The organism is Ornithinimicrobium jinqii (assembly GCF_045032595.1).
Lineage (GTDB): Bacteria > Actinomycetota > Actinomycetes > Actinomycetales > Dermatophilaceae > Ornithinicoccus.
This window is the reverse complement of sequence record NZ_JBJFZS010000020.1, coordinates 54867-112537: the sequence shown is the minus strand read 5'-3', so window position 1 is coordinate 112537 and position 57671 is coordinate 54867. Positions and strand designations below refer to the sequence as shown.

Sequence of the window (57671 nt, the reverse complement as noted above, 5' to 3'; positions counted from 1 at the left end):
GGCACCTGCCTGGACACGACCGTGGTGTATGCCGCCGCCCTGGAACAGGCCGGCCTGCGGCCCCTCCTCTGGGTCGTCAAGGGACACGCGTTCGTCGGGTACTGGCGGGAGGAGATGGTGCTGGACGCGATCGCCACCACCGACGCCTCACCCATGACCAACCTGCTGGACCTTGACCTCGTGAGGGTCGTCGAGACGACGATGCTGACCGAAGGCCACGAGGAGGGCTTCCACGCGGCGAGGTCAGCCGCGGCGTCCGTCGCGCGGGTCGTCGACGACGTGATCGGGATCGTGGACGTCTTGGCCGCACGACGCAACGGCGTCGTGCCCCTGCCGTCCCGGCGGCGCCTCCCGAGCGGGGAGGTCCAGGTCGTCGAGTACCGGGCCGCTCAGCACAGCGTCCCGATGCCGAGGCTCACCGGACGCACACCGACGTCGAGCCGGACGGGCGATGGTCCTGCCGTCCCCCCACGGGTGCAGCAGTGGAAGAACTCTCTGCTCGACCTCAGCCTGCGCAACAGGCTGATCAACTTCAAGCCCGACTCGGCCGTCACGCTCGTGGTGCCCGAGGGCCATCTCGGCGCTGTCGAGGACGTCCTCCACGATGGGCGTCCGGTGACCCTGCTCGCCTCGGATGCGATCGACGAGGTCGCCAAGGCGCGCGGCGTGCGCTGGGCTCGGGACCTGCCGCAGCCGCAGCTCTTCGAGGCGCTGGCCAGGCGGAACGCCGTGCACACGGACATCACGGCACACTCCTACGCCACCAGGCTCCGTTCACTCGCCTACAAGGCGCGGACCATCGAGGAGGAGACGGGGGCCAACAACCTCTACCTGGCCCTCGGCACCCTGGCCTGGGAGCTGGAGAACAAGAAGCTCCACACGCCCCTCATCCTGGTGCCGGTCAAGCTCGTGGCGACCGGGCGAGGTGAGCGGACGTCATACCGGCTCCGTCTGGACGAGTCCGGGGGCAGCACCCCCAACTACTGCCTCCTGGAGAAGCTGAAGCAGACGCACGGCCTGGAGATCCCGGAGCTGGCCGAGCCCAAGGAGGATCTGTCCGGCATCGATCTGGCGGCGACGCTGACGTCGGTCCGTCAGTCCTTGGCGGAGAAGGGGTTGCCCTTCCACGTCGAGGAGACCGCCCACCTGGCGATCCTGCAGTTCGCCAAGTTCCGGTTGTGGAAGGACCTTGACGAGAACTGGCCCACCCTGCTGGAGAACCCTCTAGCGCGGCACCTGGCGGACACCCCGACGGAGCACTTTGTCGATCCGGCGCGTGAGGGCGACGCTCCCGTCGACCTGGACGAGCTCGCAGCGGTCTGTCCCATCCCGGCTGACGCCTCCCAGCTGACGGCGATCGCCGAGGCCCTCGCAGGGAGCACCTTCGTCCTCGAGGGACCCCCCGGGACAGGCAAGTCCCAGACCATCACCAATCTGCTCGCCCGTGCCCTGGCCGACGGGAAGAGGGTCCTGTTCGTGGCGGAGAAGCGTGCCGCCCTCGACGTCGTGAAGAAGCGCATGGACGCCGTTGGTCTCGGCCCGTTCAGCCTCGATCTGCACGACAAGGGCAGCAAGCCGGCGGCGGTCAGAGCACAGATCAAGCAGGCGCTGGAGCACCGCACCGTCGTCGACCGTGAGGGCTTGGGCGTCGCCAGCGAGGAGCTCGCCTCGGCGACCCGCACGCTCGCGCGGTACCGGAAGAACCTCCATGAGGAGAACGGTGCGGGACTCAGCCTGTACAGCGCCCACACCAGGCGACTGGCTCTGGACGGGGCTCGACCCCTGCCTGTCCCGGAGCACCTGCTGGAGCGGGACGGCGGCACCTGGGTGAGCACGACGCGGAGCCTGCTCGTCAGCCTGCCGGAGGTGGCGGTGCCCGCACGGCCCCGCATGCACCATGCCTGGGGAATGGTCCGCGTCGACCGCGTTCCCGACGCCGCCTGGGAGGAGGTAGTCGCGGCAACTCAGGCCGTGTGGGCTTCACTGCGTCTCCTTCAGCACGACGGGCGCCTCGGCGCCGCACTGCGAACTGCTCGCTCGCGCGAAGAACTTGACGTGCTTGCGCGACTGGCGGGGTCGCAGGTCGCTCCCGTCCACGTGCTGGACGAGACGCGCACGTCCAGCTGGCAGACGGCAACGAAAGGACTGCAGTCCGAGGTCCGTGCCTTCGCGACCGCCGCCCACCCCGGGCTCGAGGTCGCCACCCCAGGAGCGATGGACCTGCCACTGGCCGACATCCACGGACAGGCACGGACGGCAGCTGCATCGTCCTGGTTCGGCCGGAAGAAGCGACTGCGTGCGGTGGTCGATCTGCTCGGCCCCGGGCTGAAGCCTGGTGCAGAGGTCCACCCCAAGGAGGTCGTCGAGCTGACCGGCGCCCTGGTCCAGGTGCAGTCCGCCGTGCGCGCACTTGCCGTGCAGGCGGACGGGATCGCCGGGCTGAGCGTGCCCGAGGGGTGGAACCCCCTGACCCAGGAGGGTCAGGGAGTCCTCGCCAGCCAGGTCGAGTGGCTCGAGTGGACGGGTCGCCAGGTTGCGGACGCTTCCCACGGCGCTCAGACGGGTGAACCTCGCAATTTTGCGAGCGTCCTTCGTGACTTCGTCGCCTCCGGTGAGTCGGTACCCGAGACGACGACGACGGAGCTGCGGCGTCTCGCTGAAGCGCTGGCCCAGCTGAGCCGGGTCCTCGAGATCAGCGAGCAGGCGTGGACGGACTGGGCCGGGGAAGCCGGCCTCCTGCAGCGATGGTCCGACACCGAGAGCGAGCGGCGTAGCTCGGACGCTTCCTTGTCCTCCTTGCATCGCTGGTTGACGCTGCGCGGTCACCTTGCCCCACTGAGACAGGCCGGCATGAACGACGCCCACGCGATGCTCCTGGCCGGCACGGTGCATGCCGACGACGCCGCGAGGGCGTTCGACCGAGGCGTCGCCGAGGCGTCGCTGCGGGAGCGACAGGTGGCCTCAGGACTGGACGTTTTCGACCCCGCCGCCCACGAGCGGACGATCGCGCGGTTTGCGCGGTCGGGAACCCAGGTCCGCACCCTGCTGCCCGGTCAGCTGCAGGCGCAGATCGTGGAGAACCGACCGTTCAGGTCCGGCACCACCGCGGGCAAGATTGGTGCTCTGCAGCGAGAGCTGGAGAAGCGACGAGGCGGTCTTGCGGTCCGGCCGCTCCTGCAGGGGTACGGCGATCTCATCACGCAATTGATGCCGTGCGTGCTCGTGAGTCCGGACTCCCTGGCGCGATTCTTCCCCGTGGCGGGCGCCATGTTCGACATCGTCGTCTTCGACGAGGCGTCCCAGATCCGGGTTGCCGACGCCATCGGCGCCATCGGCCGTGCGAAGTCGGTCGTTGTTGTGGGTGACAGCAAGCAGATGCCCCCGACCTCCTTCGCCGAGTCGAGCATCGTCTCCGAGGACCACGAGGAGGAGGTCGTCGGTGCCGCCATGGTGGTGGAGGACCAGGAGAGCATCCTGTCCGAGGCCGTGCAGGCGCGCGTCGATCGGCACTGGTTGTCGTGGCACTACCGCAGCCAGGACGAGTCGCTCATCGCCTTCAGCAACCAGCATTACTACCTGGGCAAGCTGTCCTCCTTCCCAGCGCCCACGGGCGGTTCCGCCAGCCCGCACGTCGAGGGGTACGGCATCAGCCTCGTGCGGGTTGACGGCACTTTCCACCGCGGTGGCAAGGGCAAGCTGCTGCGGACCAACCCGGTAGAGGCTGAGGCGATCGTGTCCGACATCCGACGCAGGTTCGACGCTCATCGCGGGGAGGGTTCCCCGTCGGTCGGGGTGGTCACTTTCAACCAGCAGCAGCGCGCCCACATCGAGGCATTGATCCGCGACCACGAGGACCCCCGCCTCGCAGCCTCCTTGGACTCAACGGATGAGGAGGGCCTGTTCATCAAGAACCTGGAGAACGTTCAGGGTGACGAACGCGACGTCATCCTGTTCTCCACAGCGTTCAGCGTCAACGCCAAAGGAGAGCTGCCGCTGAACTTCGGCCCGCTCAACCGTGAGGGCGGGGAGCGACGGCTCAACGTGGCCATCACCCGGGCACGCCGACAGGTCGTCATCTACTCGTCCTTCGATCCTGGTCAACTCCGGGCGGGAGAGACCAGCTCGCTCGGCATCTCCCATCTGAAGGCCTACCTGGGGCTGGCAGCGAACGGGACGGGTGCCCTCGAGGACGAAGTGCGACGGAGCAGCGAGACCGACAGGCACCGTGAGGATGTCGCGGCCTCGCTGCGCATGCATGGCCTGGCGGTGCAGACCGACATCGGGCTGTCGGACTTCCGCGTCGACCTGGCCCTCAGCAGCCAGCACCGGCCCGAGAGGCCCTTGGTCGCTGTCGTGCTGGACGGCCCGGGCTGGGCGAGCCGCGGGACGGTCGGGGACCGCGACGGGCTCCCTGTACAGGTCCTCAAGGGGATGCTGGGGTGGCCCGAGGTCGCGCGGGTGTGGTTGCCGGCCTGGTTGGAGGACCGAGATAGTGTCGAGCAGGATCTCCTGCGGCTGGTGAAGCTCGCGGAGGAGAGCGCTCAGCGAGCTCTTCTCAGCACGACCCCGTCTTCCGCGCGCACGTTCGACGGCGAGGCTCCCCCACGTGAGACAGGCGGCGGAGCCGCGAACCCCACGAAGGCCACGGACGTCGACAATGTTCGCCCCCCGTCGGACGCGCCGACGACCCTGATCGCAGGCGCGGCCCCCGTGCTGCCCATGCCGGCAGCGGACATCGAGACTGACGACCGCCTGGAGGGTGAGGAGGCGTTTGTGCCCTGCGCGCCTGGGTGGCGTGGTCCGAGAGCGGTTCTTGACGGGTTGCCCTCTCGGACGTCGCAGACCCGCGTTGAGGAGGTGATCAAGGAGATTCTGCGAAAGGAAGGTCCTATCCATGAGCAGCGGCTGGCGAAGCTGGTTGCGGCAGCATTCGAGCTGACTCGCGTGAACGCCGACCGCGCGGCCTCGATCCTCCGTTGTGCCCCAGCGGGAAGTCGGTCCCCGCTTGAGAAGGCTGTCCTGCGCGACACCGCCGCGCGCGGCGACGCGTGGGAGGGTTTCCGTCGAGACGAGTCCGGAGAGAGAGACATCGCGCACGTCCCCCTGCTGGAGATGGCGAACGCAATGCGTGCGCTCTGCCGGGGCACCGGCGGTCTGGACGAGGCGGAGCTCCTGCGGGAGACCTTACGGGTATTCGGCTATACCCGCATGACTCCCCGTGTGGTCGGCAGGATGACGGAGGGCCTGCAGGCTGCAGTGACCCGGGGCGCCATCAGTAAGGGTTTGGACGGGCAATACCAGTCGACGTCATGAGGCTGCTGCAGCCGCTCGTCGAGGCCGTGGTGCTTACTGGCGGTGGATCCACGTCAGCACGGGACGCCGTGCTTGGCGGTGACTTCAACTAGTGTCGTCTGGCCCTCACCGACGCGAAGACCACGCGAGAAACAAGAAGGCGACAGCCACTCCGGCCACGCCCGCGAGCGTGGCCCACACGAAGAGCTCGACGCTGGGTTGAGCAATGCTTGGGCCAGCTGCATAGGCAAGGCCCATCGCGCCGATGACCACCGCTGCTCGCTGCACGGTGCGGTTGAGGGACTGCTGCGCTTTCGACGTCTCTTCCTGCTGCAAGGTGCGTGCCAGTCGGGCGCCGTCCTGCACCCGTTCCTCGACATCTTCGACGTCGCGGTCGGTGAGCAGCTCGTGCTGCAGCGTCACCAGGACGTCGTCGACGGGGGAGGTGCGCTTCTGAGTGAGACTCCGACGCCAAGCGGTCCGCTTGAAGTCGTAATGGCGACGCTCCAGCTCGACCAGCTCGTCAGGCACGTCCAGCCGGGCGTGCATGGCGCGCGCCCCTGACCGGTCCAGTCGAACGCGCTGGATCCAGGCCAGCAGGAGGGCGTCAAGGAAGATGCTGTGAGCCTGGACCTGGAGGTGCGGTGCAAAGGACGGATCCTCCACCGGATGTGACACGACGGCGAGTCCGTCACGCAGCACCATCGCGGACCAGTCCGGCTTCTCCACCGCGAGGGTATGGCGTGCTGCTCGTCGTGCCGCCTCGGGCCCGCTGCCGGTCACCGCTGAGTAGGCGGTCTGCAAGGGCCCCTCTGTCGTGCTGGGGGTAAATGAGACGGTCCGGACGGGGCCGTCGGCATACCGCGCGTTCTCCAGATATTGCTCGCTCAAGGCCTTCCAGAACTCGACCGAGTCCTCGGTTCCGGGGCGTCTGGCCAGTGCATTCTCGGCCATCCCCGTGAGGTGGACCGAGAGCACCGCGAGCTCACCGTCGCCGACGAGGCACAGTTCCAGAGCCAGCACGGATCCGCCTGAGATCGTCGCGTGGACCGGAAGCCACCGACGCACCTCGTCGTCGTAGAGGACCGGCGCCAGTTCTGGGCTGACGAGAGTGGTCCGCGCACCGGTGTCCGTCGTCCGGTGCATCCCGCGGTCGCGGGAGTCTGCGGTCGACGGCTGGCAGAACGGCACAGGGCCGGCGTGCCACCGAGGCAGGACAGCCATCTCCACTGTCCTGCAGAGCACCTGGGAGGAGGCGACATCGCTGGTCAGGGAAATGCAGTCCGGCTTCTCGACCTCCATGCGCAGAGACTACGGGCTACAGTCCTCAGCACCGGGGACGACGCACGACGAGGAGAACTGATGGCTCACGGCCTGTTCGACGGATTCGAGGGCTACAGGTCCGTGACCGAGGAGCATCTGCAAGAGGCCGTGAAGGGTTGGCTGGTGGTCCTCGACACCAACGTCCTGCTGCACCTCTACAACTACCAGGGGCAGGCCCTGGACGACTTCATGCGGGTCTTCGAGGCGCTCGGGGAACGCCTCTTCGTGCCGCATCAGGTGCTGGATGAGTTCTGGCGCAATCGGTCGACCGTCCTGCGGGAGAACAAAGGGCGACATCTAGAGCGAGAGACCATCGAAAGGGCGTTTGACTCGATCGCGTCGGATCTGAGCAAGTGGTACCAGCGTGCGGTCTCCCGTACTGACGAGCTGCCCGAGGACGTGATCCGAGAGCTCGACGAGGCGAGAGAGGCGGTCTTGGCGTGCATGGATGGCCTGGTCGAACAGCGCTCCACCACGGCAGACACCCCTACTCAGCAGGACCCCGTCATCTCACGCCTCGAGCGTCTGCTGGCCGGCAAGGTAGGTACCGCTCCGTCCGAGAGGCAGAGGGCCGAGCTCCTCGAGGAGGGGAAGCGACGAATCCAGAGAAGGATCCCACCGGGCTACATGGATGCTGAGAAGAAGCCCGAGCGTGCCGTCGGGGACTTCGTGGTCTGGCGTCAGGTCATGGACGAGTCGCAGAGTCGAGGCCTACCGGTGCTCCTGGTCACCCAGGACACGAAGGAAGACTGGTGGGCAGACCGCGGGACCGCCGCGATGCGGGCTCGTCCGGAACTTGTGACCGAACTCCTCGAGTACTCCGGTCAGCGGCTCATCATGGTGCGCACACACGACCTCCTGCGGCTCGGCGCCCTCCTGGGTGTGGACGTCAACGACGAGACACTGGCAGAAGCGCTGGAGGAGCAGAGCGGATTAGGTGGGTGGACGGACGAGTTGTACGTGCTGTACCTCGAATACCTGTCGGCGTGGCCCGGTCACCATGAAGCATTCATCAAGGCCCTGCAGAGCCGGGGACGGATCGCCCGTACGCCGCTGGCGAGGCTGATCGGGAAGAAGTCAAGGTCAGCGATGAGAGGGACAAGCGTGCCGTATGCCACGGCTCTCAAGCACATGTGCTTGGACCACGACTTGGACGCAGCGGATCTCGACGTTCCTTTCAAGGTGCACTACACCGATGGCTGGATGGACTACTTCTTCATCCCCGACCCTCACTTCGAAGCAATCCTCCGTGCGGTGGGTGACGTTAACGCCCTGCGCCGCGGAGATGAGTTCGAGGACGAGAACCACGTCGACGACGAGGGCGCCGACGACGACCTGTAGCTCCCGGCCGCTTGATCACACGGCCAAGGAGATCAACCGGTCGCCGGCAGCCTCGTCCAGATGACCCTCCGCCCACTCCAGCACCCCCGACTCCTGCGTGAACAGCACAACCTGCCGCTCGCGCGAGATCTCGGCCAGCAGCTCCAGCAGCGCCGCCGTGCGGTGCCGGTCGCACTGCACCGTGACGTCGTCGAGGACGAGCGGCATCGTCTCGCGGGTGTCGAGGTGCTCCACGAGTGCCAACCGCAGCAGCAGGTAGGTCTGCTCGCTCGTCCCCTGGGACAAGAAGGCAGCGTTGCGCCAGGCACCGGTTCTCTCCTGCAGCTCCACCGCCAGGTCCTCGGGCCTGACCCTCACGTCGCGGTAACGTCCGTCCGTCACCAACGGGATGCGCGGGCGCATGGCCGACTCCAGCACGGGCGCGAGGCTGCGGTGCGCCTCTCCCTGCGCGGCCTCGAGGTGCTCGACCGCCAGCTCTAGCGTGGCCCGCAGCTCCTGGACGGCCGAGAGCTCGCGCCGACGGCGCGCGGCCTCCTCGATGGCCGCCGCCAGGTCCTGCTCCTCCGCGCGCAGGCTCTGCAGCCGCCCCTCGGTGGACGCGCGTCGGGTGGCTGCCGCCTCCACCTCATGTCCGGCTGCAATGAGTGCCTGCTCCAGATCAGCGGTCGCCGACCCGTCGGGACGCGGCCCGAGCCGACCCCGTAGGTCGTCGGCCATCGCGGTCAGGTCGTTCAGGCTCGAGCCGTCCAGCAGCTGGTCCCGCAGGGAGGTCAGCCGTGCGTGACGCTGGTGCGCCTCGTCCGTGCGTGTCTGCTCGCCCATCCACGAGGCAGCGACGGTAGCGGCACTGTCGGCGTCCCCTCCTGGGTCCTGACCGAGTCCTCCCACGAGCGAGAGGAGCGTCGCGCGGGTCGTCTCCTGCCGCTGCACCGCCGAGTGGTGAGCGAGCTCCTCCGAACGCCGCGCGGTCAGGGCCTGCTGGAGGTCCTCCCTGCGGGCGGCGAGACGTGCCGTGGCCGCCCGTTCCTGGCACCGCCGCTCGTACTCGCGGTAGGCCTCGTCCACGGACTCAGGATCTGTCACCGCTGCGACGTCCTCACCCCGCTCCCGAAGCGCCTCCCGAAGCCGACGGGTGGTCTCCGCGACCGACGCCGTGAGCTGCTCCGCGGACGCTCGCCGTTCTTCGGCGGCCTGACGTGCGCCCTCACGCTCGTCGACCCGGCGTGCCAGCGTCTGCAGCTCGTCGACGTCGGTAGGCAGCCGCCGAGTCCGCAGGCCGGACAACAGCTCGTACCGCGCAGTGTCGTGGGCGGTCGACTGTTCCTTCCACCGCTGCCGGCGGATCACCACGTCCTCGACCTTGGACGACAGGACCGGCTCGACCGGACGTGCGCCGGGTGACGCTGCCGCCGGGGGTCTCGGCGGGGTGGGCGGGGTGGGTGGCCGGGGTCGCTCGACCTCGGACGCGGCGAGATCGGGAGCCGAAGCACCTTCGGTCCGGGTCCGGGCTGTCGCACCCCACCCCAGGAGCGCTACTCCGACGACCACCAGGGCGGCGCCCGCGACCGGCTCCACGAAGAGCGTCGCGACCCCGGCCACCAGGAGGACGACGCCCAGGAGCAGCTGCCAGGCGCCTGCCCTCCGCGAGGTCCTCGCCTCGGTCCGCAGTGCCGACCGCGTCCGCTGGCTGGCCTCCCAGGCCGTCGTGGCCTCGCGGTGTGCGGTGGCCTGAGTCTCGTACTCGCGCACCTGCTCGTCGAACCTCGCGCGCTCCTGCTCGTAGTCCGCGAGGGACTGCTCGTGAGCGGACGAGACCTCTGCCCACGCGGCGAGCTCCACGGCATACCGCTGCGTCGCCTCGTCGTGCTCGGCCCGCAGCCGGGACTCGAGGGCGTCCTCCGCGGGGTCCCAGGTCGGTCGGGGCAGTCGAAGACGACTCGCCAGCTCGCGCAGCTCGTCACTCGCGATGTCGGGCAGCGGGTCCTGGTCTGCCGCTTGTTCCGGGTCGTCGTGCGAGGCGAGTGCCGAGACCGACCGGTTGAGCTGCTCCCAGAGGGTCCGCACCTCCGGGTGGGGCGAGGTGTCACCGGTGGGTGCCTCCGGCAGCTCAGCGAGCTGCTGCTCCAGCTCCTCAGCGGTGGGACCCTCCGGGGTGGCGGGTGGCTCACCCAGGGTGAGGTATGCCGTGCGTGCGGCGTGCACTCGCTCGCGCAGCTCGCCAGGTGCTGGGTCGGGGATCGACGCCAGCGTCTCCAGCTCCGCCTCGAACGCCTGCACCTTCGCTGCACGATCCTCGATCGCGTTCAGCTCGACCCATCCGGCGAGGGCCTCCAGCCGGGTCAGCACCTGGCGGGCGCGTGCCTCGGCCTCCGCGTGAAGACGCAGCTGGACTGCGACCTGCCGCAGCTCGTCCCGGGTCGTGCGCAGCCGGTAGGCGTGATCCTCGGCCACCTGCAGCAGCTGGGTTGCGGAGCGGAGCGGTCGCTGCCCGACGGCCGGGCTCCCGACCCGGGTGGAGAGCTCGTCGCGGAGGCGGTCGATGACCTGGTGCGCGGTGACGTCGACGGTCTGGTTGGAGGCGGCCCGCTGGAGGAACTGCTGCAGCTCGTCCGCCTGCTCGACCACGCGCAGCACCTCGGCCTGCGGCACGAAGGTGGTCGCCCGCAACGTCCCGCGCGAGAGCCCGAAGAGCTGGCCGACGTCGATGTCGTCCCCGGTTGCGGGCACGATGCCGAAGCGGGTCTGCAGCTCGCTGCCCGTGAGGGCGTGCGAGGTCTGCAGGTCGAGGATGCGGGTGCTTCCCTGGGCGAGGTTCTGCACGACGGCCAGACGGGTGCCGTCGTCGGTGGTGATGCGTGCCGTGACCTGCCACCGAGAGCCGCTCCACGGCTTGTGCCGGGAGCGGAACTGCGAGTCCTCCTTGCTTCCTCGGCCGCGGGAGCGTCGTCGCCCGGCCAGGCTGGCGTAGAGGGCCGCGGCCCATGACGACTTCCCGCTCTCGTTGAGGCCGTGGACAACGGTGAAGCGCGGGCCGAGGACGAGCTCGTCGTTCCGGAACGGCCCGAAGGCATCTGCCGTGATGCTGTCGAACCTCACGCCGTCACCTCCTCGGAGTCCAGCGACGCCAGTCCCATGGCCAGGGCCTGGTGCCGCCGGTGCGCGTCCGGCCCGGCACCGGAGAGGCGCCTGATCAGCTCGGCCTGGACCGTGCGGTCCTGCGGGACCTCTGGAAAGACGTGCTCCAGGTCGCGCCAGAGGACCGTGACGTCGCGTCGTCCCGGTTCCCACCGGAGGGCGGGCGGTACGAGGACCCGCGGTCCGACCCGGCCGCTCACCTCGACCCGGTCCAGCGGGTCGCAGGAGCGGAGGAGATCATCCAGGGCGGCCGTCAGCGATGCGCCGTCGGCGTGCTCGCCGACGTCGAGGGTGCGTACCGTGCCCGCCGAGGAGGAGAGCTCGACGCGCTCCAGCTGGGGGCTCTCGCCGTCCCGCAGGGTGATCACTGTGGCGGCGCAGCGGCCTCCGCCCGAACCGGGCACCAAGGGCGCGACGTCGGCGGGGCCGATCACGGCAACGGGCGTGGGTGGTGCGTCGGCCCGCGTGGTGAGGAGGGCCAGCACGCCCTCGGCGGGCGGAGCGGCAGACGCCCGCGGGCCCTGGACCCCCAGCCTGCCCGAGCCAACCTCCACCTGGGTGGTCGCCTCCGCTCCCACCCAGTGCACCGTCGCCGGCCACTCCGCCAGGTTGTGCGGTCGAAAGCCCGCCTGCGCCTCGCGGTCGTCGGGCAGCACGATCACCGACACCGGGATGGCCCCCAGGACCGCGCGGACGTCGTCGACGGTCGAACTGCGGACCGTGTCGGTGTCCCACAGGCCACCGAGGACGACGACCCCGTCGACGCCCAGGTCGAAGGCTCGTTGGCCGAGCTCAAGCAGTAGCCCCGCGCTGACGTCACGCAGCTGCTGCGCGACGTCCGGACTCTCATCCGGCCACGCCCGGTCCAGGTGGAGGCCGGAGAAGGCGAGCAGACGCACGGTCATTGTGTTTCCCCTGTCCCGATAGGGTCGCCCTGTCGTATCGGGACCGTACAGGATGAGACGTGGCTGACCAGGACGAACTGACGCCGGGGGCGCTCGTGACGGGGGTCGTGGACGGGGAGGCCGTCCGCGTCGTGTCTGTGCGCGTGTCGGGAGATTCCGCCCTGGTGTCCTTCGAGCGTGGCTCGGGGGAGCGGGGCAGCGCTTTCCTGTCCCGGGACCAGCTTCTCGGAGTGATACCGGCCCAGCGTTCGGTCACCTGGGACGCTCCGTGGTCGGACGTCCAGCTGGGCCTGCAGGCGCTCGCCATCACGGCGGCGCCCCACGAGGGATGGCTCCTCGCGGTGAGCTCGTCCAACGTCACCCCCTTGCCGCACCAGGTGCAGGCGGTCTACCACGAGATGCTTCCGCACGAGCGGCTCCGCTTCCTGCTCGCGGACGATCCTGGCGCGGGTAAGACGATCATGACGGGCCTATACCTCAAGGAGATCCTCGCGCGCCAGCGCGCGGCCAGGGTGCTCATCGTCGCTCCCGGCAGCCTGTCCGAGCAGTGGGTGGACGAGATGTGGGGCCGCTTCGGCCTCGCCTTCGTCGAGCTGGGTATGGAGCACCTCGACCGCCATGATCCGGCGCGGCCCACGGTGGGTCCGGCGGGTCCGCTCGTGGTCGCGCGGCTGGACCAGCTCTCGCGCAACCTCGAGCTGCGCGACGCCGTGCTGACGTCGGGCTTCGACATCGTCGTCGTCGACGAGGCCCACAAGATGAGCGCCCGGGACTGGGGCTCGAGGACGTTCTTCAGCAAGCGCTACCAGCTGGGGCAGGAGCTGGCCGCCCAGACCCCCAACCTGCTCCTGCTCACGGCCACGCCGCACAACGGCAAGCCGGCCGACTTTCAGCACTTCATGCGCCTGCTGGGGGTCGAGCTGGACCCCGACACCCCGGTTCTCGAGCAGGCGCCGGTGCGACGGCTGGTCAAGGAGCAGCTGGTGCACGCCGACGGGAGCCGGCTCTTCCCGCCGCGCGTGGCTTCCACGCTCACCTACACGATGGCGGGATCGGAGCGGGTGCTCTACGAGGCGGTCACGGAGTACGTCGCCGACGAGATGAACAAGGTCATGGACGACTCCGTCCGGCGGCACGTGGGCTTCGCGATGATGGTGCTGCAGCGGCGGCTGGCGTCATCCCCCGAGGCGATCCTGCGCTCGCTGGAGCGGCGGCTCGACCTGCTCCGCAACCAGCTGGAGCTGGCCCGGGAGGCGGAGGAGGACCTGGGACGGCTGCTCGCGGCCTCGTTGGCCGGCGGGTCGGTCCCCGAGGACAACGACGACGACGAGGTCGACGACGGCGCGACCTCGGACGCGACCTCGGCGCGGACGCCAGGCGAGCTGCATACCGAGATCCTCGTCCTCGAGCGCCTGGTCGGGCGCGCGCGCCTGGTGCGCGACGAGGGGGTGGATCGCAAGTGGGACGCCCTGGCAGGGCTGCTGACCAGCCCGGACATGGTCGACCCCTCTGGTCTGCGGCGCAAGATCATCGTCTTCACCGAGCACCGGGACACGCTGGACTACCTGGAGGAGAGACTTGGGGAGGTGCTGCGGCCGGGGGAGCGGGTCGCGGTGATCAGCGGGCTGACAGCCCGCCACGATCGACGGCAGGCCCAGCACGACTTCCGGCACGACCCGAACTGCTCGGTGCTGCTGGCGACGGACGCTGCGGGGGAGGGGGTGAACCTGCAGGTGGCCAACCTCATGGTCAACTACGACATCCCGTGGAACCCCAACCGGCTCGAGCAGCGGTTCGGCCGGATCCACCGGATCGGCCAGGACCGGACCTGCCACCTGTGGAACCTCGTCGCGGCGGACACCCGGGAGGGTGCCGTCTTCGAGACGCTGCTCGGAAAGCTGCAGGTGCAGCGCGACGCGCTCGGGGACCGGGTCTTCGACGTGCTCGGCGACGTGCTCTCGGGGGCCGACCTGAGCAAGATCCTCACGGACGCCGTCCGCGGAGGAGGTGAGGCTGGTCTGGCCGTGCTGGAGAAGCGCCTCGACCGTGGGCTCGCGGAGGAGGTGGCCCGACGCGCGGCGAGCACCACCGAGTTCACGCCCGAGGACCTGGAGCTCGTCCAGCGGCAGCTCGTGTGGGCCGAGGCTTTCGACCCGCAGGTGGCGACGGTGCCGGAGTTCGCCCTCCGCGCGCTCCGGCAGTACGGCGCCGAGGTGCACGAGGTGGGGCCCGCTCTTTGGGCTGTGCCCTACGTGCCAGCGATACTGGCTGACGCGCCCGGGGTCGAGCGGCACTACTGGCGGCTGCACCTGGACCGGGCGGGGCTGGCTGCAGACGACGCAGGGGCGGGTCAGTTCCTTGCACCGGGGCATCCTCTGCTGACGGCTCTGACGAGGCGCGTGCTGGAGGACCTGCGCGACCCGCTCCGGGACGGGGTCATCCTGGAGGACTCCCGGTCCGCTGTGGACTACCTCCTGGTGACGACGCTTGAGGAGGGCTACCCGCAGACCTGGCGGTACGACGTGGGAGGTGGCCGGGTCGAGGTGGCGGTCGACGCCGCGCTGCGGCTGCACCCTCTGGCGGATGCTGACACGGGCTGGGCGTCGGAGCTGGCGGACCTGCTCGGGGTAGCTGACGACTCACGGGTCGCCGTCGTCGCCGTTCGTGGTGCAGGCGCAGCGGCTGAGGTGCGGGGGCGGCAGCAGGAGCTCGAGGAACTGGCCGGGCGGCTGGCGACCGAGGGGGTCGTCGTGCGAGGTCGGCAGGGGGATGGCTTCGACCTGGCGGTGGAGCGGGGCCCGGAGGTGAAGTTTGTGACGGTTGAGTGACTGATCTCGGCTTAGCTAAGAGAGATCTTCGCACGTGTGTGAACTCCTGGTCCGGCGCCGCCTGCACGACCTCGGCATACCTCCGGGCTGGTGTACAAAGGGCAGCCCGATCTTCTCGGGTTGGTGGAGCCGGCCGCGCGGGAGTGGCACTCAAGGCATCCAGCTCCCGAGATCCGTCAGTGCCCGGGCGCGAGGGCGGAGAACCCCAGCAGCAGCGTCGCCTCCGCGAGCCGTTCGTCGTAGGTCACCACGCCCAGCAGGTCGTCCTCGAGCATCAGGGCAGCCGCCAGATGAAGCGCATCCAGCGAGCGCAACCCGGGTGGCTCGAGGCGGGCTGCCTCCTCGAAGACGCCGGTCTCCAGCCGGAGGACCGTCAGCGTGTCGAGCACCTGACGCGCCAGCGGCGCTGACTCCGGGCGCACGCGCCGGACCGCGCGGAAGAGCTCCGTCCGGGCGAGGTCTGAGGTCACGAGCGAGTCATCGCGAGCCCCGAGCCACAAACGAAGCTCGTCGGACTCAGGCTCAGGGGCGACCAACTTCACCAGGGCAGAGGTGTCGAGGTAGTAGGCCATCAGTAGCGCTGGTCCTCACGGTCATGGGCGAGAGCCTCCGAGAGCGCAGTGCTCGGCGCACCATCCGGCCGAGGAAGGTCCGCCAGGTGCGCCCGGGGCGAGCGGGCGAGCCCAGCGGCCACGAGGTCGGACGTGCGGCTCGCGCCGAGGGGCACCAGGCGTGCGACCGGCCTGCCGTGGTCGGTGACCACCAGCGCCTCGCCGGCGGCTGCTCGGGAGACCGCCGCCGAGGCGTTCTGCTTGAGCTCGCGGATGCCGATCGAGTGCTCTGGCACGGCGTCCTCCGTCTCGGTGATTGTGCTACACGGTAGCACTTCTCGGCCGGGGTCGGCGTCCGAGCTGCGAGAGGCCATCTACCCGCACCGACGCCAGGGTGTGCTTGACGCGTCCTAGGACGGTGTCCCCGTGGCTGGCCGGGAACAACGCGGCGTCGGAGCCGGGCTGGTCCTCCAGGGGGGCCACGCTGCCCCACCAGAGGCGCCGCGCTGTGCCACCGGGCGGCCTCGCGCGAGGTCAGCGCAGGTCGACGACCTCCAACCCGGTGACGGCGGAGATGTAGGTGTAGTCCGCGTCGCGATGGGCCAGGGGGGTCTGTGTCCGCAGCGCGATCGCGGCGATGAGGCAGTCCTGCAGCGATCGCGGCTGGTGACCGGACGCCCGGGCAGCCTGGAAGACGTCGACGGCGGCGCGGTAGTCCACAGCCGGCTGGACCTGCAACCAGTGCTGCCCGAGCATCAGCATCTCCGCAGCGGCCGTCTGAGGGCCGCTCGCCGCGCCGGCGAGCAGTTCCATGAGGATCGGCTCCGTCGTGGCCAGCGTGACCCCGACCTGCTTCCGCACGAAGTGGTGCGCCGGGCTGCCTGTGCCACGCAGGAACTCGATCCAGACCGAGGTGTCGACCAGGACGTGGCTCACACCTGGGCCACCGGGTCCGAGCGCAGCTCCTCGAGGTCGCCGCCCCAGCCGGAGCCCTCGAGCGCGAGGAGTTCCTCGCGCGTGGGCACCGGGCCCGCGAGTCGGCGCAGCGCGAGGTCGACAGCCTCCTTCTTGGTGCGCAGCCCGAAGCGGCGCATCACCGTGGCGACCAGGGCGTCATCGATGTCGATATTGGTGCGCGACATACACCAACGATACACCTGACCTGCTGCAGGTCCCCGGAGGCGGACCGTGATCCGGGCGCCCCCCGGCCGAGGAGGGCACCTCCGGGAGGGCGAGGTCGTCCTCAGGCGTCCGGCACGTGGACAGGGGTGCGGCCACCAGGACAGCCTCGAGGGTCACCTTGGACCACCATGGTCCTCAGTCGGCCCTGTGCGTCTGGCTCCGGTCCTCCCCTTGAGGCGTGACCGGGCCGAGCAGACCCGCCGGGCTGAGGACGACCTCGACGGGCGTGGTCACCCCCACCCGTTGTGCGCCCTCGGCGTGGTGTCGTTCGGCGTACGCCCCATCGGGGCCGAGCTCGTAGATCGTGATCGAGCACGTCGTCGGCGCCACGACCCAGTAGTGCGGCACGCCGGCCTGGGCGTAGGCGGCCATCTTGACGCCGAGGTCACGCTGCCACGTCGTGGGGGAGAGAACCTCGACCACCAGGACCGGCGGGCCGTCGTGACCCTTGGCAGTCAACCGGTCCCGATGAGCGATCAAGAGGTCGGGCTGCAAGACCGTGTCGCCGTCGTCCGTCGGGAGTTCCACGTCGAGCGGTCCTGAGAGCACGGACCAGTGCGGCGGGACCAAGGGACGGAGGAGAGCGGTGAGCTCGCTGACGATCTCCTGGTGCACCGGGCTGGGTGAGGGCGTCACCAGCACCTCACCGTCGAGCAGCTCGTAGCGGTCCCTGTCGAGCGGCCGGTCCCTGATCGCCTCGAACTCGGCCCGACCCACCCGGAACGCGTCGGCGCGGTCGGTGAGCAGCTGCATACCCGTCATTGTGTCCCTCCCCGGTCATGCTCGCCAGGCTGGCACGAGGGGCGGGGGTCGATCGCGGTTGTCCACAGGACGCGATCGCCGGACCTGAACCGCTGGTGCCGACCCGTCCAACGCCTCAAGGGTCGCCAACCCGATCTCCGCGGGCTGGCCATGCTCTTGAGGGTCGTCGCGTAGCTGCGCACCTACCGACCGAGCGTGAACGGCATACAGTCGACCCATGAGCGACCTCCAGCGCGCCGCCCGCATCATCGTCGTGACGCCTCTCGGGCTGGGTGACGTGACGTGGCTGGCCGCCGAGCTCTACCGGGAGCGCGTCCAGGCGGTGTATGCCGCCGAGGACGTCCCCGACACCGGCCCGGTCGAGACGCTGGCGGAGGACCTGGGCGTCCCCTGCCACAGTGCCGACGGCCTCCTCGAGGACGGGTCGGACGGTCTCCGCGACATCGTCGACCGCCACCGGGGTGAGACCGTGGTCGTCGTGCGCGGTGGCACGGCCACCGAGCCGGTGCTCATGACCGTCGACGCGGACGGCACGAGCATCCACAGCCTGGACGAGAGCGTCTGAGGGCGCCGCTCGTGGACGACATCTGGACGATCCTGCTGATCGCCGCCGTGGCGATCCCCGTGTTCCTCCTGCTGCGGTGGCTGGCCGTGCGGCGGGCCGTCGCGCAGGTGCGACGGCGTCAGGCCGGGCGGAGCCGCCCGTCGGGGTGACGGGCACAGGCTGCGGGGCAGGCGACCCTCGGGGTCTCGCTGTACCTCACCCTGAGGGCAGGGCGTAGGCTCCTGGGCAGCGAGACCGTTCCGGTCTCCTCAGCAAAGGGGCAGGCCATGTCAGACAAGTCTCCGCGCAACTCGCAGTCCAAGAAGTCCGGCAAGTCGATCAAGGAGAAGCGGGCGGACAAGCGGGCCAAGTCCGACCACACCTCCGCCGTCGAGACCACCCTCCACCCCAAGAAGCGCTGACCTTGGGCCCCCTGCTCACGGTGGGGGTGATGGCTCACTCCCGCAAGGAGAACGAGCGCCGGCTCCCGATCCACCCGGAGCACCTGCACGAGGTCGACGACGACCTGCGCTCCCGGATCTTCCTCGAGGAGGGATACGGCGTCCCGTTCGGGGTGTCCGACGGGACGCTTGCCGGTCTGGTCGGCGGGGTCCGGTCCCGCGCCGAGCTGATCGCCGAGTGCGACGTCATCCTCCTGCCCAAGGTGCAGGCCGAGGACCTCGCCGAGCTCCGCCACGGGCAGATCGTCTGGGGCTGGCCGCACTGCGTCCAGGACACCGCGCTCACCCAGCAGGCCATCGACCGGCGCCAGACCCTCATCGCCTTCGAGGCGATGAACCACTGGTCCCGCAGCGGAGGCTTCCTGCTCCACGTCTTCCACCTGAACAACGAGCTGGCCGGCTACTGCTCGGTGCTGCACTCGCTCGAGCTCATCGGCTCGACCGGCAGCTACGGCCCGAAGCGGCGTGCCGTCGTCATCGGCTTCGGCGCGACGGCCCGAGGTGCGGTGACGGCGTTGAGCGCCCTCGGCGTCACCGACGTCCGGGTGCTCACCCATCGCAAGGTCGCCGCCGTCGCGTCCCCGATCCACTCCGTCGAGATCGTCCACGTAGACCAGGACGAGGACCCGGACCTGACGACCGTCGTCACCAACCACGGCCCCGTCCCCCTGGCCTCCTACCTCGCAGAGAACGACATCGTCGTCAACTGCGTGCTGCAGGACACCGCGGCCCCGTGGACCTTCCTCACCGAGGAGGACCTGGCGCTGTTCCGGCCGGGGAGCCTCATCGTCGACGTGTCGTGCGACGAGGGCATGGGCTTCAGCTGGGCCCGGCCGACGACGTTCGAGCAACCCACCTTCGTCGTGGGCGACAACATCACCTACTACGCCGTGGACCACACCCCGTCCTACCTGTGGAACTCGGCGACGTGGGAGATCAGTGCGGGGCTGCTGCCGCACCTGCGCACGGTCCTGTCAGGACCGGAGGCGTGGAAGGCCGACCCGACGATCGGCCGCGCCATCGAGATCCAGGACGGCGAGATCCGCAACCCGGCCATCCTGGCGTTCCAGGGCCGCGCGGAGGCGTACCCGCACCCAGGCCCGGCCGACGCTGCGACCACGTAGGTCCCGGTAGGTCCGGTCCCTGCGCGGAACGCCCGGGGGCGCTTCAATGGCGTATGCCGCACTCCGCACCCAGCACCGCCGGTGCCCCCGTCGAGCCCCTGCCCACGTCCGTCACCGGCTTCGTCGGCGCCGCGGACGCCGGGCCCGTCGACACCCCCGTGACCGTCACCAGCGCGGGGGACTACCACGTCACCTTCGGCCCCAGCCTCGACGCGGACCGTCCGCTCGGCCACGCGGTCGACCTGTTCTTCGCCAACGGCGGCCGCAGTGCCGTGGTCGTCCGGGCGGCCGGTCCGCCGCCCGACGAGCTGGTGCCGCCCGAGGGGCCAGGAGGCGTGCACGCGCTCGACGGCTCCGGGATCACCGTGCTGGCCCTGCCCGGCCTCACCTGCGCCCACCTCGACCAGGTGCGGGCGGCGCTGACCCGGTGCGCGGCATACGGAGCGGTCCTGGTGCTCGACCTGCCGCCGGGCCCCTGGGGCCCCGGGACCGAGACCGCCCTTCGGCAGGTGACCGAGCACCGGGATCGCGCTGCGGCATACCACCCCTGGGTCGTCACCGACGGCGTGACGGTGCCGCCGTCCGGGGCGGTCGCCGGGGTCCTCGCGCGCACCGACGCCGAGCGTGGGGTGTGGAAGACCCCGGCGGGCGTGCAGCTGCGCGGGGTGGACGGGCTTGCCGAGGCGCTGGGCTCCCGGGAGAGCGAACGCCTCACCCAGGCCGGGGTCAACGCGCTGCGCGAGCTCCCGGGCCGGGGCCAGCTGGTCTGGGGGGCGCGCACCCTCGCCGGCGGGGAGGCGGTCGAGCCGGCCTCGCGCTACCTCAACGTGCGGCGGCTCACCGACCACGTGCTCGCCTCCCTGACCGTCGGGCTGGGCTTCGTCGGGAGCGAGCCCAACGACGCGGCCCTGTGGGCGCGCGTGCGCCAGCTCACCGACGACTTCCTGCACCGGCTGTGGCTGCAGGGTGCGCTGCAGGGCACCAAGGCGGAGCACGCCTACGGGGTGCGGTGCGGGCCGGGGGAGACGATGACCGAGGCCGACGTGCTCGCGGGTCACCTGGTGCTCACGCTGTGGCTGGCGCCGGTCAAGCCGGGCGAGTTCGACGCACACACGCTCCGTCTGCAGGCAGGTATGCCGCCGGCGTCACCCGGTCCGGTCCCCGTGGTCCGGCCGGTCAAGCCGGTCGGCGCAGCGCGGACCGCGGTGCACCGGGTCGACCTGGGCCAGGTGGTGTCGAGGTACATCGGCGAGACGGAGAAGAATCTCACCCGGCTGCTCGACGAGGCGGAGCGGTCGGGGGCGGTGCTGCTGCTGGACGAGGCCGACGCGCTGTTCGGCCGGCGGACCGAGGTGGGCAGCTCCCACGACCGGTACGCGAACCTGGAGGTGGGCTACCTCCTCGAGCGGCTCGCCCGCGAGCGCGGGGTCGAGGTGCGGTGGCAGGGGCAGCATGTCCGCCTCCGTCGGCCCCCGCCTTACCCGGACGAGCCCTGACGGGCCCGCTCGCGCAGCCGGCAAGATCGCCGTGCCCCGGGTCCGGTGGGGTGTTCAATGGGCCATGACCACCGTGACGGCGAGCTGACCGGCCGGCCATGTCCTCGCCCGGACCGCAGTGGGCGCTGTGGTCGGGGGAGCCGGGCGCGACGGCATACCCCGGCGGTCTGGCCCAGCGCGGCGGCACGGTGACGGACGCGGGCTGCCTGACCCGCACCCCCGTGTTCGGCGTGGCGCGTCCGCGTGACGAGGCCGGGGTCCGGTCCGCGCTGGCCTACGCCGAGGAGCACGACCTGGTCGTCTCCGTGGGCGGCACGCAGCACGCCCTGGGCGGGCAGGCGTCATACCCGGGTGGGTTGGTGGTGGACATGCGCGGCCTGGACGCGGTCAGCGTCGACGAGGCCGGGCGGACCGCGACCGTGCAGGCGCGACGTGGCACCAGGTGCTGGAGGCGGTGCACCCGGTCGGGCTGTCGGTCGCGACCATGCCGAGCGTCGACGTGCTCAGCGTCGGGGGCACGGTCTCCGTCAACGCCCACGGGATGGACTTCCGCGCCGGGAGCTTGTCGTCGACGATCCGCTCGCTGCGGGTGATGCTCGCCGACGGCGCCGTGCACCGCGTCGGTCCGGACCAGCAGCCCGAGCTGTTCGGGGCGGTCGTGGGTGGCTACGGGCTCTTCGGCGTGGTGCTGGACGTCGAGCTGGAGCTGGTCGAGAGCGAGATGTACCGGCTGCGCAGCCGGGTCGTCGAGCACCGCGACTTCCCGGAGGTCTTCGCCGCGCAGATGGGGGGTGACGACGCGGTGCGGCTGACCTACACGCACCTGTCCACGTCGCCGGGCAGCCTGCTGCAGGAGGCGATCGTCTACACCTACGAGCGGACCGGCACCGACGAGCCGGTCCCGCCGCTGAGGGCGCGGGCGTCGGACCGGACGAGCCGGCTCGTCCTTAACCTGGCCCGGACCGGCGACACGGGGCAGCGGCTGAAGTGGGCGGCGCAGCGTCACGTGCTGCCGCGCGTGCGCGGGTGCGTGCAGTCGCGCAACGAGGCGCTGCGCGAGAGGGAGGCGTGCATGGTCGCGCGCAACCAGGCGATGTACGAGAGCCTGGGGTTCCTGCAGAACCGGCTGCCGCAGTACACCGACGTGCTGCACGAGTACTTCCTGCCGCACGACCAGATCGTGCCGTTCCTGGACGAGCTGCGGGCACAGCTGGGTGCGCACGACGCGCAGCTGCTCAGCGCCTCGATCCGGTCGGTCCACCGCGAGGACATCCTGCTCGACTACGCACAGGGGGAGCGGTTCTCCGTGGTCCTCTACCTGAGCCAGGGGGTCAGCGACGCGGGCAACGAGGACATGGCGTCCCTGACACGGGCGCTCGTCGCGACGTCGCTGGAGCTGGGTGGAACGTTCTACCTGCCCTACCAGCAGCACTACACGAAGGAACAGGTCGTGCAGGCATACCCGCGCCTGGAGGAGTTCTTCGCCGTGAAGCGGCGCTACGACCCGGGTATGCGGTTCCAGAACAGCTTCTCCGCGCGGTTCGGGTGAGGGGGTGTGGCACGAGGGGAAAGGGCGTGCGCGCTCAGAGCTCCGCGACCCGGCAGTACTGAGAGGCTGTCCGGGCCAGGCGGGCGTTCGACATGCTCCAAGCATAGAAGCATGCGCAGCGCGTGCAACAGGTCGGCCGGCGGGACGGGACGGGCTGAGCTGCTGCATGTGCGGCACGCGGACCTGCACTGCACGGACTTCGTCGTCCCACCCCGTACCGTGGCTGGATGGAGACGGCGACGACGCCGGGTGGTGCAGAACCACGACCCGTGCAAGGACGTCAGCGCAGCGAGGAGCGCGCTGGCGCGACAGGGCTGGCCCTGCCGGGTTTTCTCCTGGCCGCGGTGCTCTACCTGGAGGTCATCCTGCGGGTGCAGACCGACGCCCCGTTCTTCACCGTCGGACTGCTCTACGCCGCCCTCTTCGCGGGTGTCACCGCGCTCCTGGTGTCTCTGGTCGCGGGCCTCTTCGTCGGGCTGGCCCGTGATGTGGTGGTGGCCCTGTGCCTGGCGTTCATCACGCTGCTGTTCATGTCCCAGTTCATCTACTACGACATCTTCAAGACCTTCTACACCGTCTTCTCCGCCACCAATGCCGGCCAGGTGGCCGAGTTCAGCGGCGACATCCTGGGCAAGGTCCGGGAGCACGCCGGATGGCTCCTTCTCCTGGCGGTGCCGCTTCTCCTGTTCCTGGTGTCCAGACTCAGGGTCCGTGACCGGCCGCGGGTCACGTGGAGGCAGAGAGGCGTCACAGCCGGACTGCTCGTGGTCCTGTTCGTCGCAGCCGTGGCCGCGATCAACCTGGGGGACAAGGAGCAGAACAGCGCCTACGCCATGTACTACCGGGAACAGCATCCCGTGGCGTCGGTGAACCGGCTGGGGCTGGTGACGAGCATGCGGGTCGACCTGCAGCGCAACATCCTCGGGTTCGAACGAGAGCTGCCCCCGCCACCGGTGGCGCCCCCGCCGACCCCAACGGCGGCGGGGGACACCACGACCCCTGCGGACGATGCCGCGGAGACGTCAGGGGACGAGACCTCAGGGGACGGGGCCGAGCCCCCTGCGACGGCGCCGGCGGTCGCGGAGAAGAACGTTCTGGACATCGACTTCGAGCAGCTCCTCGCCGACGCGGACAGTGAGGAGCTGCGCACCATGCACCAGTACTTCAGCACGCGCGAACCGACCAGCACGAACGAGCACACCGGCCTCTTCGAGGGATACAACCTCGTCTTCCTCACCGCCGAGGGATACTCCCACCTCGCCGTGGACCCCGTCCTCACGCCCACGCTCTACAAGATGACCCACGAGGGGTTCAACTTCACCGACTTCTACACCCCCATCTGGGGCGTCAGCACCTCGGACGGCGAGTATGTGGCTACGACCGGCCTCATCCCCAAGAGCGGGGTCTGGAGCATGTACCAGTCGGGGGAGAACTCCCTGCCGTTTACCATGGGCAACCAGCTGCGGCGGCTGGGCTATGAGACCGACGCCTTCCACAACCACACCTACGACTACTACCGGCGCGACGTCTCCCACCCCAACCTGGGGTACGACTACCGGGGGGTGGGCAACGGACTGGAGGTGACCCCCACCTGGCCGTCCTCGGACATCGAGATGATCGACGTGACCACGGCCGAGGTCCTCCAGGACGAGCCCTTCCACGCCTACTACATGACGGTCAGCGGGCACCTGGAGTACAACTTCGGCGGGAACTTCATCGCCGCCAAGAACCGGGACCTCGTCGAGGACCTGCCGTACACGGAGGCGGGCAAGGCCTACCTGGCCACGCAGATCGAGCTGGACCGGGCGCTGGAGCTCCTCCTGGAGAGACTGGAGGAGGCAGGGGTCGCGGACCGGACCCTCATCGTCCTGAGCTCCGACCACTACCCCTACGGCCTGACGACGGAGGAGATCGAGGACCTGGCCGGCCATGAAGTGGACAGCGACTTCGAGCTGTACCGCAACAGCCTGCTCATCTACGCCGAGGGCATGGAGCCCGAGACCGTCGACCGGCCGGTGTCCAGCCTGGACATCATCCCCACCATCTCCAACCTCATGGGGCTGGAGTTCGACTCGCGGCTGCTCATGGGCAGGGACGCCTTCTCCGACGCCGAGCCCCTCGTCATCTTCAGCAACCGCAGCTTCCTCACGGACCAGGGGCGCTACAACAGCATCACCCGGGAGTTCACCCCCCGTGACGGACAGGAGGTGCCGGACGACTACCGGCAGACCATCTCGGACGAGATCGACCGTCAGTTCTACTACTCCACCATGATCCTGGACCACGACTACTACCGAAGCGTCGTGGAGCGGTAGAGGTTCGCGGGCGGTCAGAGGCCGACGCCGAAGACCAGCGGGACGAGTGTGTAGAGCATCACGGTGATGAGACCCAGCGAGATGAGGTTGAGCCAGACCCCGGCCCGCACCATCTGCGTGATCGACACCTCGCCGGAGCCGAAGGCGACGGCGTTGGAAGGTGTGGCGACCGGGAGCATGTAGGCCGAGCACACGGCCAGCGTCACCGCGATGATCATGAGCAGCGGGTCCATGCCGATGCCGACGGCGACCGCGCCGAAGATCGGGAAGAACGCCGCTGCCGTCGCGGTGTTGGACGTCAGCTCGGTTAGGCCCAGCCCGACGACGGCCACGACGACCAGGATGAGCACCGGTGGCCACCCCCCGAGCCCAGCGACCTGCTCGCCGATCCAGGCGCTCAGACCGGTGGTGGAGAACATCGCCGAGAGAGAGAGACCGCCGCCGAAGAGGAGCAGCAGCCCCCAGGGGATCTCCTTGGCCGAAGACCACCGCAGCAGGGGGGTACCGCTCGGGTCGACCGATCGGCGCTCGGCCGGGACCAGGAAGGTGGCGATGGCGGCCGCCATGGCAACCTGCGGGTCCGAGATGTTGGCGATGAACGGGACGGCGGACTGCACCGCCGGCACGTCGGCGATGAAGGGCACGACGACCCAGAAGAAGATGGCGGTGGCGAAGATCCACGCCACCCGACGCTCCGGGGTCGTCATCCGGCCCAGCAGGGTCAGCTCACCGCGGATCATCTCCGCCCCGCCCGGGATCTCGTCGACCTCCGAGCGGAAGACGACCTTCGTCAGGACCACCCAGGCGATGAGCAGCATGAGCAGGGCCCACGGCACGCCGACGAGCATCCACTGCCCGAACTGGAGGTCGACGGCATGGGCGTCGGCGAGGTAGGCCTTCATCAGCGCCATCGGCGGCTGACCGATGAGGGTGGCGGTCGAGCCGATCGTCACGCCGTAGGCCACGCCCAGCAGCATCGAGGCGGCGAACTTGGGCCCTGCCGAGGCGGCGTCGACCCGCCGCACGAGCTGCAGCACCGAGACGGCGATCGGCACCATGATGACCGCCGTCGCGGTGTTGGACACCCACGCGGAGATGAACGCCGAGGACAGCATCAGGCCGAGCACGATCTGGGCGGGCCGCGTGCCGACGCTCCGGATCGTCAGGAGCGCGATCCGCAGGTGCAGGTTCGACCTCTCGGTCGCCAGCCCGAGAATGACGCCTCCCATGACCAGGAAGACCACCGAGTCGGCGTAGGGGGCAGCCACGTCCTTGAGCGGCGCCATGCCGAACAGGGGGAACAGCACGAGCGGCAGCAGCGAGGTGACCGGGATCGGTGCCGCCTCGGTCATCCACCAGATCGCCATCCACAGCGCGCATCCGGCGACGGCGCGGCCCTCGAGGGAGAGCGAGTCCGGCAGCAGGACGGCCAGGAGCAGGCCGGCTGCTGGCCCGAGCGCGAGCAGCCACCACCGTCGCGGTCCTGCCGGGTCGAAGGAGTCACCCGGTGGGGTGTTCGTGGCGGCGGGCCTGGTGGGGGCGGTGGTGGGGGTCGTCGTCATGGCAGCCTCGGTGATGTCGATGGACGTTCTTGTCACCGTAGGGCTGGTCATAGAGAGGGATAAAGGGCCAACTGATACTGGATTGATGCTGTGAAGGCATCACCCCAGCACGCGTGAGCGCCGCGGGACGTCAGTCCCCGAACCGCTCCCGGATCGTCACCAGCTCGACGGCGAGCACGTCGAGGTCTTCGTCTTCCTCGCTGACCGGCACCCACCGCGGGGTAGGCAGCGCGCGCCGCTCCTCGTCGAGGACGACGAACACGGTCCGGCAGAACGTCGTCAGCTGCAGCTCGCCCGTCGCCGGGTCCCCGGAGCGGACGTGGACGCCGACGTGGACCGCGTGCTCGCCGGTGTGCAGCAGCCGGGCCTCCACCTCGACCAGGTCGCCGATGCGCAGCGGCTGGTAGAAGCGCACGCCCCCGGTGAAGATCGCCACGTTGGAGGGGTTGGCGGTCCACCGGGTCACGAGGACGTGCGCGGCCTCGTCGATCCAGCGCATGACGATGCCGCCGTGCACCTTGCCGCCCCAGTTGACGTCGGCCGGCGCCGCCAGGAAGCGCAGCACCTCGCGCGGCGCCGTGCCCGCGTCGCTGTAGGTCTGCCGCTCCATCGCCGCCTGCACCTGGTCGCGCAGCTCCTTGCGGCGCTCGGCCCACCCGGCCAGCAGCCGCTCCTCCATCGACCGCGGCTCCAGCGGCGGCACCGGCGTCGGCCGGCCCTGGCCGTCGACGGCGACGAAGATCATCAGGCACTGCGTCGCCGGCTCCAGCCCGCCGGTGGTCGGCGGTCCCGAGCTCACCTGCACGGTGATGTGCATGCTGGAGCGGCCCGTGAGGATGACCCGGGCCCGCGCCTCCACGAGGTCGCCCACCTCCACCGGCCGGCTGAACCGCACGTTGCCGACGTAGGCGGTGACGGTGTACCCGCCGCTCCACCGGGCGGCAGCGGCATACCCCGCCTTGTCGATCCACTCCAGCACCCGCCCGGCGCTCACGCTCCCGGACTGGCCGGCGTCGGTGGGCGCAGCGAGGAAGCGCAGCGTGATCTCGGGGTCGGGCACGAGGTCAGGGTATGCCGCGGCCTCCCGAACCGGGCTACGGTCGTCTCGAGAGACCCACCGCTGCGACGAGGGAGCGACATGCTGCGTCCCCAGGAGAGCCCCACCCGCGAGCTGAAGAGCCTCGACGGCATCTGGAGCTTTCGCACCGACCCGGACGGGGTGGGCAGGGCCGAGCGCTGGTATGCCGCGCCGCTGGCCGGGGCGCGGGACATGCCGGTGCCCGCGAGCTTCAACGAGGTCGTCCCCGACGCGGAGCTGTTCGACTACGTGGGGGAGGTCTGGTACCAGACCACGACGCGCGTCCCGCGGGGCTGGCGGGGCCAGCGGGTGGTGCTGCGGTTCGGGTCGGCGACGCACGCAGCGACGGTCTGGGTGGGCGACGCGGAGGTGGTCAGCCACGTCGGCGGATACCTGCCCTTCGAGGCGGACGTCACGGAGCATGTCACGGCGGGGGAGCCGGTCACGGTGACCGTGGCGGTGGACAACCGGCTGTCGTGGCAGACCATCCCACCGGGCTACGTCGAGGAGACCGACGCGGGCCCTCGGCAGCGCTACTTCCACGACTTCTTCAACTACGCGGGTCTGCACCGGCCGGTCGTCCTCGGCTGCACACCGCACCTGCACGTCAGCGACGTCACGGTGACGACCGGGCTGGACGGGTCGACCGGCACGGTGGGCTACGACGTCGCGGTCGGCGGTGGCACCGCTGAGGTCGGGGTCGAGCTCCGCGACGCGGACGGTCGGACCGTCGCCTCGGGGGCCGGCGCCCCCGGCCAGCTGCGGATCGACGACGTGCACCCGTGGCGGCCGGGGGAGGGCTACCAGTACGACCTCGTGATCACGGCCACCGGCGGGGACGAGCAGGACGTCTACGTGCAGAAGGTCGGGATCCGCACGGTCGAGGTCCGCGGGACGCAGTTCCTCATCAACGGCGAGCCGTTCTACTTCCGGGGTTTCGGCATGCACGAGGACCACCTGGTGCTCGGCAAGGGCCAGGACGCCGTATCGATGGTGCACGACTTCGAGCTGCTGCGGTGGGTCGGGGCCAACTCCTTCCGCACCTCGCACTACCCCTACAGCGAGGAGGTGATGGACCACGCCGACGCGCACGGCTGGGTCGTCATCGACGAGACGCCCGCGGTCGGTCTCAACCTGGCTCTCAACGCGGGAGGCCTGGCCGGGAGCGGGACGTTCTCCGAGGAGCGGATCGGGGAGGAGACTCAGCGCGCGCACGAGCGGGAGATCCGGGAGCTCATCGCCCGGGACAAGAACCGGCCCTCGGTCGTCGTCTGGTCGATCGCCAACGAGCCCGAGTCGGACACCGTGGAGGCGGAGCGCTACTTCGAGCCCCTGTTCCGGGTCGCCCGGGAGGCCGACCCGACCCGGCCGGTCGGGTTCGCCAACGTCATGCTCGCACCAGCCGGAGCGTGCCGCGTGACCCCGCTGGCCGACCTGGTCATGATCAACCGCTACTACGGGTGGTACGCCTTCCCCGGTGAGCTGGAGGTCGCGCGCCGCCGGCTCGACGAGGAGCTGGCGCGGTGGGCGCAGGACGGCAAGCCGATCATCGTCACCGAGTACGGCGCCGACACCCTGGCCGGCCTGCACGCCCTGACCCCGTCGCTGTGGACCGAGGAGTACCAGGTGGACCTCGTCACCATGACGCACGAGGCTTTCGACGGGTGCGACGCGGTGGTCGGTGAGCACCTGTGGAACTTCGCCGACTTCCAGACGGCTGCCGGGTTCATGCGGGCGGACGGCAACAAGAAGGGGGCGTTCACGCGGGACCGCCGCCCCAAGGCCGTGGCGCACCTGCTGCGGCGGAGGTGGACGGGCCCTCCGCTAGCCTGAGGCGCACCACCAGACCGGCCACTGCCGACCGGTCCTGACCGGCACAGCAGGAGGAGAAGCGACGTGCGCATAGGCATCCTCACCGGCGGCGGTGACGTCCCGGGCCTCAATCCCTGTATCAAGGCCGTGGTCAACCGGGTGCACGAGCAGGGGCACCAGGTCACCGGCATCCGACGAGGGTGGGGCGGACTGCTCAGCACCGACCTCGACGACCCCGCGTCGGTGTCCGAGCACCTGGTCGAGCTCGACCCGGTGGCGGTCCGCACCGTCGACCGCACGGGCGGCACCTTCCTGCACAGCTCGCGCACCAACCCGGGGCGGGTCCGCACGAGCGACGTGCCGGGCTTCCTGGCCGGCTCGGTCAGCGGTGACGGCCCGCACGACCTCACCTCCCACGTGCTGGGGGTGATCGAGGCGGCCGGCATCGACGTGCTGATCCCGATCGGCGGTGACGACACCCTGTCCTACGGGCTGCGGATGCACGAGGAGGGCGTTCCGACCATCGCGATCCCCAAGACGATGGACAACGACGTCAACGGCACCGACTACTGCATCGGGTTCTCGACGGCGGTCACCCGCGGCGTCCAGTTCATCCACAACCTGCGCACCTCCACGGGGTCGCACGAACGGATCGCCGTCGTCGAGCTGTTCGGCCGCTACTCCGGCGAGACCTCGCTGATCACGGCATACCTCGCCGGGGTGGACCGGGCGCTGATCCCCGAGGTGCCGTTCGACCTCGACCGCGTCTGCGAACTGCTTCTCTCCGACAAGGCAGCAAACCCGTCCAACTACGCGATGGTGACGATCTCCGAGGGGGCCACGCTCACCGGCGGCGACATGATGCTGTCCGGCGAGGCCGACGCCTACGGCCACCGCAAGCTGGGCGGCATCGGGCAGGTGACCGGTGAGCTCATCAAGGAGCGGACCGGGGAGGACATCATCTACCAGCAGGTCGGCTACCTCATGCGCTCCGGCAGCCCGGACTCCCTCGACCTCATGGTCGCCACCAACTACGCGGTCATGGCCGCCGACCTGGCGCTGGACGGCTCGACCGGGCGGATGGTCGCGCTGCGCAACGGCAGCTACAGCAGCGTGCCGATCTCGGTGACCGGCGAGGGCGTCAAGCGGGTCGACGTCGGCGAGCTGTACGACGCCACGAACTACCGCCCGATGGTGCGGCACGTGCGCGGCAAGCCGATGTTCCTCTACTAGAGGACGGTGCCGCGGAGGACCTGGGTGCCCAGGCGCACCCGAACCCGTCGCACTGACCCGAACCCTCCGCGCGGCGCATCCGTCCGGGGCGTGGTGGGCGAGGATGGGCACGTGGACCAACACGAGCGGCTCACGGGTCTCGAGGAGGTCATGGGCGTGGACCGACCAGCTGAGGCGCCACAGGTCCTCCCTCGTCGTCGCCCTGCGGTGGCCGGCATCCTCCATCTGGGCCTCGGCAACTTCCACCGGGCCCACCAGGCCGTCTACACGGCCAGAGCCCTGGACACCGAACCCGGCCCGTGGGGGATCGTGGGCGTCGCGAACCGGTCCCGACGGGTGGTGGACGCCATGACTGCGCAGGGCGGCCGGTACAGCGTGGTCACGCTCGACGCCGACGGCCCGCGAGTCGAGGTGCTCGACCTGCACCTGGAGACCCTGGTGATGGCCGAGGAGCCGGAGAGGGTGGTCGACCTCGTCTCGCACCCTGACATCCGCGTGGTGACGTTGACGATCACCGAGAAGGGCTACCGACCCCCGGGCGGTCTCCGGGGGCACGACACCGGAGAGGACGTCGGGGACGGCACGCCGTGGGTGATCGACCTGCTGGCGCGGGGTCTCGACGCTCGTTTCCGTGAGGGCGGTCGACCGATCTCGGTGGTGAGCTGCGACAACGTGTCGGGGAACGGGCGTGTGCTCCGCGCTGTCGTGACCGAGATCCTGGAGAGGGTCCCCGGCCAGGACGACCTCCTGGCCTGGCTTCGTGACTCGGTCGGCTTCCCGTGCACGATGGTCGACCGGATCGTCCCGGCGACGGAGCCTCGGCACACCGAGATGGTCCGAGACCTCACCACCCTGCACGACGCGGCACCCGTGCCTGCCGAACCCTTCTCGATGTGGGTGATGCAGGACGACTTCCCCGGAGGGCGGCCCGCCTGGGAGAAGGCGGGAGTGACCTTTGTCGACGACGTCCTTCCCTACGAGCTTCTGAAGCTGAGGCTCGTCAACACCACGAACTCCCTGCTGGCCTACCTGGGACTGCTGCTGGGGGAGGAGCTGATCGCCGACTCGCTGACCCGTCACCCGAGCGTCCGCGCCGTGGCGGCCCACGTGATCCGGCACGAGATGCTCCCCACCTTCGAGCCGCCCCCGGGGCTGGACATCGACCGGTACGTCGAGCAGCTGTTCACGCGCTTCAGCAACGTCGAGGTCGGGCACCGCACGGCCCAGGTCGCCTCCGACGGTTCCCTCAAGCTGCCGATCCGCATCGTGGAGCCCGTGCTGCACCATCACGACCGAGGCTCTGTCCCTGCCGGGCTCGCCCTGCTGGCGGCCAGCTTCGTCAGGGTGTTCACCGGACCACCGTCCACCGGGGTGGCCGGGCGCACCGTGCCCGAGGACCCTTCGGCCGAGCGCTATCGTCGGCTCGGGGCCGCGTACCCGGGCAGCCACGAGCTGGTCCGCGCCGTCCTCACGGGCGGAGCGTTCGGAACCAGCCTCGCTCCCGCCGGCCCGTGGCTCGACACCGTCGCCGACCTGCACTCGCTGATCGTCGAGGAAGGCGTCGAAGCTGGTGTCCGACGGGCGCTGGCCCTCCGGTCCGGCCCCGTGGAGTGACCGGCGGGTCGGCAGATCGTTCTCGCGCTGGACCTGGGTTGGTAGGTTCCCCAGGTCGAGCTTCCACCCCAGCCACCCCGACCCTGGAGACGCCATGCGGGCCCTGACCATGACCGACTACCACCGGATGGAGGTCGCTGACGTTCCCCGTCCCTCCCCGGGTCCAGGAGACGTCCTCCTGCGGGTGACCGCGACCGGGATCTGCGGATCCGACATCCATGGATTCACCGGGGAGAACGGCCGCCGGCATCCTGGGCAGGTCATGGGCCACGAGACGGCGGGGCATGTGGCTGCGGTCGGGGACGGCGTGGACACCGACCGCTTCCCCCTCGGCGCAGCGGCGACGCTCAACCCCGTCGTGCTGCCGGAGAGCGACCTGAGCACCTACGCCGGACGTGAGCAGCACTGCCCTCGCAAGCTGGTCATCGGGGTCGCCGCAGAACGTCAGGCGGCGTTCGCCGACTACGTGGTCGTGCCGGACCGCAACGTCGTGCTTCTCGCGCCATCGATGCCGGTGCACCTCGGGGCACTGGTGGAGCCTCTCGCCGTGGCCGTGCACGCGGTCCGCCTGGGCGACCCTGCGCCGGGGGAACCCGTTCTGATCCTCGGTGGGGGACCCATCGGTCAGTCCCTCATCCTTGCGCTGCGGATGGCCGGCGTCGACCGTGCGGTCGTCTCGGAGCCAGACAGCAGGCGACGCGACCTCTGTCGAGAGCTGGGGGCACAGACGATCTCCCCGACGGACGGGGACGTCGCCGAGCAGGCCCAGCAGGTGGCGGGCGGACAGGTCGCGCTCACCCTGGACGCGGTGGGGATGACCTCCACGCTCGCCGACGCCCTGCGGGCTACGTCTCTGGGCGGGACCGTCGTCCTCGTGGGGATGGCCTCCCCGACCGTGACAATCCCGGCGTATGCGGTGAGCACGGGGGAGCGCGTGATCCGCGGATCCTTCACCTACGCGGCTCAGGACTTTGCGGACGCCGCGGCCTGGCTGGGAGAGCACCACGGACAGGCCGCTCCCCTCGTCTCACGGGTGGTCTCGCCGGAGCAGGCGCCACAGGCCTTCCTCGACCTCGCCGGGGAGCAGCCGGACCCGGGCAAGGTGCTGGTCCGTTTCGACGACACTCCTCCCGGACCTGCGGGGGCGCCGAGCTGACCACCGCGAACGTGCGTCCGTCCCGATCCGTCGGGCGGTCCTGACGACGTGCACGAGTCTCCCCGCCCGAGGCGCGGAGGCGGGGTGCTGCGGGCCGACACGGTGGTCGCACTCCTCATCGCCTCAGAAGGCCTTCAGCACTGCTGAGTGGTCCAGCTCGCCGTCGCCGTCCTCGACGAGGCGGGCGTAGAGCTGGTGCGTCAGCCGGGAGACGGGCTGATCCAGGTCGTACCGGCGTCCCGACTCCAGGACGAAGCCCAGGTCCTTGAGCTGGTTCCGGCAGCTGCCTCCACCGGTGAAGTCGTCGGACAGGTAGCGCTCCCTCTTGAGTCGGAGGGCCGTCGAACCCGCCAGCCCCCCGTCGAGGATCTCCAGCACGCTGTCCAGATCCAGTCCACCCGCACGAGCCAGGCGCAGGGCCTCGCCCAGTCCCGCGAGGGTGGCGGCCACCACCGCCTGGTTGCAGGCCTTGGTCAGCGACCCGGCACCGAGCTGCCCCATGTGTCGCACGGTGGACCCCATCGTGCGCAGTCCGGGGGTGAGCGACTCGACGTCCTCGACCGCACCCCCGACCATGATCGACAGGGTCCGCTCGTGCGCACCGGTCGGACCGCCGCTGACCGGTGCGTCGACGAGCCGGACTCCCTCTCGAGCGAGTCGACCGCCCAGCTCGACGACGGCAACCGGGCTGACCGTGCTCATCACGACCAGCAACGGCTGCTGGCCGGGGGCCGTTCGCCTCGACCATCCGGCGAGAAGACCGTCGGGGCCATCGAGGCGGTCCACCAGCTGCGGCAGGTCGGGCAGCATCGAGATCACCGCGTCCGTCCGCTCGGACACCTCTCGTGGGCAGGAGGCGGGCACGACCGCGCGGTCGGTCGTGCGGGCCAGGTCGTCGACCCGCTCCGGGTGACGATTCCAGGCGACCACCTCGAAGCCGCCCTCTGCCAGGGCCCGGGCCATCGGCAGCCCCATCGGGCCCAGGCCCAGAAAGCCGATGGTGGGGGTCTTCTCCGGATCGTTTCCCATGGGGTCATCCTCGCTCCTGAGAGGGTCGGTGGGCGAGGATGTCTGCGTGGACCAACACGAGCTGCTCATCCGTCATGCCGTCGCCTGGGCTGAGAAGCGCAGGCAGCCGCTGGACCGTGACCTCCTTCAGACGGTCCTTGAGCTGCGCGACTTCCACGACGCAACCGCTCCGCAGGACTGGCCGGCCGGCAGCGCCGAGCACCTCATGCTGGTGCGCTGGCCCTCGCACGGGCCCTCCGGCGAGCCCGACGTGGAGCGGCTCGTCGCCACGCTGGACAGCTTCTGGCGGTTCCTGCGCGGAACCGGCCGGATGGCCTCGTCGTCGGCCGACCCGCGCGCGCTGACCAAGGAGGCAAGGCGGGCGGCGCAGGCGATGCCGGCAGCCTGTGCGGACCCCTCGCGTCACGGGGCCACGAAGTCGCTGATCGAGTTCGGCGAGAGCATCGGCCTGTCGCTCGAGGGGGTCGCGTCGGTGGAGGAGGCCAACCAGCGTCTCCAGCAGATCGTCGAGGCGTGGAACGCCCTGCCCCAGGACCAGCGGCACGCGCTCTCGTCGCCGTCGGCGCACCAGGGCAGCCTGCGGGGGATCGCGGCGACCGAGCTGTTGGCCGGTGCCCTGGGGGACGGCGAGCTCGGCGACGGGGACGTCGTCGACGACGACGACCCCTGGGGGCTGGCCGACGACAGCGGCATCATCCCGTTCGCCGACCTGACCGAGGTCGCGGCCGGGGTGCGCAGCTCACCCTTCGTGCAGCAGTGCCGGCGCCTCGCCGAGTGGGTCGGTCGGGGCAAGGAGGTGACCCCCAAGGAGGTCCTGCGCCTGGCACCCGCCCGGGAGGTGTATGACGTGCTCGGGCTCTGGGAGTGGGAGCGGGGCGAGCAGCAGCTGTGGGACGCCGCGGGCGACCAGCTGGACCTGCCCCTGCGGTCGGAAGAGCTGCTCTCGACCGCGGCACGGGACTCCTTCCGCAGCGCGGCCGACTGCCGACCGCTCGACCGGCTCTGGCTGCCGTCCCTGGAGGCGGGCCTGCTCGCCATCGAGGGCCGGAGGGCCGTCGCCGTAGGGGCCGAGCCCCGGTCGGACGAGGAGTGGCGCCACCTGGGCGTGATGCTGCTGGCCTCCCTGCTCATCCACACGGAGCCCCTCTACGTGCACGCGGTGGTCGGCGCCCTCGTCCACCTGCTCGACCCGGCACGGCATACCCTCCCGCTGGACGACCTGGAGGACTGGTGGTGGCAGAGCCCGCGCAACCCCTACGCCGGTCCGGGGGAGGGGCGGACCTGGCGGACCGCGAGCGACCGCCTGCTGCGGCGGGCGCTGCACGAGATGGACGACACGGGGGTCTGGCGCCGCGAGGGTGGGCAGCTGCGGCCCACCCCGCTCGGTCACGACGTCGCGCTCCTGTCGGCGCAGCTGGCCGAGGCGGGGGTCATCGAGGGGTAGGCCGGGACTTGTCCACCCCGCGGAGGCGACAGCCTGGGAGCCCTGCAGCCCAGGCGTGGGCTCCCGTCAGAAGCGTGACGAGCTCCCCGCCCCGCTGAAGCTCCCCCCACCGCTGTAGCCGGAGGACCCGCCGGAGGAGCTGGAGCGCGACTGCTCCACCTCGCTCTTGCCGGTCGACCAGCCGGACACGAACGAGCTCGACCCGAACCACATCCAGGTGGGGTAGGCCGTCGCGATGATCGTGGGCTCGGAGATCCGCCGCTCGCGCTGCGCGCGCATGGCCTTCTCCATCGTCTCGCGCTCGTCCTCGTCCTCCCCGAACTCGCGCGCCACGGCCCCGGCGAGCGCGTCGAGCCGCTCGCTGAGCCGGTCACGGGTGGTGCGCAGGTGGTCCAGGGCGTCGTCGGGGACGACCCTGCGATGCTCCAGGTCACCGCGCAGGCGGTCCAGCCCGGCCAGTGCCTCGGAGGCGAACTCGCGTAGTTTCTGCGCCTCCCGCAGGCCACGCATCTCCTCGGGCAGCTCCTTCTCCAGGAGGGGTTCGACGCCCTCGAGGTCCTCGCGCACCGGGTCGACCTGCCGGTTCCAGGCCTCGACCCACGTGTGGTCGCGGTTGAGGAACGCCGCGGTGTCGGCGATGACGTCGTCGAGGTTGTCCAGGGACGTCGCCTTCTCCTCGTAGGCGGCGAGCCGCTCCACCACCTCCGGTGTGTCGTAGTCCTTCTCGCGTATGCCGCGCGCCTCGTTGCCCAGGTCCGTCAGCTCCCGGAAGCCGCGGGTGTAGTCGTCGTAGCGCCGCAGCATCAGCCCGCCGTAGCGCGAGTCCTCCGGGATCAGCCGGGCGTGCAGCTCGGTCACCTCGTAGTCGCGCACGACGCTGGCCATCGCCGTGTCGCCGGCCGACCGGCTCCGGCGGCTCTTGCGGGCCCGGTGCATCCCGATGCCCAGGAAGGTGCCGGCCCCCGCCAGCGTGACCAGCGACGCCGCGCCCGCGGCGACCATCCCGCCGGGTCGCCGGATGAGCGGGGCGTTCATCCGGTCGGCGGCCGCCTCGACGCCGGCGACGGACCCCTCGGTCCACCGGCCGGCGCGGAAGTCGTCCTTGGCGGCGTCCTGGATGGCCAGCTGGGCGTCCTCGCCGACCTTGCGGTCCTCGCCGAAGTAGGTCCCGACCAGGCGTCCCTCGGGGTCGACGGCGAAGACGAAGAGACCGTCGGCCCACTTCTGCTCGTCCTCGCTCAGCCAGTCGGTCCGGTTCTCGCGGGCGTGCTCCAGGACGGCGTCGTTGAGAGCAAGGTCGTCGGTGAGGGCCTGCTGCCCACCCCGGTGGCTGAACACCGCCACCGTCGTCGGCTCGTGGAACCGGACGTCCTCGATCCCCGCGAGGAGGTCCGGCTGGAAGAGGATCTGGGCGGTGTCCTCCACCTGCACCTCGGTCGCCGCGTGCTCCGGTGCGCCCACGAGGAACCAGCCCACGCTGGCCCCCACCACCCCGAGCGTCGCTGCGCCCCCGACGAGCACCCGCTGACGGATCGACATACCCCGAGCTCCTCTCCGCGGCCGAGGGTCGGCCCACGATCGTGGCTGCGACGCGGCCACGTGCGTCCATGGTTCCACCGACGCAGGACCAGGAGCGGTGCGGGGTCGTCGCGAGCCGTGGTTCTGGCACGCTGTGCTCATGCGCGCGTTCGTGAACGACCTGGTGGGGTCCGGTGCTGACTCCTGACCAGACGCGGTATGCCCGCTCGGGCACCGTGGACATCGCGTTCCAGACCGTGGGCAGCGGCACCCGGGACATCGTCGTCGGGATCGGCTGGGTCTCGCACCTGGAGCTGCTCTGGGAGCTGCCGGAGACGGTGCACTTCCTCGAGCGGCTCGCGAGCCTGGGCCGGCTGATCCTCTACGACGGAAGAGGCACCGGGATGTCGGACCGGCCCACCGGAGCACCGGCGCTGGACGACCTCTTCCCCGACCTGCTGGCCGTCCTCGACGCCGCAGGCAGCAGCCGTGCGGTCGTCGTCGGGTGGCTGGACAAGGCAGCCGTCGCCCTTGCGCTGGCCGCTCGGCACCCCGAGCGGGTCGAGGCGCTGGTGCTGGGCGAGGCGCTCGCGTCCGCCGTCCCGCGGCCCGGCCACCCGGCAGGGCTGGAAGCGGCGGTGCTGGAGCGTCTCGCGGACTCGGTCGAGCACGGTGCCTGGGGGTCCGGCCAGCTGCTGCAGTGGATCGCGCCGACGGCCAGCCGGGAGCCCCGCGTGATGGCATGGTGGCGCCGGTGGGAGCGGATGTCGGCCACTCCGAACACGGCTGCCGGGCTGCTGCGCACGCTCCTCGACGTGGACGTGCGCGGCCTGCTCCACGACGTCCGGGTCCCGGTGCTCGTCCTGCACCGGGCCGGGAGCGAGTTCATCCCCGCCGCGGTGGTCCGTTGGGTCGCCGAGGAGCTGCCCGACGGGCGCTACGTCGAGGTGCCCGGCGACGAGCTGGCAGCGTTCTTCGGAGACACCGACGCGTTGATGGACGAGGTGGAGGAGTTCGTGGCCGGCACGCGCACGGGGGCCGACGGGGACCGCGTCGTGTCCACGATGCTGGTCACGGACGTCGTCGGCTCGACGGCGCGGGCGGCCGCCCTCGGCGACCGGCGCTGGCGCGAGCTTCTCGAGTGGCACAACCAGGAGGTGCGGCGCCTGCTGGCCCGCCACGGCGGGACGGAGGTCGACACCGCGGGGGACGGCTTCCTCGCCACGTTCGAGCTGCCCAGCCGGGCGATCACCTGCGCGGTGGCCATGAGCCAGCACCTGCACGAGCACGGGACCGAGATCCGCGCAGGACTGCACACCGGCGAGGTGGTTCGCGTGGACGGCGCCGTGCGGGGGGTGGCCGTGCACGTGGCGGCCCGGGTGGCGGCGCTGGGCAGGGCGGGGGAGGTGCTCGTCACCGGCACGGTCCGGGACCTCGTCCTGGGGTCCGGCCGGACGCTCGTGCCGCACGGTGAGCACACGTTCGCCGGGGTGCCCGGGACGTGGGAGGTGCTCGCCGTCGAGGTGGCGGGCGGGTCTCCTTCAGACGGTGACTGACCCCTGGGCGGAGCTCGCGGACTGTGAGCGCCGTCGCGTTCCGGACGCCCCGACCCGGGCCGTGAGGACGGCGGCCAGCGGCACACCGAGCCAGAGCCAGGCCAGGGTGGTCGTCGTGCTCACCTGGTCGTCGAGGGCCGGGTCGGTGAAGAGGTAGAGGTAGAGCACGAGGATCGACACCGTCCGCGCGACCAGCAGGGCACGGACCCGCTCGTTCCGGCGGCGATCGGCATACACGGGTGGGGGGTTGAGCCACAACGACGCGGCCGCCGCGGCAACGACGACCAGCTGCAGCGTGGGGCGGGTCCAGCCGTCCGGCCAGAACATGCCGAGGTGGAGGACGACGACCGGGACGACGAGCAGCACCATGAGGGCGCGACGGGACACCCGCCGCGCCGCGGGCAGGAGGACGATCACGAGGACGGTGAGGGTCAGGACCGTGTCCACCTGGCCCGGGGCCGCCCAGGCGGCCGGGTCGTCGGCGTCGGTGAACTCGATCCCGGCCAGGGCCGGACCCAGCCAGACGCCGGCGACGAGCCACAGGTAGACACCCGTCGTCAGGGGCCGACGGCCGCGCAGCGACCAGATGGCGGCGGCGAGCAGGACCATCACACCGGCGAGCTGCAGGACCACGACGTGGTCGATGAGCCAGTCGGCCGGACCGAACAACGGCGCGGGGTCGGCCAGCGGCCCGATGACCCCCACGGCGGTCGCCAGGACGACGGTCATCAGCGCGACGACGTGCATGACCCCCAGCAGCATCGTGAGGACGAGCATCCGCGTCGCGAAGCGTCCGCCCTCCAGGGGTCGGTAGCGGCTGACCAGCGCCACCGTGGTGACGAGGCCGGCGACCAGCACTGCGTGCAGCCAGGACAGCGGCTGGTCGAGGCGGTGCTGCCAGTAATCCTCGCCACCGAGGAAGCCGCCCGTGAGTTGCCGGTAGAGGGCGAGGAGGAGGACCACCTTGGCGCACGCGGCCAGGACGACCGCTCGGGTGCCGATGCGCCAGGTCAGCAGGGTCTCCGTCCGCTCGCGGTGTTCTTCGAGGGCCGTCGCCGCGGCAAAGATGGCGAGCAGGGACAGGGCCAGAGCAGAGGAGACGGCGAGCTGGTCGGCCCGCAGGGCGGACAGCGCCCGGTCGACGTCGGAGCCGAGGACGACGGCGGCGACGACCGCAGCGACGAACGGCACGGAGGCGAGGAGGCATCGGGTGGCCTCCAGCACCCGCCCACGGGCCGGCAGCGAGAGGGCGAGCACCGTGCAGCCCGTCCCGACGACGGCCGCTGCCCGTCCCCACCCGGACGACGGCAGCGCTGCGACAGCCAGGAGGGTCACCACGAGACCGGCCACGAACAGCGCGGCCCGGCGCCACCCGCGGGACCGACTGGAGGCGATGCTGACGGCGACCGCAATGGTCCCGAGGGCGACCATCGTGAGGAGCGCCTGCCAGGGGCGGTATGTCGCCCCGACGATCCGGTCCACCTCGGTCGGGCCCCACCATCCGGTGGCTAGGACCACGCACAGCAGGAGAGCGAGCACCTGACCCGCGAGGAGGGCCCACCTGACGGGGGCGATGAGGTGCGGCGTCAGGATCCTCTGCAGCCTCAGGTCGAGACCAGATCGCAGGCGCTCGCGTGTCCCTGGCGGTCTCGAGGCACCATCGGCGACCGGCGTCGAACCCTCCTCGTCGTCCACCAGCAGATCGGCCATGACGCCTCCGCGCACCGGATCTCCGCAGTCTGCGGAGACCTCCATGGTGGCGTCTCCGGTGCGTGGCAGCAATGGCCTCCTGGGCACTACCCTGCCGAGGATGAGCCGCATCTTCACCACGAGTTTCGCGTCGGTCTACCCCCACTACGTGACGAAGGCTGAGAAGAAGGGACGCACGAAGGAGGACGTGGACCGGGTCATCGAGTGGCTGACCGGGTTCGACGACGCAGCGTTGGCCCACCACCTGGAGGCGGGCACGACGTTCGAGGACTTCTTCGCGGCGGCGGACCTGAACCCCCACGTGTCGCTGATCACGGGAAGCGTGTGCGGGGTCAAGGTGCAGGAGGTCGAGGACCCGCTGATGCGCAGGATCCGCTACCTGGACAAGCTCGTCGACGAGCTCGCCCAGGGGCGGCCGCTGGAGAAGGTCCTGCGGGCGTAGGTGAGCGGGTGCAGGTCCCGGACTCAGACGCGTCCCTTGAGCAGCGCGGTGAAGTAGACGACCGGCTCGAGGTAGCGGTCGAAGGCCCACAGCGACCTCCGCGGGACGGTGAGGTCGATCAGGCTGGTGGTGGGCTGCGGCGCCCCCGTGCGGTCGAACTCGGCGAGCATGAGCCGCCGCCGGTCGACCGTGATGGGGATGATCGTGTAGCCGTCGTAGTGCCGCAGGCTCTCCCCGAGGCGGTGGCGGCGGATGTTGTCGGCCAGCACGTCGACCTGGCGGCGCAGCGCCCCGCCGGAGGGACGCGTCTGCACGTCGGCCACGTCGCCCAGGCTCCACACGTGGGGCAGCCGGCGGTGGGCGAGCGTCATCGGGTCGACGTCGACGAGGCCGCCGGTGTCCGCGCCGGCCACCGGCGCGAGCCACCCCGGAGCCTGGTAGTGCGGCACGACGAACGCCCGCTCCACGTCGTCGAGGACCTGCTCACCGGCACCCGTCCTGAGCGTCACGGTCCGGCCCGCGTGGTCGAGCGGGGCCACCGTCGCCCCGTGGCGCACGGTGATGCCGAGGCCTTCGACGTGCGGCGCCAGCCGACTGTCCGCGAACGGCAGGTCGAGGAGCGAGGAGTAGGGCGTGACGAGGTGGACGTCGATGTCGGCGAGGGCCCCCTCCTCCTGCCAGTGGTCGCACGCGAGGAAGAGCGGCTTGAGCGCCGTCCCCCCGCACGGTGCGGGCTCGGGAGGGATCGTGAAGACCACCCGGCCACGCGTCATACCGCGGATGGCCGTCCAGGTGTCCTCCGCGCGCGAGCTGAGGTTCGCGGTGGTGGCCCAGCCGGCGTCCATCGCCTCCGCCAGCCCGGGGACCGCTGCGAGGTCCGGCTCGAGGCCGGGGGCGAGGACGAGGACGAGGTAGCCGACGCGCTCGGCGGTGTCGAGCTCCACCTCTCGCTCGTCGGGGTGCACGGCGACCGCGCGGGAGGGGAGCCACGTGCAGCCGCTCGGGATCACCGACCCCGTCGGCCTGGTGAGGCGGGACATCGACGCCTGCCCGCCGGCGACGTGGTTGAGCAGCGGCCGCTATCGGTGGACCGGGAGCGCCCTGCGGTTGTGGCGCTCACGTCGGCTCGCGAGACTGGCCGTATGGCCACCAGCACCGACCTCGTCCAGTCCGTCCTCCTCGACGGCTTCCAGCGCATCGAGGAGGGCGTCGGCGCCGTCCTCGACGGGCTCACCGCCGACGACCTGAGGTGGCGCCCGGATCCGGACGCCAACCCGATCGGCTGGCTGCTCTGGCACCTGAGCCGCCAGCAGGACGCCCAGCTCGCCGCGATCGCGGGGGAGGACGAGGTCTGGACCGCGGGCGGGTGGCACGAGAGGTTCGGCCTGCCGTACGACCGCAAGGCCCACGGCTACGGGCAGGACAGCGACGAGGTCGGTCGGTTCACCGTCGCGGACCCGACCCTGCTCAGCGGGTATGCCGCCGCCGTGCACGGCCTGACCCGTCGCCTCGTGCAGGGGCTGGGGACGGAGGACTACGACCGGGTCGTCGACCCCCGGTGGGACCCGCCGGTGACCCTCGCGGTGCGCCTCTACTCCGTGGTGGAGGACGCAGCCAAGCACCTGGGGCAGGCGGAGTACGTCGGAGGGATGCTGGGCCGCCGCTGACGAGCCTGCTCTTCTACGACGGCGTCCACCGCCGGGACCGCGGCCTGGGATGTGACCTTGCGGACAGCGATGCGAGGGATCCCCGCCAGGTTGTCTATACTTTGTTCATGCTTCGATCCGCCGTCCGTCGTCTCCAGCGGACGGCGGGTGAGTCCCTGCGCGCCCGCGTGGCGGGCGAGGACGCCGCCGACCGCGCCCGCCTCATCTGGGACACCGCGGGGGAGCGGTGGTTCACCCCTCAGGACCCGGTATGGCGTGTGCACGCGGACGCCGCCATGTTCCCCGGGGGCGTCGCGGCGCTGCTGCTGCAGATGCTGCACCCCATGGCGATGGCCGGGGTCGCCGGGCACTCGGGCTACCGCGGGGACCCGTGGGGGCGGCTGCAGCGGACCAGCACCTACCTCGCGGCCACGACCTTCGGCACCACCCAGCACGCGCTGGCGACCATCGGCCACGTGCGCAGCATCCACGCGCGGGTGCGGGGCAAGGACGCGTTCGACCGCCCGTACCGCGCCGACGACCCGCACCTGCTGATGTGGGTCCACATCGCCGAGGTCGCCTCGTTCCTGCGCGCCTACCAGGCCTACGCCAGCACCCCGCTGACCGCGGAGGAGGCGGACCTCTACGTCAGGCAGGCCGGTGTCCCGGCCGCCCACCTCGGGGTGCTCGACCCCCCGACCGACGTGGCCTCGCTCGAGGCGACGGTGGCGGCATACCGGCCCGAGCTCGAGACGACCACCGCGGCCCGTGACGCGGCCCGCTTCCTGCTCGTCGAGCCGCCGCTGCCGGCCGGGGCGCGGGTCGGCTACTGGGCCATCGCCGCCGGCGGGGTCTCGCTGCTGGAGCCGTGGGCGCGTGAGCTGCTCGACCTGCCGCGCTCCGACCTGCTGGCACGCGGGCTGCTGGGGCCGCTGGGTCGTGCCAGCATCGGCACCGTGCGGTGGGCGATGGCGGGCGTGGACCGGGGCGCGGCGTAGGTCTTGGGGGTCTGACCTGACCTCACGCAGGAGCGACGGGACGGCCCGACCAGCTGGGGTCGGGCCGTCCCGTGCGCGCAGACCCCGCTAGCGTCGCCGTTCCTCCAGCAGGGCCCGGAGCGTCTCGGCGTCCAGCGTGCGCAGGTCGTTGATGGCCAGAGACTTCTCCACCTCGAGCAGGTCCGTCGTGGGCAGCGTGGCCAGCCGGTCCAGGACCGCCTGCCGCTCCGCGTCCAGGGGCAGGTGCGGGGACGGCGCGGGGGAGGCGGCGACGGCGCCGAGGTCGCGGCTGCCTCCGCCCTTGGGCACCGTCATGACGATCGAGATGATCGCCCCGAGGACGAGGAGCAGGTTGAACAGCATCACGACCATGCCCGCCTGACGGAGGTCGACGTTGGTCTGGTCGCCGATGAACTGGACGTTGTTGCCCAACAGGAGGGTCTCGGTGCCCAGCAGCCCGGTGAAGATCGCCAGCGACACCGCCGCCCCGATGGCGCTGCCGAGGGAGGAGGCCATCTTGTAGATGCCGGCACCGGCGCCCGCCTGGTCGGCCGGGAGGTTGGACAGGGCCGCGTCCGTCGACGGGGTGGCGTAGAACGCCAGGCCCAGGCCGAAGAGGGCGTAAGCCGCGGCCGCGAGGATCTTGTAGGTGTCCAGGAAGACCCAGGTGGGCGTGAGCAGCAGGCAGGTCAGCGCCACGATGAGCGAGCCCCAGATCATCGGCTTGCGGGGGCCGAACTTCTGCAGCAGCTTCTCTCCCACCCGGATGAACGCGATGATGGTCACCGCGTAGCCGAGGGTGAGCAGGCCCGCCTCCCAGGCCGACACGGCCTCCGGGTGCCCCTCCGGACGCGCCCGCTGGAGCATCTGCTGGCTGACGATGAGCAGCCCGATGGTCGCGTTGAGGATGAAGTTGGAGATCGTCGCGCCCGTGAAGGTCGTGTTCGTGAACAGGCTGAAGTCGATGAAGGGCGACGCCTGCTTGCGCTCCCACCAGATGAAGACCGCCAGGCCCACCGCCGCGAGGACGACGAGACCGAGGGTGACCAGGCTGGTCCAGCCCAGCTGCTTGCCGAAGATCAGCACGATCATCAGCGACAGCACGGTGACCATGAAGATGACCAGCCCCACGACGTCGAAGCTCCGGTGTGCCCGGCTCTCCACCTTGCTCTCCGGCGTGCCGAGGATGAGCAGGATCGAGACGATGCTGATGGCGATCGAGGCGATGAAGATCCACCGCCAGCCCACCGAGCTGGCTATCGCCCCGCCGAAGATCGCCGCGAGGCCCGACCCGCCCCAGGAGCCGATCGACCACATGGAGACGGCCCGCTGCCGACCGGGGCCGTCCCAGTAGGTCTTCACCAGGGCCATCGTCGCCGGCATGATGCACGCGGCGGAGAAGCCCTGGATCGCCCGACCGGCGAGCAGGAGCGGCAGGGCCGCCGCACCCGCGGCCAGGACCACCAGCAACGACCCGACGATGCCGGCGCCGAGGCCGAGCAGGGCGATCTTCACGCGGCCGACGCGGTCGGCCAGGCCACCCATGACGACGATCAGAAGCCCGGAGAACAGCGCGGTGATGGACACCGCGAGGTTCATCTGCTGGGCGGTGATCCGCTCGCCCTCGGAGTTGATCGAGCGCAGGATCTCGGGCGCGATCGTGCCGACGGTGCCGGCGAACAACCAGAAGGTGATGACTCCCAGGACGATGCCCAGGAGGAGCTTGTCGGTGCCGCGGTATGCCGTGCCGGCGGCGGGTGCGACGGCGGGCTCGGTCGTGGTGCTCACTTCTGCTCCTCGGTTCCCAGGTAGGCCAGCACGGCCACGACGGCGGCCTCGGTGCCGGTGCGCAGCACCGGCTGGACGGCCGGCGCGAACGCGGGGTTGTGGTTGGGCACGGCGTCCATGTCCGGGGTGAACCCGCCGTAGCCCCAGTAGGTGTAGGGCACCCCGAAGGCGTCCGGGATCACGCTGAAGTCCTCGCTGGCCGGGATGCGGCCCAGCTCGTGCACGCGGTCCTCGCCCAGGTGGGCGACCAGCGCCCGGGTCACGGTCTCGGTGACGACGGGGTCGTTGTCGGTGAGGGGGAAGGAGTCCAGCACCTCGATACCGGGCTCCTGCGGGCACCCGGCGGCGGCGCACTCGGCGCGCACGATGCGCTCGATCGCCTCCATGATCGTGGCGCGCACACCCTCGTCGTAGGCGCGGGTGTTGACCAGCAGGACCGCCTCGGCCGGGATGATGTTCGCCTTGTGGCCCGCCTGGACGCTGCCGACGGTCACGACGCCGAAGTCGCCGGGGGCGAGCTCGCGGGCGACGACGGTCTGCAGGCGCATGACGATGGCGGCCGCGACCACGACGGGGTCGACCCCCAGGTGCGGCATCGACCCGTGGGACCCCTTGCCGTGCACGGTGATCCGCAGCGAGTCGCCCGCCGAGAGGACGGGGCCCGCCATCGTGCCGACGTGGCCGGCCTCGGGAGCGGCGAGGACGTGCTGACCCAGGCACACGTCGGGGTGAGGCACCTTGTCGACCAGGCCGTCGTCGACCATGGCCCGTGCGCCCGCGCCGAGCTCCTCGGCAGGCTGGAAGAGGGCCACGTACGTCCCCGCCCAGACGTCCCGGTGCTCGCTGAGGAGCGACGCCGCGCCGAGGGCGCAGGCGATGTGGCTGTCGTGCCCGCACGCGTGCATGACGCCGACCGTCCTGCCGTCGGCGTCCGTGGCGGTGACGGTTGAGGCGTAGTCGAGGCCGGTGGCCTCGGTCACGGGCAGCGCGTCGATGTCGGCCCGGAACAGGACGGTGGGCCCCTCGCCGTTGCGCATCACGCCGACGACGCCACCCCCGATCTCCTGCACCTCGTAGCCGTCGCTCCCGAGCCGCCGCACGATCTCCGCACGGGTCTGCACCTCCTGGAAGGAGAGCTCGGGATGGGCGTGCAGGTGCTTGTAGAGCTCCTCCTGCCACGCGCTGGTCTCGTCGAGCCCCTCCAGGGCCCTGGTCACTGCCGACATCTTCGGTCTACCTTCGTGATGTGCCGCGCCCGAGGTTCTCGGGTGGAGCCGGCGCGTCTGCCGCCTCACTACAAACGGTAGTAGCGAGGGGGCGCGGCGGTCCGCAGTTGCCGTGAGTTGCCAAGCGAGGAGACGACGATGACACCAGCAGGTCTGGTCCTGCCCCTGGGAGACCGGCGACCGGAGGTGGACCCTAAGGCCTGGTTGGCGCCCCGCAGCGTGGTGAGCGGCAGCGTCCGGATCGGCGCCGGCAGCAGCGTCTGGTACGGCGTGTCCGTCCGCGGGGATGCCGAGCAGATCACGATCGGGGAGCGGGTGAACCTGCAGGACAACGTGGTGGTCCACGCCGACGCCGGCTTCCCGGCGAGGGTCGCCGACGACGTGTCGGTCGGGCACGGGGCGGTGCTGCACGGGTGCTCGGTCGGGAGCGGCACCATCGTGGGCATGGGCGCGGTGGTGATGAACGGCGCGGTGATCGGCGAGTCTTGCCTGGTGGCGGCGGGTGCGGTGGTGCTGGAGGGTATGCGGGTGCCGTCGGGTTCGCTGGTGGCCGGGGTCCCCGCCAAGGTCCGGCGGATGCTGACGGACGAGGAGCGGGCCGGGCTCCGGGACGGCATCGGGCACTACCCGGGCCTGGCGGCGATGCACCGCAGCGCGCTGGAGGGCAGCTGATGACCGCGACCGCCTGCACGCACCTGGACCGTGCGCGCGACGTCATACCCTCCGCGCAGGGCTGCGAGGACTGCCTGCGGACGGGGGACCGCTGGGTCCACCTACGGCTCTGCATGACCTGCGGCCACGTCGGCTGCTGCGACAGCTCCCCGAACCGGCACGCGAGGGCCCACTGGCGCGAGCACGAGGACCACCCGCTGGTCCGCTCGTTCGAGCCGGGTGAGGACTGGTGGTGGTGCTACGCGGAGGAGCTGCTGTTCCACGTGCCCGGCGCCGACCCGGCGCCCTCCTCCAGCACACCCCCGCCGTGAGCGACCCGCTGGTCTTCGAGCACCGCAGCCTCGCCCAGCGGGTGCTGTTCGGCAGCGGCGCCGCCGCCGAGCACCTGCGGGGGGAGGTCGAGCGGCGGGGAGCGCGACGGACGATGGTGGTCGTCACACCCAGCGCCGCCGAGGTCGCACGCCGGCTGCTCGAGGGAGTCGACGTGGCGGTGCGGTTCGACGAGGTCGCACAGCACGTGCCGGCGTCGACCGCCGAGAGGGCGCGCGCGTTGGCGGAGGAGCACCGCGTCGACCTGGTCGTCAGCGTCGGGGGCGGCTCGGCCACCGGGCTGGCCAAGGCGGTCGCCCTCACCACGGGGCTGCCGGTGGTCGCCGTGCCGACGACGTACGCGGGCTCCGAGGCGACGGACGTGTGGGGAATCACCGAGGAGGGGCGCAAGACGACAGGTTCGGACGAGCGCGTGCTCCCGCAGACGATCGTCTACGACGCCGAGCTCACCGTGTCGATGCCCGTCGGGCTCAGCGTGGCCAGCGGGCTGAACGCGATGGCGCACTGCGTCGACTCCCTGTGGGGGCCGCGGGCCAGCCCGGTCTCGACGGGGCTGGCCACCGAGGGCGCCCGACTGCTGGCGGCCGGGATGCGCCTGGTGGTGCTGGACCCGGAGGACCTGCGCGGGAGGGAGCGGACGCTGGCCGGCGCCTACCTCGCCGCCGTCGCCTTCGCCGGCGCGGGGTCGGGGATGCACCACAAGATCTGCCACGTGCTGGGCGGCCGGTTCGACCTGCCGCACGCACAGACGCACGCCGTCGTGCTGCCGCACGTCCTGGCGTTCAACGCCGGAGCCGCTCCGGAGGCGGCGCTACGGCTCGCCGCGGCCCTGAGCGCGGACGACGCGGTGGCAGGGCTGACGGTAGCTCTACGACGACCTGCACGCGGAGTCGAACCCGCGACCGGTGGACCGCGAGAGCCTGGGGGAGCTGCTGCGGGGGGCGTGGGCGGGGGAGGTGCCGGGCGCGGGCGGACGGCCCCACTGACGCCGTCGCGGGTCGGCCGCCCGGTTCAGCCTGCCCGAGCCACCGCGGCACGGGCCACGGCCAGGTCCTCCCGCGAGATGCCGTGGCCGCCGGTGCGCAGGTGCTGCTCGACCTTGGCGCCCTTCTCACGCAGGACGGTCACCAGGTGCTGCACGCTGTCGATCGGGGCCATCGGGTCATCGCGCCCGTTGAGCGTGGTGACCCGCACGCCGTGCAGGTCCACGGCCTCGTCCCGGTCGGCGAAGGGGTACATGCCGGAGAGGGCGACCACCCGGGACAGCACGTCCGGGTGCAGCATCGCGGTGGCCAGGGCGATGTTGGCGCCGTTGGAGAACCCGACGGCCACGAGCGGGCGGTCGCCGAGCCCGTAGTGCTCGCGGGCCGCGGTGACGAAGCCGGCCAGCTCGCCGGCGCGGGTGAGGACGTCGACGACGTCGAAGATCCCCTCACCCGCCCGACGGAACCAGCGCGCCATACCCCGCTCCCGGACCCGGCCGCGCGGGGACAGCACCCCGGCGCGGTGGTCGAGCTCGGCGGCGAGGGAGGAGATCTCCTGCTCGTCGCTGCCGGTCCCGTGCAGGGTCAGGAGCACGGGGGCGTCGGGCTCGCCGGGGGCGAACAGGTGCGGCCAGCCCTGGACGGTGTCCGCGGCGCTCACCGGTCCGCCAGCGTCGGGTTGTTCTCCTGGGGCAGCGTGATCGTGGCGACCGAGTGCTCGATGGCCTCACGGCTGGGCTCCAGCCATGGCGGCAGCCTGAGGGAGCGGCCGAGCTCGAGCAGGGGCTCGTCGATGTCGAAGCCAGGGGTGTCGGTGGCGATCTCGAAGAGCACGCCGCCAGGCTCGCGGAAGTAGATGGAGGTGAAGTACTGCCGGTCCAGGATCGCGGTCACCTGGTGGCCACGCTCGACGAGCTCCTGGCGCCACTGCTCCTGGGTCGTCTGGTCGGGCACGCGGAAGGCGACGTGGTGGACCGTGCCGCCGGCGGTCAGGCCGTCCTGGGCGCGGGGGTCGGCGACGACGTCGATGATGCGGCCGGGGCCACCCTCACCGGCGGCCACGCGGGTGCGTCTGCCGTCCTCCTCGACCACGCCCATGCCGAGGTCCTCGGTGAGCACCCGCAGGGTTCCGGTGGGGTCGCCGACGGTGAGCACGGAGGAGTGCTGGCCGCGCACGGCGTGCTCAGCAGGGACGGAGGCAGAGTCCCATGGGTCGCGCGGGTCAATGGTCGACGAGGCGACCAGCTCCAGCACCAGACCGTCGGGGTCACGGACGACGATACGGTCCTCGCCGTGGCTGGAGGTGACGGTCGGCTCGACGCCCAGCGCGGAGAAGTGGTCCTTCCACCAGCCCAGGCTGTCCTGGGGCACCGAGAAGGCGGTGGACGTGGACTGCCCGGCACCGACGCGGCCGGTCGGCACCCCGCGCCACGGGAAGAAGGTCATCAGGGAGCCCGGGCGGCCCGACTCGTCGCCGTAGTAGAGGTGGTAGGTCGACGGGTCGTCGAAGTTGACGGTCCGCTTGACCAACCGCAGACCCAGGCCCTCGATGTAGAAGTCGATGTTGCGCTGCGGGTCCCCGGCGATCGCCGTGACGTGGTGCAGGCCGCTCGTCCGTGCAGTCATGCTGTCCCTCCTCGGGGATCGGTCCGACGGGTCCCGTCGGGTGCCGTCGGTGTCAGGGGGGTCAACGGGGGTGGTGCTGGTATTATTTCCACGGAAACTGTTTCTGTGTCAATGGTCGCCTGCCGGGTGGCCGCGGGCCGACGAGGAGGCGCTCATGACGGCATCCGCCGCCCGTAGCATCAGCACCGACCCGGTGTCCCTGTGGGGTCACGTCATCGAGGGCTTCCAGGGCACCAACCGGCACCTGCACCGGACGATCGCGCAGGAGTTCTCGCTGACCGCCGCGGAGTCAGAGGCCGTGCTGCGGCTCGGTCGCAGCCCGGCGCACCGGCTGCCGATGACGGAGCTCGCCGGCCAGGTCGCCTTCTCCACCGGCGGTGTCAGCAAGGTCGCGGACCGGCTGGCCCGGCGGTCGCTGGCGCGGCGGGTGGCCAACGAGGAGGACCGCAGGGTGATCTTCCTCCAGCTCACCCCTGAGGGCGTCGAGGTCGCGGGGCGCCTGCGGGCCCGGGTGCACGAGGTCGTGCAGGCGACCTTCGTGGATGTGCTGGGGGCCGAGCGTGCTCTCGCCGTGGCCGAGGCGATGGCTGTCCTGGCAGAGGCGCGGCGGGGCTGAGGGGCAGGAGCGATCGCGACGTTGGGCGCCCGGAGGGATCCGGGTGTGTCAGTGGCCTCTCGTACATTTGTCCTATGCAGCAGACGTGGGGTGGTGAGGTACTCCGGACGAGCTTCGACACGCTCGCCGGGCAGGGGCTGCCCGCTGCGCAGCCCGTGAGGGAGCGCCTCCCCGAGGCGCTGCGGGCGGCTGGGCGCGAGGCCATCTTCGCCGAGCTCGCCGCCCAGGAGACGGTCCTGCTCCAGCACGCGGAGGTGACGTCGGGACTGCGCCGGGTCGCTCTCGCGAGCGAGGCGCTGGTGCGGGCCCGGCTGCGGCTGGCCTGCGAGGTGGTGGATCGTGGACTGCACACCGACGAGGGCTTCAGCCTCGTCGACTGGATGACCCTGAGGTGCCCCGACCTCGAGGAGCGAGCGCTGCGCGACCTGGCGCGCGTGGCCCAGGCCAGCCGCGAGCACGTCCACGCGCCGATCCTCCAGGGTGTGCTCTCAGGAGGTATGCCGCTGGCCCGGGGTGCGCGGCTGCTCCGCGCCCTGGCGCGGATCCGGGGGAGCCTGACGGCCGACGAGTACGCGCTGGCGGTCCAGCTGCTGGCGGACGCGGGGTGCAACCCGTTGTTCGAGGACGCGGACATCGCCCGGATCATCGCCGAGCTGCTGCGCCGGTGCCTGAAGGAGAAGGACCACGAGACGCGCAGGAAGGCCCAGCACGCGCTGCGGGACGTGCACGAGTCCAGCCTCGCCGACGGGTCCGTGAGGCGGATCATCATGACCTTCGGCGACGACGCCGACTACGAGGCAGTGCGGGCGATCCTGCAGTCACCCTTGGCGGCGCCGGCGTCCAAGGAGGAGCGGGAGGTCACCGGCGAGGAGGACCGGCGCACCCCGGGCAACCGCCGGTACGACGCGTTCATGACCGTCATCCGCCGTGGCGTGGCGGGGATGAAGGGTCAGCCGACGACGTCGAAGGCCACCCTGCTGGTCACCGTCGACTTCGAGACCCTGCGGCGGCAGCTGCTCGGGACCGACGGCGAGACGCCGGGCTGCGGCGCGACGCTCGACGGTGCCCTGATCAGCCCCGAGACGATCCGCAGGCTGGCGTGCGAGGCCGACATCGTCCCGATGGTGCTCGGCGGCGCAGGCGAGATCCTCGACCAGGGCAGGAGCAGGCGGCTCGTCACGCCGGGTCAGCGGGTCCGCCTCGCGGTCCGTGACGGGGGTTGCACGATCCCGGGGTGCACCGTGCCCGCGACCTGGTGCGACGCCCACCACGTCGTGCCCTGGTCCCACGGCGGACGGTCCGACCTGTCCAACTACGCGCTGCTCTGCCCCCGCCACCACACCTGGGTGCACGAGAAGGGACGCACGGCGACGGTGAGCGCCTCCGGCGTGACGTGGCACCTGTTATGACCCTGCCCCGCACCCGGCCCACGAAGGCCGGGTCACACAGGCATGTCCGGGGTCTGCCGGGGTGCGTGCCCGGCGCTGGATGCCCCGGCGCCCGCCTCACCGCAGTGCTACCGCCCCACCCGGCTCGCGCGGCCCGGCCCGCCTCACCGAGGCGCGCGGAAGACGGCAGCCAGTGCCCGCGAGGCGAGCACGAAGGCGAAGAGGAACAGCGTCCCGCCGAGCACGGGGTTGAGGTCGATCGACGGGGTGAGCGCGGGACCGGGGTCGGCGACCAGGAGCAGCACCCCGCAGACCGCGAGCACCGAGGCCAGCGCCGTGGTGACGAGGTGGTGCACCAGCCCGGTGATGAACGCCCGGTCCGAGGGGTCGGCGAGCCAGCGCACGCGCACCTGGGCCTCCCCGCTCTGCACGGCCGCGGCGATCCCGTCCACGCGGCGGGGCAGGCGCTGCAGGATCGGCAGGACGTGGACGAGCTGCTCCTCCAGGGCGGCACGCATCTGCTGCGGGCCCAGCCGCTGCCCGAGGTAGTCCTGGCCCGACGACCGGGCGGCGGTGACCAGGTCCAGCTCGGGGTCCAGCGCCTGCAGCGTCCCCTCCAGCGCGCCGAGCGCCCGGAACGCAGCCGCGACCTGCGGCGGCACCGTGAACCCGTGCCGGACCACGAGCACGAACAGGTCGCCGAAGACGCTCGTGGTCGCGCCGCCGCTCCCGTGCTGCACCCGCGAGATCACCGCCCCCACCTCGCGCTCCAGCGCGCGGTCGTCCAGGCCGGCCGGTGCGTCGATCACGTCGCACAGGGCGTCGACCGCGCCCAGCGAGTCGCCCCGGTCCACCGCGAACAGCAGCCGTCCGACGGCGTCGCGCGCCGTCCGGTCCAGGCGCCCCACCGCTCCGTAGTCCAGCAGCGCCAGCCGCGCACCGGCACCGCCGACCCCCGCCGCGGGTCCTGCTCCGCCGCCCGTGGTGCCCGGCCCGAGCCGCTCGACCAGGACGTTGCCGGCGTGCAGGTCGGCGTGGAAGACCCCGGTCTGCAGCACCTGCGTCAGCACGCTGGCCAGCAGGGCCCGCGCGAGCCGTTCGCGGGTCGGCGCGTCGAGCCCCTGCGCGGCGTCTGCGCGGGAGAGGGGCGTGCCGTCGACGAGCTCCATGACGAGGACCCGCGAGGTGGTGAGGGCGGGGTATGTCGTGGGGACGCGGACGAGGACCTGATCGTCGTCCGACGCGTCCTTGCCGGTGGCCGCCGCAACCGCCACCGCGTTCGCCGCCTCCACCAGGTAGTCCAGCTCCTCCCTGAGGCTGGTCGCGAACCCCTCCGCCAGGGACCGGACGCCCAGGGCCCGGCCCCATGCCGTCGTGCGCTCCAGCCAGCGCGCCATCCTGGTGACGATGTCCAGGTCCGCGCGCACCTGCGCCTCGGCACCGGCGCGCTGGACCTTCACCACGACCGGTGACCCGTCGGCCAGGACGGCCCGGTGCACCTGGCCGACGGACGCCGCAGCGAGCGGTTTCTCCTCGAACTCGGCAAACGCCTCCCGCCACTCGTCGCCCAGCTCCGCGCGGAGCGTCGCCTCGATCTCGGCCCAGTCCTCGGGCGGGGTGTCCGCCTGCAGCTGCCCGAGCTCGGCCGCGAGGTCGGGGCCGATCACGTCGGGGCGGGTGGCAAGCATCTGCCCGAGCTTGACGAAGGTGACGCCGCCGTCGCTGAAAGCCAGCCGGAGCCGACGCCCCAGCCGGGCGTGGTCGTGGTCCTCGGGCAGCCTCGACCCCGCCCGCAGGAACCCGCCCAGCCCGTGCCGGACCGCGATGCCGACGATCTGGCCGTACCGTCTGCTGCGCCGGCGGCGGGCCGGCAGGTCGCGCAGGAACGCGACCGGCGAGGGCAGCGTCCCGGTCGGGAACAGCGCCTCGAGCAGCACCAGGGCACCGACGCCCAGGGCGACGCCCCAGGCGACGAGCAGCAGCAGGACGAGTCCGGCCACCGTGGTGTCGACGGACGGCCCGAGCTGCCCGCTGTCCGTGACCAGGCCCAGCCGCTCGCTGGCCAGCTCGAGGAAGCCGCTCATGCCCCCGGTCACCACGATCGCGACGACCAGGGTGCGGATCCAACCGACCGGCACACCCAGCAGGCGCCGGGTCACCGAGAACAGCAGCGCGGTGTTGATCACGAAGCCGACGGCCGTGATGACGGGCGTCACGGTTCCTCCCTCCTCCTGCACGGACTCCTCGATCGTAGGACCCGGGCAGCCCGCCGTCTCGGGTCGTGTCCCCCCGCTGTCCGCGGCGACCAGTCCCCGTGGTCATGTGCCGTCGGGGACGGCAACCGACTTTCCGGCAGCCGAGAGTAGGGTCGTCCCCGAGATCGTGGACCGTTCTGGTCCCACACCCACCTGCCGACGAGGAGTTCCATGAGCCACCCGCATCCCGAACTGGGCGCTCCGCCCGCCCTGCCCCGCAACGGCCTGAGGGTCATCCCCCTCGGAGGCCTGGGCGAGGTGGGCCGGAACATGACGGTCCTGGAGCACAAGGGCAAGCTGCTGGTCATCGACTGCGGCGTGCTCTTCCCCGAGGAGCACCAGCCGGGCGTGGACGTCATCCTGCCCGACTTCACCATGCTGCGCGACCGCCTGCAGGACATCGTGGGCATCGTGCTCACGCACGGGCACGAGGACCACATCGGCGCGGTGCCCTACCTGCTCAAGGAGCGCAACGACATACCTGTCGTGGGTTCCCGGCTCACCCTGGCGTTCATCACCGCCAAGCTCAAGGAGCACCGGATCCGTCCCAAGACGATCCAGGTCGCCGAGGGCGACCGGCGCACGATGGGCCCGTTCGACTGCGAGTTCATCGCGGTCAACCACTCCATCCCGGACGGGCTGGCGGTGGCGGTGCGCACCGGCGCCGGGCTGCTGCTGCACACCGGCGACTTCAAGATGGACCAGTTCCCGCTGGACGACCGCCTGACCGACCTGCGGGCGTTCGGCCGGCTGGGGGAGGAGGGCGTGGACCTCTTCCTCGTCGACTCCACCAACGCCGAGGTGCCCGGGTTCACCACCGCCGAGAAGGACCTCGCCCCGGCCATCGAGAAGGTGTTCCGCACCGCCCCGGGCCGGATCGTCGTCTCCAGCTTCGCCAGCCACGTGCACCGCATCCAGCAGGTCATGGACGCCGCGCACGAGCACAAGCGCAAGGTCGCGTTCGTGGGCCGCTCGATGGTCCGCAACATGGGCATCGCCCAGGAGCTGGGCTACCTCAAGGTGCCCCGCGGCCTGGTCGTGGACGCCAAGGCGCTGGAGGGCATGGCGCCCAACAAGGTGGTGCTGGTGTGCACCGGCTCCCAGGGCGAGCCGATGGCGGCGCTGTCGCGGATGGCGAACCGGGACCACCAGATCCGCATCGGGGAGGGCGACACGGTGCTGCTGGCCAGCTCGCTGATCCCCGGCAACGAGAACGCGGTCTCGCGGGTCATCAACGGTCTGACCCGCTGGGGCGCCAAGATCGTGCACCAGGGCAACGCCAAGGTGCACGTCTCAGGGCACGCGAGCGCGGGCGAGCTGATCTACTGCTACAACCTGATCAAGCCGCGCAACGTCATGCCCGTGCACGGCGAGTGGCGCCACCTGCGCGCCAACGCCGACCTGGCCATCTCCACCGGCATCCACCCCGACCGGGTCGCCCTGGTCGACGACGGCGTGGTGGTCGACCTGGTCGACGGACGCGTCAAGGTGACCGGCAAGGTGCGGGCGGGGTACGTGTACGTGTCCGCCGGCACCGTCGGCGACGTCACCGAGGAGTCGCTGCGCGACCGCGTCACGCTCAGCCAGCAGGGCACGGTCACCGTCGTCGCGATCGTGGACGCCGCGACCGGTCAGCTGGCCGAGCCGCCGGACTTCCTGGCCCGCGGGCTGGGCACCGACGAGGCGATGTTCGATGCCGCGATCCCCGCGATCGAGAAGGCCCTGGCCGCCGCGGCGGCCGAGGGCATCGGCGACCACGGCGAGCTCGAGAAGCGCATCGGCCGGGCCGTCTCGCAGTGGGCGGACCGCAAGCACCGCCGCAACCCGCTCGTCATCCCGGTGGTCATCGAGGCCTGAGGTTCTGCAGCGTGTCGGTCGCGCCGGTGGATACAGTGCTCACGATCCTCATCGTCGAGGCTGGACCCACCGGCGTCGCGACCGACCGTCAGGAGAACTCATGACCGTGGTCTGCGGGTACGTGCCCACCCCCGAGGGCAGAGCGGGCCTGGACGCCGCGATCGACACGGCGAAGCTTCGTGGCGAGGATCTCGTGGTCCTCAACACCAGGCACGGCGAGGCCCCCGTCGATCCGCGCTACGCGACCGACGACGACATCGCCGAGGTCCGGCAGATCCTCGAGGGGTCGGGCGTCCCGTTCGCCCTGGAGCAGGAGGCCACCGGCCAGGGGCCCGCTGCCGACCTGCTCAGCCTGGCCACGGAGCGGGGCGCCAGCATCATCGTCATCGGGCTCCGGCGCCGGACGCCGACCGGCAAGCTGCTCTTCGGCAGCACGGCGCAGCAGATCCTCCTCGAGGCGGAGGTGCCGGTCCTCGCGGTCAAGGCCTGACGGAGGGGTCGGGCGGGTCCTCCCGGCGGACCGCTCCTGACCATCCCGGCCCGCACGGCTAGTGTCGGAACGGAGGTGAGTCCATGCTGATCCGCTTGGTGCCGCTGCTGCTGTTCCTGCTGGTGGCCGTCTCCGTCTACCTGCTCGTCCGACAGGGGCGGCCGGGGACATTGCGACCCCGCCCGGCGTTGCGCGGACCGGGCGTCCCCGCGGACCCGACGGCACGGCATACCGGGGCCGTCGCCGCGGCGCGCGAGCTGGTGCAGCACGCCGAGGCTGCCCACGGCCGGGCAGTGGCGGCGGCCCAGGAGCGCCTGACCGAAGCCGGCCTGGACCTGCCGGTGATGACCCTGGGTGGCCTGCGGCTGGGGCGGCTGTCGTTGGTCGCGGCGGAGCGGGAGCGGTGGCTGACACCGGCGACGCGCTTCGCCGTCGACGTGCAGGGACAGGTGCGCTGGGATCCGGTGGAGGACGAGGACGGACGGCTGCGGATCGAGGCGGACGACCGGCGCGAGGTGCGGCTGGCCGTCGAGGACCCGGGGTGGGCGGAGCACGTCACGCTGCCCGGTGACCACGTCGACGAGGCCAGTCGGTTCGTTGCAGCGGGGAAGGCGGTCGTGCGGTCGCTCGGGGAGGCACGCGCGGCGCGACAGCGCAGGATCGCCGCCGCACTGGCGGACCTGGCGGCGGCCAGGGCCGACACTGCAGAGCTGGACAGGGCGAGGATGACGCTTGAGGACCTGGAGGGTGCCGGTCCGTTGCGGGGCGACCTGCCCCCGGCACCCGACGATCCGGACGAGACGCGGGGAGGAACGACCCCATGACCGAGCAGCT

The 57671-nt window shown here is 71.2% G+C and carries 46 protein-coding genes and 3 pseudogenes (2 of these 49 cut by a window edge); 29 read left to right on the top strand and 20 right to left on the bottom strand.

Annotation, left to right across the window (positions count from 1 at the left end):
- Positions 1-5313, top strand: the 3' portion of a protein-coding gene (locus tag ACI3ET_RS09780) for a DUF3320 domain-containing protein (RefSeq protein ID WP_405032844.1). The gene continues 636 nt to the left of window position 1, outside the view; 5313 of the gene's 5949 nt are visible here — the last part of the coding sequence; its start codon lies beyond the left edge, outside the window; it ends in the stop codon at positions 5311-5313.
- 105 nt (positions 5314-5418) lie between these two features.
- Here the strand turns inward: ACI3ET_RS09780 and ACI3ET_RS09775 are convergent, their stop codons facing one another.
- Positions 5419-6270, bottom strand: coding sequence for a hypothetical protein (locus ACI3ET_RS09775; RefSeq protein WP_405032843.1), 852 nt, complete (start codon positions 6268-6270; stop codon positions 5419-5421).
- A gap of 384 nt (positions 6271-6654) precedes the next feature.
- Here ACI3ET_RS09775 and ACI3ET_RS09770 point away from each other — a divergent pair, with 384 nt between their 5' ends.
- On the top strand, positions 6655-7956 hold the full coding sequence (locus tag ACI3ET_RS09770) for a PIN domain-containing protein (protein WP_405032842.1): 1302 nt from the start codon (positions 6655-6657) through the stop codon (positions 7954-7956).
- A gap of 15 nt (positions 7957-7971) precedes the next feature.
- Here the strand turns inward: ACI3ET_RS09770 and ACI3ET_RS09765 are convergent, their stop codons facing one another.
- Both ACI3ET_RS09765 and ACI3ET_RS09760 read right to left on the bottom strand, forming a co-directional pair.
- The gene (locus tag ACI3ET_RS09765; RefSeq protein WP_405032841.1) at positions 7972-11052 is read right to left on the bottom strand and encodes an AAA family ATPase; all 3081 of its coding nucleotides are present in this window, start codon (positions 11050-11052) and stop codon (positions 7972-7974) included.
- Positions 11049-11996, bottom strand: a complete 948-nt coding sequence (locus tag ACI3ET_RS09760) for a hypothetical protein (protein ID WP_405032840.1) — start codon at positions 11994-11996, stop codon at positions 11049-11051. The genes ACI3ET_RS09765 and ACI3ET_RS09760 overlap by 4 nt, the downstream gene beginning before the upstream one ends.
- Positions 11997-12055: 59 nt before the next feature.
- Between ACI3ET_RS09760 and ACI3ET_RS09755 the strand changes: the two genes are divergently transcribed.
- Positions 12056-14824 (top strand): DEAD/DEAH box helicase, encoded by a 2769-nt coding sequence (locus tag ACI3ET_RS09755; RefSeq protein WP_405032839.1) that lies wholly within the window; start codon positions 12056-12058, stop codon positions 14822-14824.
- Positions 14825-15000: 176 nt separating this feature from the next.
- Here the strand turns inward: ACI3ET_RS09755 and ACI3ET_RS09750 are convergent, their stop codons facing one another.
- From ACI3ET_RS09750 to ACI3ET_RS09730, 5 genes are all read right to left on the bottom strand, one after another.
- A complete protein-coding gene (locus ACI3ET_RS09750; RefSeq protein WP_405032838.1) occupies positions 15001-15396 on the bottom strand; it encodes a type II toxin-antitoxin system VapC family toxin in 396 nt (131 codons plus the stop codon).
- On the bottom strand, positions 15396-15671 hold the full coding sequence (locus tag ACI3ET_RS09745) for a type II toxin-antitoxin system Phd/YefM family antitoxin (protein ID WP_405032837.1): 276 nt from the start codon (positions 15669-15671) through the stop codon (positions 15396-15398). The genes ACI3ET_RS09750 and ACI3ET_RS09745 overlap by 1 nt, the downstream gene beginning before the upstream one ends.
- 238 nt (positions 15672-15909) lie before the next feature.
- Positions 15910-16311, bottom strand: coding sequence for a type II toxin-antitoxin system VapC family toxin (vapC, locus tag ACI3ET_RS09740; protein WP_405032835.1), 402 nt, complete (start codon positions 16309-16311; stop codon positions 15910-15912).
- Positions 16308-16517, bottom strand: coding sequence for a type II toxin-antitoxin system VapB family antitoxin (locus ACI3ET_RS09735; protein ID WP_405032834.1), 210 nt, complete (start codon positions 16515-16517; stop codon positions 16308-16310). The genes vapC and ACI3ET_RS09735 overlap by 4 nt, the downstream gene beginning before the upstream one ends.
- A 175-nt stretch (positions 16518-16692) precedes the next feature.
- Complete coding sequence (locus ACI3ET_RS09730; RefSeq protein WP_405032833.1) at positions 16693-17310, bottom strand: Uma2 family endonuclease; 618 nt, start codon at positions 17308-17310, stop codon at positions 16693-16695.
- A 226-nt stretch (positions 17311-17536) separates the two neighbouring features.
- Between ACI3ET_RS09730 and ACI3ET_RS09725 the strand changes: the two genes are divergently transcribed.
- From ACI3ET_RS09725 to ACI3ET_RS09695, 7 genes and pseudogenes are all read left to right on the top strand, one after another.
- On the top strand, positions 17537-17884 hold the full coding sequence (locus ACI3ET_RS09725; protein WP_405032832.1) for a hypothetical protein: 348 nt from the start codon (positions 17537-17539) through the stop codon (positions 17882-17884).
- Between the two features lie 11 nt (positions 17885-17895).
- Positions 17896-18033, top strand: a complete 138-nt coding sequence (locus tag ACI3ET_RS09720; protein WP_405032831.1) for a hypothetical protein — start codon at positions 17896-17898, stop codon at positions 18031-18033.
- 117 nt (positions 18034-18150) lie between these two features.
- Positions 18151-18285 (top strand): hypothetical protein, encoded by a 135-nt coding sequence (locus tag ACI3ET_RS09715; protein WP_405032830.1) that lies wholly within the window; start codon positions 18151-18153, stop codon positions 18283-18285.
- 29 nt (positions 18286-18314) lie between these two features.
- On the top strand, positions 18315-19448 hold the full coding sequence (locus ACI3ET_RS09710) for a N(5)-(carboxyethyl)ornithine synthase (RefSeq protein WP_405032829.1): 1134 nt from the start codon (positions 18315-18317) through the stop codon (positions 19446-19448).
- A 53-nt stretch (positions 19449-19501) separates the two neighbouring features.
- A complete protein-coding gene (locus ACI3ET_RS09705; protein ID WP_405032828.1) occupies positions 19502-20944 on the top strand; it encodes a phage tail sheath family protein in 1443 nt (480 codons plus the stop codon).
- Positions 20945-21042: 98 nt separating this feature from the next.
- A pseudogene (locus ACI3ET_RS09700) lies at positions 21043-22493 on the top strand (FAD-binding oxidoreductase).
- A gap of 227 nt (positions 22494-22720) precedes the next feature.
- A complete protein-coding gene (locus ACI3ET_RS09695; RefSeq protein WP_405032827.1) occupies positions 22721-24808 on the top strand; it encodes an LTA synthase family protein in 2088 nt (695 codons plus the stop codon).
- Between the two features lie 14 nt (positions 24809-24822).
- Here the strand turns inward: ACI3ET_RS09695 and ACI3ET_RS09690 are convergent, their stop codons facing one another.
- Complete coding sequence (locus tag ACI3ET_RS09690; RefSeq protein ID WP_405032825.1) at positions 24823-26370, bottom strand: SLC13 family permease; 1548 nt, start codon at positions 26368-26370, stop codon at positions 24823-24825.
- Between the two features lie 130 nt (positions 26371-26500).
- On the bottom strand, positions 26501-27430 hold the full coding sequence (locus tag ACI3ET_RS09685) for an acyl-CoA thioesterase (protein ID WP_405032824.1): 930 nt from the start codon (positions 27428-27430) through the stop codon (positions 26501-26503).
- A 78-nt stretch (positions 27431-27508) separates the two neighbouring features.
- Here ACI3ET_RS09685 and uidA point away from each other — a divergent pair, with 78 nt between their 5' ends.
- From uidA to ACI3ET_RS09665, 4 genes are all read left to right on the top strand, one after another.
- Positions 27509-29281, top strand: coding sequence for a beta-glucuronidase (gene uidA / locus ACI3ET_RS09680; RefSeq protein WP_405032823.1), 1773 nt, complete (start codon positions 27509-27511; stop codon positions 29279-29281).
- A 63-nt stretch (positions 29282-29344) separates the two neighbouring features.
- Positions 29345-30493: a 6-phosphofructokinase gene (locus ACI3ET_RS09675; RefSeq protein WP_405032822.1), complete on the top strand. Its 1149-nt coding sequence runs from the start codon at positions 29345-29347 to the stop codon at positions 30491-30493.
- Positions 30494-30604: 111 nt separating this feature from the next.
- Positions 30605-32107, top strand: coding sequence for a mannitol dehydrogenase family protein (locus tag ACI3ET_RS09670; protein ID WP_405032821.1), 1503 nt, complete (start codon positions 30605-30607; stop codon positions 32105-32107).
- Positions 32108-32201: 94 nt separating this feature from the next.
- A complete protein-coding gene (locus ACI3ET_RS09665; protein ID WP_405032820.1) occupies positions 32202-33263 on the top strand; it encodes a zinc-dependent alcohol dehydrogenase in 1062 nt (353 codons plus the stop codon).
- Between the two features lie 123 nt (positions 33264-33386).
- On the opposite strand, the gene ACI3ET_RS09660 is transcribed toward ACI3ET_RS09665, so the two are convergent.
- A complete protein-coding gene (locus tag ACI3ET_RS09660; protein WP_405032819.1) occupies positions 33387-34292 on the bottom strand; it encodes an NAD(P)-dependent oxidoreductase in 906 nt (301 codons plus the stop codon).
- 46 nt (positions 34293-34338) lie between these two features.
- On the opposite strand from ACI3ET_RS09660, the gene ACI3ET_RS09655 reads away from it, so the two are divergent.
- Positions 34339-35736, top strand: coding sequence for a hypothetical protein (locus ACI3ET_RS09655; protein ID WP_405032818.1), 1398 nt, complete (start codon positions 34339-34341; stop codon positions 35734-35736).
- A 66-nt stretch (positions 35737-35802) separates the two neighbouring features.
- Here the strand turns inward: ACI3ET_RS09655 and ACI3ET_RS09650 are convergent, their stop codons facing one another.
- A complete protein-coding gene (locus tag ACI3ET_RS09650) occupies positions 35803-37275 on the bottom strand; it encodes a DUF5129 domain-containing protein (protein ID WP_405032816.1) in 1473 nt (490 codons plus the stop codon).
- A gap of 173 nt (positions 37276-37448) precedes the next feature.
- Between ACI3ET_RS09650 and ACI3ET_RS09645 the strand changes: the two genes are divergently transcribed.
- Positions 37449-38810: an adenylate/guanylate cyclase domain-containing protein gene (locus ACI3ET_RS09645; RefSeq protein WP_405032815.1), complete on the top strand. Its 1362-nt coding sequence runs from the start codon at positions 37449-37451 to the stop codon at positions 38808-38810.
- On the opposite strand, the gene ACI3ET_RS09640 is transcribed toward ACI3ET_RS09645, so the two are convergent.
- Complete coding sequence (locus ACI3ET_RS09640) at positions 38796-40520, bottom strand: hypothetical protein (RefSeq protein ID WP_405032814.1); 1725 nt, start codon at positions 40518-40520, stop codon at positions 38796-38798. The two genes, ACI3ET_RS09645 and ACI3ET_RS09640, sit on opposite strands and share 15 nt — an antisense overlap.
- A 100-nt stretch (positions 40521-40620) precedes the next feature.
- Between ACI3ET_RS09640 and ACI3ET_RS09635 the strand changes: the two genes are divergently transcribed.
- Positions 40621-40962: a DUF2200 domain-containing protein gene (locus tag ACI3ET_RS09635; RefSeq protein ID WP_405032813.1), complete on the top strand. Its 342-nt coding sequence runs from the start codon at positions 40621-40623 to the stop codon at positions 40960-40962.
- Between the two features lie 23 nt (positions 40963-40985).
- Here the strand turns inward: ACI3ET_RS09635 and ACI3ET_RS09630 are convergent, their stop codons facing one another.
- A complete protein-coding gene (locus ACI3ET_RS09630; RefSeq protein ID WP_405032812.1) occupies positions 40986-42002 on the bottom strand; it encodes an NAD(P)/FAD-dependent oxidoreductase in 1017 nt (338 codons plus the stop codon).
- A 102-nt stretch (positions 42003-42104) separates the two neighbouring features.
- Between ACI3ET_RS09630 and ACI3ET_RS09625 the strand changes: the two genes are divergently transcribed.
- Positions 42105-42629, top strand: a complete 525-nt coding sequence (locus tag ACI3ET_RS09625) for a mycothiol transferase (protein WP_405032811.1) — start codon at positions 42105-42107, stop codon at positions 42627-42629.
- 107 nt (positions 42630-42736) lie between these two features.
- Positions 42737-43606: an oxygenase MpaB family protein gene (locus ACI3ET_RS09620; protein ID WP_405032810.1), complete on the top strand. Its 870-nt coding sequence runs from the start codon at positions 42737-42739 to the stop codon at positions 43604-43606.
- Positions 43607-43693: 87 nt separating this feature from the next.
- Here the strand turns inward: ACI3ET_RS09620 and ACI3ET_RS09615 are convergent, their stop codons facing one another.
- Positions 43694-45394 carry an MFS transporter gene (locus ACI3ET_RS09615; RefSeq protein WP_405032809.1) on the bottom strand — a complete coding sequence of 567 codons (1701 nt, stop codon included), beginning with the start codon at positions 45392-45394 and terminating at the stop codon, positions 43694-43696.
- Positions 45391-46620, bottom strand: a complete 1230-nt coding sequence (locus tag ACI3ET_RS09610) for an amidohydrolase (protein ID WP_405032808.1) — start codon at positions 46618-46620, stop codon at positions 45391-45393. The genes ACI3ET_RS09615 and ACI3ET_RS09610 overlap by 4 nt, the downstream gene beginning before the upstream one ends.
- 138 nt (positions 46621-46758) lie before the next feature.
- Between ACI3ET_RS09610 and ACI3ET_RS09605 the strand changes: the two genes are divergently transcribed.
- The 3 genes and pseudogenes from ACI3ET_RS09605 to ACI3ET_RS16415 form a co-directional block, all read left to right on the top strand.
- Positions 46759-47292: a gamma carbonic anhydrase family protein gene (locus tag ACI3ET_RS09605; protein WP_405032807.1), complete on the top strand. Its 534-nt coding sequence runs from the start codon at positions 46759-46761 to the stop codon at positions 47290-47292.
- Entirely contained in the window at positions 47292-47603 is a 312-nt protein-coding gene (locus tag ACI3ET_RS09600; protein ID WP_405032806.1) for a UBP-type zinc finger domain-containing protein, read from the top strand. The genes ACI3ET_RS09605 and ACI3ET_RS09600 overlap by 1 nt, the downstream gene beginning before the upstream one ends.
- Positions 47522-48016 (top strand): annotated as a pseudogene (locus tag ACI3ET_RS16415) (iron-containing alcohol dehydrogenase); the annotation flags it as partial. The gene ACI3ET_RS09600 and the pseudogene ACI3ET_RS16415, both read left to right, overlap by 82 nt.
- A gap of 38 nt (positions 48017-48054) precedes the next feature.
- Here ACI3ET_RS16415 and ACI3ET_RS16410 read toward each other — a convergent pair.
- Complete coding sequence (locus ACI3ET_RS16410; protein WP_463671528.1) at positions 48055-48183, bottom strand: hypothetical protein; 129 nt, start codon at positions 48181-48183, stop codon at positions 48055-48057.
- On the opposite strand from ACI3ET_RS16410, the pseudogene ACI3ET_RS16405 reads away from it, so the two are divergent.
- Positions 48140-48403, top strand: a pseudogene (locus ACI3ET_RS16405) (maleylacetate reductase); the annotation flags it as partial. The gene ACI3ET_RS16410 and the pseudogene ACI3ET_RS16405 overlap by 44 nt on opposite strands.
- Positions 48404-48633: 230 nt before the next feature.
- Here ACI3ET_RS16405 and ACI3ET_RS09590 read toward each other — a convergent pair.
- Positions 48634-49266 (bottom strand): alpha/beta hydrolase, encoded by a 633-nt coding sequence (locus ACI3ET_RS09590; RefSeq protein WP_405032805.1) that lies wholly within the window; start codon positions 49264-49266, stop codon positions 48634-48636.
- Complete coding sequence (locus ACI3ET_RS09585; protein ID WP_405032804.1) at positions 49263-50231, bottom strand: ring-cleaving dioxygenase; 969 nt, start codon at positions 50229-50231, stop codon at positions 49263-49265. Before ACI3ET_RS09585 ends, ACI3ET_RS09590 begins: the two co-directional genes overlap by 4 nt.
- Positions 50232-50385: 154 nt before the next feature.
- Here ACI3ET_RS09585 and ACI3ET_RS09580 point away from each other — a divergent pair, with 154 nt between their 5' ends.
- Both ACI3ET_RS09580 and ACI3ET_RS09575 read left to right on the top strand, forming a co-directional pair.
- Positions 50386-50847, top strand: a complete 462-nt coding sequence (locus ACI3ET_RS09580) for a MarR family transcriptional regulator (RefSeq protein ID WP_405032803.1) — start codon at positions 50386-50388, stop codon at positions 50845-50847.
- Positions 50848-50921: 74 nt separating this feature from the next.
- Positions 50922-52256: an HNH endonuclease signature motif containing protein gene (locus ACI3ET_RS09575; RefSeq protein WP_405032802.1), complete on the top strand. Its 1335-nt coding sequence runs from the start codon at positions 50922-50924 to the stop codon at positions 52254-52256.
- A 143-nt stretch (positions 52257-52399) separates the two neighbouring features.
- Here the strand turns inward: ACI3ET_RS09575 and ACI3ET_RS09570 are convergent, their stop codons facing one another.
- Positions 52400-54451 carry an ABC1 kinase family protein gene (locus ACI3ET_RS09570; protein WP_405032801.1) on the bottom strand — a complete coding sequence of 684 codons (2052 nt, stop codon included), beginning with the start codon at positions 54449-54451 and terminating at the stop codon, positions 52400-52402.
- A gap of 210 nt (positions 54452-54661) precedes the next feature.
- On the opposite strand from ACI3ET_RS09570, the gene ACI3ET_RS09565 reads away from it, so the two are divergent.
- The 4 genes from ACI3ET_RS09565 to ACI3ET_RS09550 form a co-directional block, all read left to right on the top strand.
- The gene (locus tag ACI3ET_RS09565) at positions 54662-56347 is read left to right on the top strand and encodes a ribonuclease J (RefSeq protein ID WP_405032800.1); all 1686 of its coding nucleotides are present in this window, start codon (positions 54662-54664) and stop codon (positions 56345-56347) included.
- Positions 56348-56447: 100 nt separating this feature from the next.
- Positions 56448-56837, top strand: coding sequence for a universal stress protein (locus tag ACI3ET_RS09560; protein WP_405032799.1), 390 nt, complete (start codon positions 56448-56450; stop codon positions 56835-56837).
- An 83-nt stretch (positions 56838-56920) separates the two neighbouring features.
- Positions 56921-57661, top strand: a complete 741-nt coding sequence (locus tag ACI3ET_RS09555) for a hypothetical protein (protein WP_405032798.1) — start codon at positions 56921-56923, stop codon at positions 57659-57661.
- A protein-coding gene (locus ACI3ET_RS09550; protein WP_405032797.1) for an ABC transporter ATP-binding protein crosses the window boundary here: on the top strand, positions 57658-57671 show its 5' end (the start). Its footprint extends 904 nt past the window's final position; the window shows 14 of its 918 coding nt (coding positions 1-14); the start codon lies at positions 57658-57660; the stop codon falls past the right edge of the window. Before ACI3ET_RS09555 ends, ACI3ET_RS09550 begins: the two co-directional genes overlap by 4 nt.

Bases quoted from the DNA above. Each gene is read 5' to 3' on its own strand.
- ACI3ET_RS09560 (WP_405032799.1), top strand. From the start codon at position 56,448: ATGACCGTGGTCTGCGGGTACGTGCCCACCCCCGAGGGCAGAGCGGGC.
- ACI3ET_RS09660 (WP_405032819.1), bottom strand. From the start codon at position 34,292: ATGGGAAACGATCCGGAGAAGACCCCCACCATCGGCTTTCTGGGCCTG.
- ACI3ET_RS09585 (WP_405032804.1), bottom strand. From the start codon at position 50,231: ATGACTGCACGGACGAGCGGCCTGCACCACGTCACGGCGATCGCCGGG.
- ACI3ET_RS09610 (WP_405032808.1), bottom strand. From the start codon at position 46,620: ATGTCGGCAGTGACCAGGGCCCTGGAGGGGCTCGACGAGACCAGCGCG.
- ACI3ET_RS09710 (WP_405032829.1), top strand. From the start codon at position 18,315: ATGGCTCACTCCCGCAAGGAGAACGAGCGCCGGCTCCCGATCCACCCG.
- ACI3ET_RS09580 (WP_405032803.1), top strand. From the start codon at position 50,386: ATGACGGCATCCGCCGCCCGTAGCATCAGCACCGACCCGGTGTCCCTG.
- ACI3ET_RS09630 (WP_405032812.1), bottom strand. From the start codon at position 42,002: ATGTCCCGCCTCACCAGGCCGACGGGGTCGGTGATCCCGAGCGGCTGC.
- ACI3ET_RS09750 (WP_405032838.1), bottom strand. From the start codon at position 15,396: ATGGCCTACTACCTCGACACCTCTGCCCTGGTGAAGTTGGTCGCCCCT.
- ACI3ET_RS09635 (WP_405032813.1), top strand. From the start codon at position 40,621: ATGAGCCGCATCTTCACCACGAGTTTCGCGTCGGTCTACCCCCACTAC.
- ACI3ET_RS09760 (WP_405032840.1), bottom strand. From the start codon at position 11,996: ATGACCGTGCGTCTGCTCGCCTTCTCCGGCCTCCACCTGGACCGGGCG.
- ACI3ET_RS09730 (WP_405032833.1), bottom strand. From the start codon at position 17,310: ATGCAGCTGCTCACCGACCGCGCCGACGCGTTCCGGGTGGGTCGGGCC.
- ACI3ET_RS09770 (WP_405032842.1), top strand. From the start codon at position 6,655: ATGGCTCACGGCCTGTTCGACGGATTCGAGGGCTACAGGTCCGTGACC.
- ACI3ET_RS09690 (WP_405032825.1), bottom strand. From the start codon at position 26,370: ATGACGACGACCCCCACCACCGCCCCCACCAGGCCCGCCGCCACGAAC.
- ACI3ET_RS09625 (WP_405032811.1), top strand. From the start codon at position 42,105: ATGGCCACCAGCACCGACCTCGTCCAGTCCGTCCTCCTCGACGGCTTC.
- ACI3ET_RS09640 (WP_405032814.1), bottom strand. From the start codon at position 40,520: ATGGCCGATCTGCTGGTGGACGACGAGGAGGGTTCGACGCCGGTCGCC.
- ACI3ET_RS09665 (WP_405032820.1), top strand. From the start codon at position 32,202: ATGCGGGCCCTGACCATGACCGACTACCACCGGATGGAGGTCGCTGAC.
- ACI3ET_RS09735 (WP_405032834.1), bottom strand. From the start codon at position 16,517: ATGTCGCGCACCAATATCGACATCGATGACGCCCTGGTCGCCACGGTG.
- ACI3ET_RS09575 (WP_405032802.1), top strand. From the start codon at position 50,922: ATGCAGCAGACGTGGGGTGGTGAGGTACTCCGGACGAGCTTCGACACG.
- ACI3ET_RS09555 (WP_405032798.1), top strand. From the start codon at position 56,921: ATGCTGATCCGCTTGGTGCCGCTGCTGCTGTTCCTGCTGGTGGCCGTC.
- ACI3ET_RS09600 (WP_405032806.1), top strand. From the start codon at position 47,292: ATGACCGCGACCGCCTGCACGCACCTGGACCGTGCGCGCGACGTCATA.
- ACI3ET_RS09725 (WP_405032832.1), top strand. From the start codon at position 17,537: ATGAGCGACCTCCAGCGCGCCGCCCGCATCATCGTCGTGACGCCTCTC.
- ACI3ET_RS09605 (WP_405032807.1), top strand. From the start codon at position 46,759: ATGACACCAGCAGGTCTGGTCCTGCCCCTGGGAGACCGGCGACCGGAG.
- ACI3ET_RS09715 (WP_405032830.1), top strand. From the start codon at position 18,151: ATGTCAGACAAGTCTCCGCGCAACTCGCAGTCCAAGAAGTCCGGCAAG.
- ACI3ET_RS09620 (WP_405032810.1), top strand. From the start codon at position 42,737: ATGCTTCGATCCGCCGTCCGTCGTCTCCAGCGGACGGCGGGTGAGTCC.
- ACI3ET_RS09695 (WP_405032827.1), top strand. From the start codon at position 22,721: ATGGAGACGGCGACGACGCCGGGTGGTGCAGAACCACGACCCGTGCAA.
- ACI3ET_RS09705 (WP_405032828.1), top strand. From the start codon at position 19,502: ATGCCGCACTCCGCACCCAGCACCGCCGGTGCCCCCGTCGAGCCCCTG.
- ACI3ET_RS09565 (WP_405032800.1), top strand. From the start codon at position 54,662: ATGAGCCACCCGCATCCCGAACTGGGCGCTCCGCCCGCCCTGCCCCGC.
- ACI3ET_RS09650 (WP_405032816.1), bottom strand. From the start codon at position 37,275: ATGTCGATCCGTCAGCGGGTGCTCGTCGGGGGCGCAGCGACGCTCGGG.
- uidA (WP_405032823.1), top strand. From the start codon at position 27,509: ATGCTGCGTCCCCAGGAGAGCCCCACCCGCGAGCTGAAGAGCCTCGAC.